40 protein-coding genes and 1 other annotated feature are annotated in these 42,990 nt (G+C 47.9%); of the genes, 35 read left to right on the top strand and 5 right to left on the bottom strand.

Going from position 1 to position 42,990, the window contains the following annotated elements; translation table 11 throughout:
* Window positions 1–952 precede the first annotated feature (952 nt).
* A complete protein-coding gene (locus tag EJL91_RS23530; protein ID WP_125144407.1) occupies window positions 953–1,186 on the bottom strand; it encodes a hypothetical protein in 234 nt (77 codons plus the stop codon).
* A gap of 959 nt (window positions 1,187–2,145) precedes the next feature.
* On the opposite strand from EJL91_RS23530, the gene EJL91_RS23525 reads away from it, so the two are divergent.
* The 30 genes from EJL91_RS23525 (at window position 2,146) to EJL91_RS23380 (ending at window position 31,328) form a co-directional block, all read left to right on the top strand.
* Window positions 2,146–2,463, top strand: a complete 318-nt coding sequence (locus EJL91_RS23525) for a hypothetical protein (RefSeq protein WP_125144406.1) — start codon at window positions 2,146–2,148, stop codon at window positions 2,461–2,463.
* Between the two features lie 57 nt (window positions 2,464–2,520).
* Window positions 2,521–2,790, top strand: a complete 270-nt coding sequence (locus tag EJL91_RS23520) for a phage holin family protein (protein ID WP_125144405.1) — start codon at window positions 2,521–2,523, stop codon at window positions 2,788–2,790.
* A 124-nt stretch (window positions 2,791–2,914) separates the two neighbouring features.
* Window positions 2,915–3,718: a peptidoglycan recognition protein family protein gene (locus tag EJL91_RS23515; protein ID WP_125144404.1), complete on the top strand. Its 804-nt coding sequence runs from the start codon at window positions 2,915–2,917 to the stop codon at window positions 3,716–3,718.
* Between the two features lie 299 nt (window positions 3,719–4,017).
* On the top strand, window positions 4,018–4,380 hold the full coding sequence (locus EJL91_RS23510; RefSeq protein WP_125144403.1) for an LptM family lipoprotein: 363 nt from the start codon (window positions 4,018–4,020) through the stop codon (window positions 4,378–4,380).
* Window positions 4,381–4,619: 239 nt separating this feature from the next.
* On the top strand, window positions 4,620–5,132 hold the full coding sequence (locus tag EJL91_RS23505) for a ribonuclease domain-containing protein (protein WP_125144402.1): 513 nt from the start codon (window positions 4,620–4,622) through the stop codon (window positions 5,130–5,132).
* A 54-nt stretch (window positions 5,133–5,186) separates the two neighbouring features.
* Window positions 5,187–5,504, top strand: coding sequence for a barstar family protein (locus EJL91_RS23500; RefSeq protein ID WP_125144401.1), 318 nt, complete (start codon window positions 5,187–5,189; stop codon window positions 5,502–5,504).
* On the top strand, window positions 5,455–6,051 hold the full coding sequence (locus EJL91_RS23495) for a M48 family metallopeptidase (protein WP_206429541.1): 597 nt from the start codon (window positions 5,455–5,457) through the stop codon (window positions 6,049–6,051). Before EJL91_RS23500 ends, EJL91_RS23495 begins: the two co-directional genes overlap by 50 nt.
* 59 nt (window positions 6,052–6,110) lie before the next feature.
* Window positions 6,111–7,820, top strand: coding sequence for a single-stranded-DNA-specific exonuclease RecJ (gene recJ / locus EJL91_RS23490; RefSeq protein ID WP_125144400.1), 1,710 nt, complete (start codon window positions 6,111–6,113; stop codon window positions 7,818–7,820).
* A gap of 81 nt (window positions 7,821–7,901) precedes the next feature.
* Window positions 7,902–8,162, top strand: a complete 261-nt coding sequence (locus EJL91_RS23485) for a hypothetical protein (protein WP_125144399.1) — start codon at window positions 7,902–7,904, stop codon at window positions 8,160–8,162.
* A gap of 208 nt (window positions 8,163–8,370) precedes the next feature.
* Window positions 8,371–9,096, top strand: a complete 726-nt coding sequence (locus tag EJL91_RS23480; RefSeq protein WP_125144398.1) for an AzlC family ABC transporter permease — start codon at window positions 8,371–8,373, stop codon at window positions 9,094–9,096.
* The gene (locus tag EJL91_RS23475; protein ID WP_125144397.1) at window positions 9,096–9,419 is read left to right on the top strand and encodes an AzlD domain-containing protein; all 324 of its coding nucleotides are present in this window, start codon (window positions 9,096–9,098) and stop codon (window positions 9,417–9,419) included. The genes EJL91_RS23480 and EJL91_RS23475 overlap by 1 nt, the downstream gene beginning before the upstream one ends.
* A 54-nt stretch (window positions 9,420–9,473) precedes the next feature.
* Window positions 9,474–10,337 carry a bifunctional 5,10-methylenetetrahydrofolate dehydrogenase/5,10-methenyltetrahydrofolate cyclohydrolase gene (locus tag EJL91_RS23470; RefSeq protein WP_125144396.1) on the top strand — a complete coding sequence of 288 codons (864 nt, stop codon included), beginning with the start codon at window positions 9,474–9,476 and terminating at the stop codon, window positions 10,335–10,337.
* 194 nt (window positions 10,338–10,531) lie between these two features.
* The gene (locus EJL91_RS23465; protein WP_125144395.1) at window positions 10,532–11,275 is read left to right on the top strand and encodes an SIMPL domain-containing protein; all 744 of its coding nucleotides are present in this window, start codon (window positions 10,532–10,534) and stop codon (window positions 11,273–11,275) included.
* 63 nt (window positions 11,276–11,338) lie between these two features.
* Entirely contained in the window at window positions 11,339–11,767 is a 429-nt protein-coding gene (locus EJL91_RS23460; protein WP_125144394.1) for a DMT family transporter, read from the top strand.
* A gap of 106 nt (window positions 11,768–11,873) precedes the next feature.
* A complete protein-coding gene (locus EJL91_RS23455) occupies window positions 11,874–12,713 on the top strand; it encodes a helix-hairpin-helix domain-containing protein (RefSeq protein WP_125144393.1) in 840 nt (279 codons plus the stop codon).
* 22 nt (window positions 12,714–12,735) lie between these two features.
* The gene (locus EJL91_RS23450; protein WP_125144392.1) at window positions 12,736–13,434 is read left to right on the top strand and encodes a response regulator transcription factor; all 699 of its coding nucleotides are present in this window, start codon (window positions 12,736–12,738) and stop codon (window positions 13,432–13,434) included.
* Window positions 13,435–13,568: 134 nt separating this feature from the next.
* Window positions 13,569–14,066: a GNAT family N-acetyltransferase gene (locus EJL91_RS23445; RefSeq protein WP_125144391.1), complete on the top strand. Its 498-nt coding sequence runs from the start codon at window positions 13,569–13,571 to the stop codon at window positions 14,064–14,066.
* Between the two features lie 22 nt (window positions 14,067–14,088).
* Window positions 14,089–16,119, top strand: a complete 2,031-nt coding sequence (locus EJL91_RS23440; protein ID WP_206429540.1) for a DUF6320 domain-containing protein — start codon at window positions 14,089–14,091, stop codon at window positions 16,117–16,119.
* An 87-nt stretch (window positions 16,120–16,206) separates the two neighbouring features.
* Window positions 16,207–17,298, top strand: a complete 1,092-nt coding sequence (locus EJL91_RS23435; RefSeq protein WP_243125545.1) for an alpha/beta hydrolase — start codon at window positions 16,207–16,209, stop codon at window positions 17,296–17,298.
* A 145-nt stretch (window positions 17,299–17,443) separates the two neighbouring features.
* Window positions 17,444–17,923 (top strand): 23S rRNA (pseudouridine(1915)-N(3))-methyltransferase RlmH, encoded by a 480-nt coding sequence (gene rlmH / locus EJL91_RS23430; protein WP_125144389.1) that lies wholly within the window; start codon window positions 17,444–17,446, stop codon window positions 17,921–17,923.
* An 11-nt stretch (window positions 17,924–17,934) separates the two neighbouring features.
* A complete protein-coding gene (locus tag EJL91_RS23425; protein ID WP_206429539.1) occupies window positions 17,935–18,126 on the top strand; it encodes a type II toxin-antitoxin system Phd/YefM family antitoxin in 192 nt (63 codons plus the stop codon).
* Between the two features lie 149 nt (window positions 18,127–18,275).
* Window positions 18,276–19,895: a putative polysaccharide biosynthesis protein gene (locus EJL91_RS23420; protein WP_125144388.1), complete on the top strand. Its 1,620-nt coding sequence runs from the start codon at window positions 18,276–18,278 to the stop codon at window positions 19,893–19,895.
* A gap of 171 nt (window positions 19,896–20,066) precedes the next feature.
* A complete protein-coding gene (locus EJL91_RS23415) occupies window positions 20,067–22,298 on the top strand; it encodes an ABC transporter substrate-binding protein (RefSeq protein ID WP_164516933.1) in 2,232 nt (743 codons plus the stop codon).
* Between the two features lie 23 nt (window positions 22,299–22,321).
* Complete coding sequence (locus EJL91_RS23410) at window positions 22,322–22,993, top strand: response regulator transcription factor (RefSeq protein WP_125144386.1); 672 nt, start codon at window positions 22,322–22,324, stop codon at window positions 22,991–22,993.
* A gap of 30 nt (window positions 22,994–23,023) precedes the next feature.
* Window positions 23,024–24,322 (top strand): sensor histidine kinase, encoded by a 1,299-nt coding sequence (locus EJL91_RS23405; RefSeq protein WP_125144385.1) that lies wholly within the window; start codon window positions 23,024–23,026, stop codon window positions 24,320–24,322.
* 239 nt (window positions 24,323–24,561) lie between these two features.
* The gene (locus EJL91_RS23400; protein WP_125144384.1) at window positions 24,562–27,258 is read left to right on the top strand and encodes a hypothetical protein; all 2,697 of its coding nucleotides are present in this window, start codon (window positions 24,562–24,564) and stop codon (window positions 27,256–27,258) included.
* 187 nt (window positions 27,259–27,445) lie between these two features.
* Entirely contained in the window at window positions 27,446–27,931 is a 486-nt protein-coding gene (locus EJL91_RS23395) for a sigma-70 family RNA polymerase sigma factor (RefSeq protein WP_125144383.1), read from the top strand.
* A complete protein-coding gene (locus tag EJL91_RS23390; RefSeq protein WP_125144382.1) occupies window positions 27,918–28,856 on the top strand; it encodes a hypothetical protein in 939 nt (312 codons plus the stop codon). Before EJL91_RS23395 ends, EJL91_RS23390 begins: the two co-directional genes overlap by 14 nt.
* Window positions 28,857–28,990: 134 nt before the next feature.
* Entirely contained in the window at window positions 28,991–29,608 is a 618-nt protein-coding gene (locus EJL91_RS23385) for a sce7726 family protein (protein WP_341467052.1), read from the top strand.
* 442 nt (window positions 29,609–30,050) lie between these two features.
* The gene (locus EJL91_RS23380) at window positions 30,051–31,328 is read left to right on the top strand and encodes an MFS transporter (RefSeq protein WP_125144381.1); all 1,278 of its coding nucleotides are present in this window, start codon (window positions 30,051–30,053) and stop codon (window positions 31,326–31,328) included.
* 75 nt (window positions 31,329–31,403) lie between these two features.
* On the opposite strand, the gene EJL91_RS23375 is transcribed toward EJL91_RS23380, so the two are convergent.
* Window positions 31,404–32,318 (bottom strand): LysR family transcriptional regulator, encoded by a 915-nt coding sequence (locus tag EJL91_RS23375; RefSeq protein WP_125144380.1) that lies wholly within the window; start codon window positions 32,316–32,318, stop codon window positions 31,404–31,406.
* Window positions 32,319–32,571: 253 nt separating this feature from the next.
* Here EJL91_RS23375 and EJL91_RS23370 point away from each other — a divergent pair, with 253 nt between their 5' ends.
* Both EJL91_RS23370 and EJL91_RS23365 read left to right on the top strand, forming a co-directional pair.
* Window positions 32,572–34,542, top strand: a complete 1,971-nt coding sequence (locus EJL91_RS23370) for an NAD(P)/FAD-dependent oxidoreductase (protein ID WP_125144379.1) — start codon at window positions 32,572–32,574, stop codon at window positions 34,540–34,542.
* A gap of 81 nt (window positions 34,543–34,623) precedes the next feature.
* Window positions 34,624–35,988 carry a sodium:solute symporter family protein gene (locus tag EJL91_RS23365; protein ID WP_243125543.1) on the top strand — a complete coding sequence of 455 codons (1,365 nt, stop codon included), beginning with the start codon at window positions 34,624–34,626 and terminating at the stop codon, window positions 35,986–35,988.
* A gap of 84 nt (window positions 35,989–36,072) precedes the next feature.
* Here the strand turns inward: EJL91_RS23365 and EJL91_RS23360 are convergent, their stop codons facing one another.
* Together EJL91_RS23360 and EJL91_RS23355 are read right to left on the bottom strand one after the other, a co-directional pair.
* Complete coding sequence (locus tag EJL91_RS23360; RefSeq protein WP_125144378.1) at window positions 36,073–36,726, bottom strand: SdpI family protein; 654 nt, start codon at window positions 36,724–36,726, stop codon at window positions 36,073–36,075.
* Window positions 36,716–36,994 carry an autorepressor SdpR family transcription factor gene (locus EJL91_RS23355; RefSeq protein ID WP_125144377.1) on the bottom strand — a complete coding sequence of 93 codons (279 nt, stop codon included), beginning with the start codon at window positions 36,992–36,994 and terminating at the stop codon, window positions 36,716–36,718. Before EJL91_RS23355 ends, EJL91_RS23360 begins: the two co-directional genes overlap by 11 nt.
* Before the next feature lie 369 nt (window positions 36,995–37,363).
* Window positions 37,364–37,614: a binding site (T-box leader), on the top strand.
* A 141-nt stretch (window positions 37,615–37,755) separates the two neighbouring features.
* Here EJL91_RS23355 and EJL91_RS23350 point away from each other — a divergent pair.
* The 3 genes from EJL91_RS23350 to amrS all read left to right on the top strand — a co-directional run bounded on the left by EJL91_RS23350 (window position 37,756) and on the right by amrS (window position 42,160).
* Window positions 37,756–39,765: a 2-isopropylmalate synthase gene (locus tag EJL91_RS23350; protein WP_341467051.1), complete on the top strand. Its 2,010-nt coding sequence runs from the start codon at window positions 37,756–37,758 to the stop codon at window positions 39,763–39,765.
* 245 nt (window positions 39,766–40,010) lie between these two features.
* On the top strand, window positions 40,011–41,321 hold the full coding sequence (gene amrA / locus EJL91_RS23345; protein WP_125144375.1) for an AmmeMemoRadiSam system protein A: 1,311 nt from the start codon (window positions 40,011–40,013) through the stop codon (window positions 41,319–41,321).
* On the top strand, window positions 41,318–42,160 hold the full coding sequence (gene amrS, locus EJL91_RS23340; protein WP_125144374.1) for an AmmeMemoRadiSam system radical SAM enzyme: 843 nt from the start codon (window positions 41,318–41,320) through the stop codon (window positions 42,158–42,160). Before amrA ends, amrS begins: the two co-directional genes overlap by 4 nt.
* Window positions 42,161–42,268: 108 nt before the next feature.
* Here amrS and EJL91_RS23335 read toward each other — a convergent pair whose 3' ends face one another.
* A complete protein-coding gene (locus EJL91_RS23335; RefSeq protein WP_125144373.1) occupies window positions 42,269–42,973 on the bottom strand; it encodes a DUF1847 domain-containing protein in 705 nt (234 codons plus the stop codon).
* Window positions 42,974–42,990: the final 17 nt, after the last annotated feature.

The raw sequence follows: 42,990 nt of genomic DNA, 5'->3' as shown, positions 1-42,990 counted from the left end.
AGCTGTTGCGTCAAGTCTATATCCTTTCGATGACGCATCTGACACAGTGATAACGAAACGTTCTTCAAGACGTTCGACTGTGAATTTTATTCCTCCGGTTATGGTTCCGGCCAGCTTATCGCCATTTTATAGTGTGCGCCACGCATTCCAACCGTTTACGTTAATGGTTCGTAACTTCATTCCGGATCCATGAGCGAGCATAATTTGTGCACCGTATTTGTTCGATGTCTCATATCCGATAATCATAGAGTTGTCAACAATTAATACGTATGGGAACCACGAGGGAGAGGATGCGTAAATATTGTATTGCCTGGCATACAGTGCATAAAGGTTATCCTTGACACTGTTATCGGGATCTTCACCTAGCATTCCTAAAAAATTTAATTTCTTTGGGGCATCGCCATTTTGCCTACGATTTTACGTTAATGAGTACCAAGGCCCCCAAGCGGAGTTGACAAAAAAACGTGTGAAGCATTGCCCTGAAACAATGTAGGCTTTTATTAACTTTTCTGTCTTTGAGGTCGAAAGCCAAACAACATCAATTTGACAATACTGGTTATCAACAGGGAGGTTTTTACAATTATTGGCACAATAGTATGTTCCCGCATCAAGTGTAAGTATATCAATACCGGATTTTGTGACACAGTATCGCAACTCGCCATTTTACTGGGAGAGGAGAAGACCATTACTTAATTGTCCATCGCCACTTAAGGGAGGTTTTGTCGTACTGACCAATAACAATATTACTACCTGCCTGGCCGTAAGGAAACACCAGCATACCGGCACCCCAACCGTCGGAAATTGCGATAAAAAACCAGGTATAGTCCAGGGGGAAATCAAACCCTGAAACAGCTTTTGTCATGATGCCTATGCTTACTGGATTTTTAATGAGCCACTCCGTCGTTACGTTTGTTGATCTATATGAGATTTTAGGTTCGCCATTTAGCAGAATTTATTTATTACCCAAAATAGCATCTAGATACATTTTTGTGCCATCAACTGGATATGTGCCATCTGCTTCACGGATGTAAAAATTTGCCTTACCATTTTGGCACTGGGTGATAATGACATACGGGATTGCTCCTGTAGATGGATCATAATACGGACCACAAATGCATTTTGTGCCTTCTGAGATTCGGCTGTCTGCAATAGAAACGGCACCGCTTTCGATAGGAATTCCGTTCATTCTTATTGCAAACCTCTCGCCATTTAGCTCTTGAATGTAGCCTATATCCCGAGCTTTGATTTAATGGAAATTCCATTAACCAATACGTCTGAGACTGCAATTCGACATGAATTTGAGCTTCCAGTGCCATCTCGAAAATGAACTATATCAACCGGTTTCAAACAGCCGCTATAATTAAAATATAAAGCTCCGTCATCACTATTATAGCCACAGGCCAAGTTTAGTTCGTTTCTATTGCATACTTTTAACCTGTTTTTATTTTCGAGATCGCCATTTAAAGGACTCTTGCGCTTGACCAGTTTCCACTATTTCTGAATGCAATAATCATATTTGCATCAACTGTAATGGCAAATAATACCCCGTCATCCCAGGTTGACGTAAATAAACCTTTGGAGTATACGGGGATAGTGCAATCAGATGTAATGTTAAAATTATTGGATACCGAAAAAAGGTAAGAAGCTCCTTGCTCCTTCGGTGCTTCGGAGAGAAAAACAAGATTCTTTTTAAATGTCTCGCCATTTTGCCGTTATCACTGGAAGGTCAACGCCCCAATGATATTTGCTCCGTTTGTCTGGGATGGGCCATCATAAAAATATAGTTTTTTGTCTTCAAGGGATAAATAAATCCAGAAGTTATTTTTTTTGCCATTAATAAAGCCGAGTTTGTTTTCCATACCAGACTTTATCTCGCCATTTCCCTGCGCAAATAACACAGTCTTTTTGACATCCATGCAAATATAAATCTATCTTAAGAAAGCGAAAAAAGGAGCAGAAACTGAAGGTAGTATTTCTATAAATAAATTTTATATAACAATAGTATTTATCTGGATAACGTTAATATCTTTTTATATTTAATAGTAAGCCTTTCCATAACAGAATTAAGAAGGCCAACATCCCTACTACCTATTCAGCGAGTAACACCCAACCCAACAACAGAAATAGAAAGCGAGGTATCAGAATGTGACGGACGAAGAAATTGCAGTAAAGCTGGAAGGACATGATCATGAAATTGGTTCCCTTAAACACAGGATGTCGGAGCAAGAAGAACAAAACAAAACGATACAGGAACTGGTTTTATCCGTCAAGGAGTTAGCTCTTAATATGCAGGCAATGCTCAGGGAACAGAGTGACCAGGGAGAACGTCTGGCAAAATTGGAGTCGGAACCGGCAGAGCGGTGGAGCAGTATGAAAAAGACAGTTTTTAACACAGTAGTTGGAGCTATGGCCGGGGCAGTTGCTACCGGCCTGATTTATATCATGGCTCTTTATACCAAATAAGAAAACAAATAAGTAAAGTCAAATAATCAAAATCAAATAAGAAAGTGAGACAAACATATGGATTTTGGAATTGCAAGTGTTGCAGGTATCACCGTGATTTGTTATCTGGCCGGAATGGCCTGCAAGGCCACTGAAAAGGTAAAGAATGAGGCGATCCCAGTCATCTGCGGAGTGGCCGGAGCTGTTTTGGGACTCGCAGGGATGTATACGATGCCGGCATTTCCGGCGCAGGATCCGATTAATGCCCTGGCGATTGGAATTGTTTCAGGTCTGGCGGCAACCGGTGTCAACCAGGCAGTCAGGCAGATTAAAGACTGCAAACAGTAGGGAGCTGCGTTCCCCCATGTTTCGCTCCGGAAAGAAATATGGGGGAAGGGTACATATGGTACCGCAATAAAAATGTGACCGGCCAGGCTTGCTCCTGGCCGATCATAAAAGAGAGGGGAAAGTTATGCAGATACATCAATTACTTACACCATATAATTACAACTCCGGCCAGTTAAGCCGTATCAAGTATATCGTGATCCACTATGTTGGCGCCACCGGCGGAGCGGAGGCTAACTGTAAATATTATGCCGGCGGGCGCGTTGGGGCCAGCGCCCATTATTTTGTTGGTTTCCAGGGTGAGATATGGCAGTCGGTAGAGGATAAGAATATTGCCTGGCACTGTGGTGCAAACGTGTATAAACATCCAGAATGCCGGAACGGAAACAGCATTGGAATCGAACTTTGCGTGCGAAACAGAGGCAGTCAGGCAGATACAAGCCGGGACTGGTACTTTGAGGATAGCACGGTAGAGTCAGCCATTATGCTCACCCGGGAACTGATGAAGAAATACCGGGTTCCGGCGGAATGTGTCCTCCGGCACTACGATGTTACGGGAAAAATCTGCCCAAATCCATTTGTTTATAACCATACGAAACACACATGGGAGGCATTTAAAACAGCTCTGGCAGCCCCTGAACCAGCCATCACGGGCTGGGAATGCGACACCCAGGGAAAATACCGCTACCGTAAACCCGACGGTCAATATGCCGCCAATGAGTGGCAGTTGATCAACCATCACTGGTATATGTTCGCTGCCGACGGACATATGCTGACAGGATGGCAGAAATGGAACGGAAGAATAGCATCCTGTGAGGAACCAGGGGACTGGTATTATTTTGACGAGACGCCGGGAGGAAACCTGGAGGGAGCATGCTGGCATGAGCGGCCGGGAGGATATGGGGCCTGGGAGATCTGGGAAGTCAAATAAGAATATTGGAACCGTCACAAACCGCCGGCCGTACACCTCATAAAGATAAATTACAGAAATAAGAAGATCACTATTGTAGTTTAGTGTAATCCTCAGCAAACGATATAGATTGGATAAAAAGTAAATGTACATAGACTTAAATGAACAGCTAAACACGAAAGTACAGAACAATCAGCGACGCATCCTCAAAAGAATCGGCAGGAACCTCGTCCTGCAATTCATAATGAACGGGTAGTAAAGATTACCGGAGTGTGATATAATGATCCAATTGTATATAAACACATCAGTGGAGGAGAAAAATGAAGAAGATAACAGGACTTATGGCAGTAGTTATGCTGGCGGTTATGCTGGCAGCGTGTGGCGGCAGTAAGAAAGATGGGAGAGTGCTTGTCGATATCATTCAGGCCTATGCGGATAATGATATTGAGGTAGATGAGAATGATAAACCTTACTTCCAGATGATTGGAGCCAAAGATGGAGTAATCTTCTATATTGATACTTCCGTTGTAAAAATCTACGAATATGAATCGGAGAAAAGTCTGAGCGAAGCACAGGAGACTTACAAGGATGTAATAAAAGACTGGCCTGTGAACGGTAAATTTTTATTAGAAACAAGCAATGAAAAGGCAATTGAAATATTTAACGGAATTGAACAGCCATAAAATATCAGCGCAAAAGCGCCCCGCATCACCTTCAACAGAAGGCTGCGGGGCGCTTTTTGCGTTGCCGGAAACATCTCACATTGTTCATAAAAACTTTTTCTCCCTGTTATTTTAGAATATTCCATTCATTTTTCCTATCTAATAAACAGGAGGTTTGACTTTTACCCCAATGCCTTATATAATATATAAGCTGTAGTTTTACTACACAATCAGGCAGCCAGTGCCTGAAGGAGGAAATTATGATAATCGAATACTGGAGTAAAGTCAAATCCTTTGTAAAATGGCTGATACCATTTTGCGTAGCTTTATTTTTGCTGCTTGGCTGCAGTCCTGTCAATACGCAGGAAAGCCAGGCGGACAAGCCGGTAAACCAGGAGCAGGTGGAGGGAACACAGTCCTCTGCCCTGGCGGTTGAGGAGAACGGCAGTTATACCAGTAAGGAAGATGTGGCTCTCTATATTCATATTTATGGAAAGCTGCCCGGGAATTTTATTACGAAAAAAGAAGCAGAGGCAGCCGGATGGGTAAGCCGGGAAGGCAACCTGACGGATGTGGCTCCCGGAAAGAGCATCGGGGGAAGTCCTTTTGGCAATTACGAGGGCAGTCTTCCGGAAAAAGACGGCCGGGAGTGGTATGAATGCGATATTAATTATGAGGGTGGATTCCGTGGAGCGGAACGCCTCGTTTATTCCAATGACGGTCTGACTTATTATACGTCAGATCATTACAAAACATTTGAACAGCTTTATTGACGGCAAATGCCCCGAGAATGCTTATAATTAGAAAAGTACAGGAGGAGACGAAAAATGAGACTTTTACTTCTGGATATGAATGAGATGGAAAATGAAGAAGCTGTCCACAACTACCTGATGGAGCAGCTTGAATTTCCGGAGTATTATGGGAAGAACCTGGATGCTCTGTCCGATATGCTGACGGATGGTCTGGCAGAGAATATATGTGTGGAAATGGTGCGCTGTACGGAGCTCAATGCTCCGCTGAAGGAATTTGAGCCGAAACTTGAGAAGGTTTTTGAGAATGCGGCTCAGACTGTTGAAGAGAAGGATGGGAAGTTCTATGCAGTATTTGCAGATTTTGAACCCCTGGATTCCTCATCCATGTGGTGATGGGACGGCGGAAGAATTTATCCGGATCCCGTTAGAAATAATCCGTTCCGCCAGGCGGACGATGGCTCTTCAAATCGCACAGGACGGACATGTTGTTATGCGGCTGCCCAGAAGAGTACCGGAAAAAGAAGCGCTGGATTTTGCAATGCGCAATGAGGTATGGATTGGAAAAAATTACCGGAAAGTAACGGAACTTAGAAGGGAACGGCCGGTATACGGTGAAGAGGAAATACGTGCCCATATAGAGAAGCTGCGCCCGGTGCTGGAACACCGGGTTTCTTACTATGCATCCCTCATGGGAGTGGATTACGGAAGAATTACAATCCGAAACCAGAAGACGAGGTGGGGAAGCTGCAGCTCGGCCGGTAACCTGAATTTTAACTGGCGTCTTGCACTTCTTTCGGAAGAACTGCTCGATTATGTGGTGGTCCACGAACTTGCTCACCGGCTGGAGATGAACCATTCGGCCGCCTTCTGGATCATTGTGGCACGCATTCTCCCTGATTATAAGGAGAGAAGGAAACTCCTGAAAGAATACAGAATATAGGGCAGCACAGGATAACCGCAGCACTGCGGCAGTATACAGACGAAAGGCAGAGAAGACAGATGGCAGAAGAAATCTGGATGGTACAGACGAAAAAAGCCGATTTTACTGGGATTGCAAAGCAGTTCGGCATCGATCCGGTAACGGCCAGGATCATCAGAAACCGGGGAATTGAAGGGGAAAATAATATTAACCGGTATCTGAACGGAACGATGGATGCACTATATGATCCGCGGCTTATGAAGGATATGGATAAGGCCGTCGCTATTCTCAAAGAGAAGATAAACAGTAAAAAGAAGATACGTATTGTAGGTGATTACGATATAGACGGAGTCTGCTCCACCTACATATTATATAATGCATTTCTGCGCCTCGGCGCTCCGGTGGATTATGATATCCCGGACCGTATCAGGGACGGGTATGGAATTAATGAGTCGATTATAGAAAAAGCGGCGGAACAGGGAATCGATACGATTCTCACCTGTGACAATGGAATCTCTGCTTTTTCCCAGATTGAACTGGCAAAACAGAAAGGGATGACCGTGATTGTCACGGATCATCATGAAGTGCCCCTGGGGCACGGCGGAGAGATTCTGCCTCCGGCCGATGCGGTGATCGATCCGAAACGGTCGGAATGCAATTATCCGTTTCCTGAGATTTGCGGAGCGGTAGTTGCCTGGAAACTGGTTCAGGTGCTTTACGGAGAGTGCGGCGTACCTCAGAAGGAATGGGAAGAGCTGCTTGAATTTGCCGCCATTGCTACGGTTGGTGATGTCATGCGCCTGCAGGATGAAAACAGGATCATTGTAAAATACGGCCTGCGAAGAATGGAGCAGACAAAGAGCATCGGACTTCGGAAACTGGCCGGGAAAAACAACCTAGATTTATCCCAGATCACCGCATATCATATTGGATTTGTAATCGGTCCCTGCCTGAATGCAGGTGGCAGGCTGCAGACGGCCAAACTGGCATTGTCTCTGCTGCTTTCCCAGGATGAGGATGAAGCGGACCGTCTGGCGACCGAGTTGAAAGAACTCAATGATATGCGTAAAGATATGACGGAGCAGGGGACGGAAGCGGCAAAAGCCATGGTGGATTCCTGTTATATGCAGGATAAGGTTCTGGTGGTATATCTTCCGGAATGCCACGAATCGCTGGCGGGAATTATAGCGGGACGCCTGAGAGAATATTATCAGAAACCATCCATTGTCCTGACACAAGGTGAGGAGGCGGTTAAAGGCTCCGGCCGTTCCATAGAAAGCTACCATATGTTCCAGAAACTGTCAGAGGTGAAAGAACTGATGCTGAAATTCGGAGGCCATCCGATGGCAGCAGGACTTTCCCTGGAAGAGCAGAACTTAGACGAGTTCAGAAAACGGCTGAATGAAAATTCCGGGCTTTGCGAGGAAGATTTTAAAGCAAAGGTCTGGATCGACGTTCCGATGCCCGTGGATTATATGACAGAGCGCCTGATAAGGGAATTCCGGTGTCTGGAGCCTTTCGGACAGGGTAACGAAAAGCCGATGTTTGCCCAGAAAAACCTGAGAGTCAGAAACGCCAGGGTAATCGGCAGAAACAGAAATGTGGTAAAACTGACCCTGGAGGAACAGAATGGTTTTGCAATGGAGGCCATTTATTTTGGGGATGGCGTATCTTTTGAGGAAGAGAGAAACGGACGCAGGGGCATGGACATCGTTTACTACCCGGAAATAAACGAATATAACGGAAATAAGACACTGCAGGCAGTGGTGAGAAGATATAAATTCCACTGACCGCGTTTTAGGGACAGAGCAGGCCTTAGGGCAGATCAGGCCTTAAGGCAAGGCAGGTATTAAAGACAGGGAGATAAGGCTATGATTGAGCGTAAAAATGTTATGCCGGTCAATTTCCTGAAAAAAGAAAATTTTACCGGCAGTGATACCGGAATGCGGTACCGCATGGAAAAATCGTCGAAAGAGGAAGAAACGGTCCTGAAAGTTACATCTTGGCCGGAGCCATACGGCTACGACGCCACTCCGGAGGAGCAGAAGACGAGCGAGTATTTTCCCTTTACCGAGGAGGGAATTGTGAGCGGAGTCGAATGGCTGAACACCCAGCACGAAAAATACCAATAGACTCCCGCAGCGGGGGGATGGTATAATCATCAAATGGACATTATACCATATTCACTTCGTGAATACGGTGTCTCCGACGGAACTTAGCGCCCGTATTTCTGCGGTGGACGCTGAAAACGGCATGCGCAGTATAATGTCCGCTACGCGCACATTATACCATGCGCATACCGGTCAAAAATGTTTTAACAGAGTAAGGAAAAGTGGAAAAATGAGTTGGAAAAGAGCATACAGGGAAGGGCTGAAAAGTGGCATTCCCATTGGAATGGGATATCTTCCCGTATCATTTACATTTGGTTTTCTGGCGGTTTCAGGGGGGCTGCCTGTATGGGTGGCCGTGATGATTTCCCTGACAAACTTAACGAGTGCGGGACAATTCGCGGGGACTAATCTGATCCTGGCCGGAGCCGGATATTTTGAAGTTGCGCTGACCACATTTGTTATTAACATCAGGTATATGCTGATGTCTCTTTCCCTGTCCCAGAAACTGGAGAGGACGACAGGGACCCTTGACAGACTGATTCTGGCATTCGGAATTACGGATGAGACGTTTGTCGTCAGCTCCCTTAAGGAAGGGAACTTAAAAGCGCCTTTTATGTTTGGGTTGATGACAATGCCTATACTGGGCTGGAATCTGGGGACACTTTTGGGCGGCTCGATATCCACCTTGCTTCCCCAGGCTCTGCAGAATGCCATGGGGATTGCGCTCTATGCCATGTTTATCGCGCTGATTATTCCGGCGGCCAGAAAGTCTATACCCGTATTGTGCGTGATTGTGGCCGCGGTCGCAGTGACATGCATTCTGAAATACATTCCCGTGTTTGGATTTATCTCATCGGGATTCCGGGTAATATTAGCTACGGTGGCGGCTTCTGCCCTGGGAGCCTGGCTGTTCCCGGGGGAGCCGGAAGACTGTGAAGAGAGGGGGAATAACTGATGGAACTCACAAGAGTAGTAATATGTGTTATCCTGATGGCGCTTGTCACTTATATTCCCAGAGTCCTTCCGGTGACGATTTTCAGAAAACAGATTCAATCCAGATTTATACGTTCCTTTTTGGATTATACACCGTATGCGGTTCTGGGAGCTTTGACCTTTCCCGATGTGTTTTTTTCAACCGGCCATTTTTATTCAGCGGCGGGAGGGACACTTGTGGCAGTAGTTCTCGGCTACAGGGGAAAGAGCCTGGTGGTAGTGGCCGTGGCCGCTATTATCGCAGTTTATCTGCTGGAACTGGTTGCAGCAGGAATGATGTTATGACCGCAGGAGCAGCACTGGGATACCTTAATGCATTGCAGTTGAAATGAGGACAGAATGATTACGTTAAGAGGGGCTGAAGTTTCAGCAAAATTGAAAGTACAGGTGGAAGAGCTTCTGGAAAAACTGGGAAGAGTTCCGCAACTGGCCATTGTCAGGGTTGGCGACAGCCCGGATGATATTTCCTATGAGACGGGAGCGGTAAAGAAGATGCACGCCTTTGGCCTCAAGGTGGAAAAATTTGTTTTTCCCGGGGAAATCAGTGACAGGGAGTTTAAAAACGAGTTCAAAAAGATTAATGAAGACGAAAGCATCGATGGGATTCTTGTAATGCGTCCTCTTCCCCCTCAGATTATCCAGGAGGATATCGAGAGGATGATCGATCCGATGAAGGATTTGGACGGCATTTCTCCTGTCAATATTGCGAAGGTGTTCAGCGGGGACAGCACCGGTTTTGCGCCATGCACGGCGGAAGCGGTGATGAATGTGCTGAAGCTCTACGGAATTCCCGTGGTGGGAAAAAGAACGGTAGTGGTGGGCAGGAGCATGGTGGTAGGACGCCCACTTGCCATGCTCCTGCTTCAGGAAAATGCAACGGTAACGGTCTGTCATACAAAAACGGTGGAACTGCAGGATATCTGCCGGAGTGCGGAAATCCTTGTCACCTGTGCCGGCAGTGCGAGGATGATCGATGAAAGCTACGTGCAGGAGGGGGCGGTAGTCATTGACGTTGGAATTAACGTGGATGAGGGCGGACACCTGTGCGGGGATGTGGATTTTGATGCAATCAGCTCCGTAGCCGCCTGCGCAACCCCCGTACCCGGAGGCATCGGCAACGTGACGACAGCCGTACTGGCGCGGCGTCTCGTGAGCGCGGCCCTGGCTCAGGAAGCGGCCGGAAGAGCGGGAAATAAATGGTAAGAATATTTTCAGAAATAAGATATGGAAAGTTAAGGTAAAAGAAACACATCCCTTTGCCCTTTCAGTTATAATGGATATAGCTGGAAGGGCAAAGGGATGTGTTTTTATTATATTGCAGGCGTGGAGCCGTTGTACCGGTTTCGTATTCACCGGCAGTCCCGGGTAGCTTTCAGCAAGAAGAGGAGGAAACTATTATGAAGAATTTAAAAGCAGGGCTGGCGGCCGTTCTTATTTCCGCAGGGGCCCTTTCTCTTACGGCTTGTGGAAGCACGACGATGCCGGAGTCAATCAAGGTCCAGAATATTGACAGTAACGTGATAAGCGTTAGCAGCAGAGAGCAGGTGAAAGTGGAGCCTGACATGGCAGAGATTATTTACAGCGTATATTCCCAGGCGTCGGACGCCCAGACGTGCCAGACACAGAACAATACGGATTTGCAGAAGGTGCTTGATCTGTTAAAAGAGTTGGGAGTAGAAGACAAGTCAATTCAGACCTCTAATTACGGAATGAGCCCTATTTATAACTGGGAAGACGGAAAGACTGTCAGCGGATATGAGATGACCACCCAGGTAACGGTTTCCGAAATCGCGATTGACCGGGTAGGGCAGCTTCTCTCCGATTCCGTGGATGCGGGCGTAAACTCAATTGATGCGGTAAATTATATGTCCAGTAAATATGATGAGGCGTACCAGGAAGCTCTTGCAAAAGCAGTTAATGCCGCAAAGGTAAAGGCGCAGGCGATGGCGGATGCGGGAGGATGCATGCTGGGCAAGATTGTCAATATCCAGGAATACGGCAACAACCAGGTGGCGCGCTATAACGGATATTCCGCCGGAGCAGGTGCGGCGGCCAAAGAGTCAGGCGCGATGGATATGGGTGTTATGCCTGGCGAAGTTGAAATCGAAGCAAATATTGCGGTAGAATTTTCGATTGAATAAGTATAAAACCTTCGCGTCTATGAGATACTAAGCGATATCGAATAGAATGCGGAGGTTTTATTTATGTGGGGAATAATCATTGCCCTGGTTTCCGGCGCTTTGATGAGTGTGCAGGGAGTTTTTAACACGGAGGTGACAAAACAGACAAGTATATGGGTATCCTCGGGCTGGGTTCAGTTCAGTGCCTTTATCGCCTGTGTCATTATGTGGTTCTTCACAGGCCGTGGCGAGGTGGGCGGGCTGATTCAGGTTGAACCGAAATACATGCTTGTCGGAGGTATCATGGGAGCCCTGATTACCTATACGGTTATCAAGAGCGTGGGAACCCTTGGACCGGCAAAATCAGCTCTTCTGATCGTAGTGGCACAGATCATTGTGGCTTACGGCATTGAAGTAATGGGACTTTTTGGCGTGGAGAAGGTTGGATTTGAGTGGAGAAAGGCTATCGGCGCCCTGATTGCCATTGCAGGTATTGTAGTATTCCGATGGTAGCGGAACAAATTCTTTCATATTTCGCTTGTGTTCGGTAAATTATTTAGTTAGAATAGAAATACGGGCAAAGCAGTATCTTCCGGTATGAACGGGAGGTACGTTACATATGAAAAAAGAAGCAGCACGAACGATAAAAACAACGGTTGCCGGCATAGCTATGCTGGCGGCAGTCATATGCTACAATGTGGGATGGAATAACAGCGCCGGAACAACGGAGCTTGCGTGCGGCGGTTATCAGGATAGCGGCGCCGCGGCGGAGAGCACGGATGATATGTTGAAAAACTCCGGAGATGCCGTAGAAAGCGCTGATAATACGGCGGGAATAGACCAGGATGCGGCACCGGGGGCAGGGCCTGAGCCAGATGACGGCGGTCAGAAACCGGCGGCACAGGAAACGTCTTCCCCAACGGGAACAGTATCAGAGGATGACGGGACGGCAGGTGCAAAAACCGGCCGGATTTTTATACATGTGTGCGGCGAAGTGACTGCTCCGGGGGTTTATGGCCTGGAAGAGGGAAGCCGTATCTACCAGGCTGTTGAAATGGCCGGGGGATTTACCGAAGATGCGGCGCCGGATTTTCTCAATATGGCGGAGTCCCTGGAAGACGGCATGAAGATCCAGGTTCCGAACCGGAAAGAAGCCGGGGAGTGGGACAGCCGGAAGGCCGTCACATATCCGGAGTCAGCCGGGCGGATGCAGGAGAAAGAGGCAGCCGATGCAGGAGGTTCGCAGGAACGGAGTAATACCGGGACAGCGAAGGTGAACCTGAATACGGCGGCGAAGGAACAGCTGATGACCCTGAAAGGGATCGGTGAGGCAAGGGCGGAGGCGATTATCGCTTACCGTCAGGAGTCCGGCCCATTTACAAGAATCGAAGATATCATGGAGGTTTCCGGGATTAAGGAAGCCGCTTTTCAGAAGATAAAAGAAGACATCACGGTGTGAAGTATAAGTATGAGGTGGAAGTATGGCAAAAGTGTTAGTTGTGGATGACGAAAAACTGATTGTTAAAGGAATCAGATTCAGTTTAGAGCAGGATGGAATGGAAGTGGACTGTGCATATGACGGAGAGGAAGCAATCCGGATGGCAAAGGAGACGGAGTACGATATTGTACTTCTGGATGTGATGCTGCCGAAGTTTGACGGATTTGAAGTCTGCCAGGCAATCCGGGAATTTTCCGAGATGCCGATTATCATGGTTACGGCCAAAGGCGGAGATATGGATAAGATTCTCGGCCTGGAGTATGGAGCGGACGACTATATAACAAAACCATTTAACATTCTGGAAGTGAAGGCCAGGATCAAGGCGATTATGAGGCGTAATGCCAAGAAGTCAAAGAAGGAAGCGCAGAGCAGCGGCAAGGTGATCCAGGCGGCGGATTTAAAACTGGATACGGACAGCAGACGCGTTTTCATCGGAGAGAAGGAAATCAACCTGACAGCCAAAGAATTCGACCTTTTAGAGCTTTTTGTCTGCAATCCCAATAAAGTTTACAGCAGGGAAGAGCTGCTGCGCTTTGTCTGGGGAAATAAGGCTGCCGCCGGAGGCGACGTGCGTACGGTGGATGTACATGTAAGGCGTCTGAGAGAAAAGATTGAACCAAGTCCAAGTGAACCGAAGTATGTTCACACAAAATGGGGAGTGGGATATTATTTCAGAGCTTAGCGGTCCAGAACATAGAGAGCAGGGCAGGCGCGGAAGACGGTCTGTTCTGGTAAAGAGTCTGCCGGGGTGCAGGCTCTTTGACGATCTTATGATAGGAACTTACAGCATTTCATACCAAATGGAGGAAAAGCAGAATGGAAGCTTTTAATATCACAATCAGACAGGCAGAGGCAAATGATTTAGACGGGGTGACAAGGGTGGAGGCAAGATGTTTTCCATCTGCCGAGGCAGCAGGCCGGGAGGCATTTAAAGAGAGACTGGAGGCATTTCCCGACAGCTTTTTTATCGCCGAGTCTCAGGGAGATCTGATTGGATTTATCAACGGATGTGTCACGGATGAAAGAACAATATGTGACGAGATGTTTGAGGATGTTGGTCTGCATAAGGCGGACGGAGCGTATCAGAGTGTCTTTGGCCTGGATGTTATTCCGGAATACAGGAACCGGGGCGTGGCGGCTCTGCTGATGGAACATCTGATAGAGGATGCCAGGAAAAAAGGAAGAAAAGGCCTGATTCTCACCTGTAAAGACAGACTGATTCATTATTACGAAAAATTTGGTTATGTAAACCTTGGGGTATCACAGTCGGTTCATGGCGGCGCCGTATGGTACGACATGCTTCTGGAATTTTAGAACATTTGGAAAGGCTTAAATTGTGGATGAGAAGGACAGAGTAAGACCGCGTATACAGGGGGCGCGCTGGAGAAAACTGGACAATACGGCAAAACTGTTTGCTGCTGTAGCCGGGGAGGATTTAAGCAATGTATTCCGGCTCTCAGTATCACTGAAAAATGAGATAAAACCGGAACTTCTGGAGCAGGCCCTGAAGCTGACGCTCCCGGAATTTGAGAATTTCCGTGTGAAACTGCGCAAGGGATTTTTCTGGAATTACTTTGAGACAAATAACAGGGAACCTCTGGTGGAGAAGGAGGAGACCTATCCATGTAAATACATCGATCCCCATGCCAGCCACAGGTTTCCGTTCCGGGTAAGCTACTATGGCAGACGCATTAATTTTGAGGTGTTCCACGGATTGACGGATGGCCTCGGCGCTTTGAATTTCCTGAAGAAAATGACGGAGCATTACCTCCAACTGTACATTGAAGTGCAGAAAAAAGAGAATTCCCAGGGAACGGAAAATACCGGATCGGCAGAAGCAGCCGGAGCGGCAGAACCGATGCAGGAGGCAGCCGAAACATCAGACACAGCCATGAAATCTGAAATATCGGAACAGACAGCAGGGATATGCCCCGCAGGCCAGGGAATACAATCGGAAGAGATAAGTCCGGTCAAAGAGATACGCCAGTTGGAGGAGGACGGTTATCTAAGGCATTACAGCAAGCGCCCCCATCAACGTTATGAGACGGAACAGGCTCTTTCCATCATCGGGGAATATCTGCCGTTAGACTGCCAGTCGGTTCTGCACGGGAGTATCCCACTCGACGCGCTGAAGGCCGCATGCAGAAAAGAGGGGGTCAGCATCACGAAATACCTGACGGCTGCGTTAATCTGGTCCCTGATTCAGGTATATACGGATGGGAAAACTTTAAAGCGTCCGGCCGCGTTAAACCTGCCGATCAACCTCCGGAGCTTTTTTGATTCCGAGACAATGGCCAATTTCTTTTCCGTCACCAATATAGCGTGGCCTGCCGGCAAAGCGCCTGAGCGGTTTGAGGATGTGCTGGCCGAAGTCGGAAGGCAGATGGATGAGAAAATTGTGAAAGAACGGCTGGAGGAAACGATCTCCTACAATGTGTCCAATGAGAAAAAATGGTATGTGAGAATTGTCCCCCTCTTTGTCAAAAACATCGCCATGAACGCGGTATTTCTGAAAAGCAGCAAGGCATACACGATGACACTTTCCAATCTGGGCCCGGTAGCGCTGAAGCCGGAGTATGAAAACATGGTGGAGAATTTCCATGTACTGATCGGCGTGTCCAGGCAGCAGAAGATGAAGTGCGGAGTAATCGCGTTCCGGGACAAAATCTATCTGTCGTTTAACAGTGCGGTCGGCGACCTCAAAATGCAGGAATATTTTTTCCGCTTCCTGGAGGAGAGAGGCGCGGCGGCGGAGCTTGAAAGCAACGGGGCGGTTGAGCAGAAGTATGACAAAGGCAATTATCCATCCATCAGTTACGACCGGGGAAAGCTGAAAAAACTGACCAATATCCTTTACCTGGTGCTGTTTACCGCAGCGGCCATAACGGGACTGGTCAACGTTCTGACCTACGGCATCACGGAAACATGGTGGTCACTGATTGCGATAGGGAGTATCGCCTATGTGGCAATGACGCTCCGGTATTCTATCATGAGAAGGGCCAGCCTGGCGGGAATTCTCATCCGGCAGTCCCTTGGAGTGCAGGTTCTGCTGGTGATTATCGATTATATGACGGGATTCAGCCGGTGGTCATTCAATTATGCGATCCCCAGCCTAATTTTATTCGATGTAATAGCCGTGGTCTTTCTGATTCTGATTAACAGGCTGAACTGGCAAAGCTATTTTATGTACCAGATTGCAATAACAATTTTCAGCTTTATTCCGCTGATTCTGTGGGCGGCAGGATTGATTACAAGTCCGCTGATGTCCGTCATTACCGTGATTTTGTCGGTTTCGGTGTTGTTTATCACGATAATCCTGGGGGACAGAAGTGTGAAAAAGGAACTGAAAAGAAGGTTTTATTTCTAATTACCCGGTTAATTTGGACGATGAATCGGACTTTTTGGCTCGGGGAGAAGGCAAATACCAGGATGATATTTAAAGGAGAGAAAACAGATGCGCAAGAAAAATGTCAGCATGATAGGAAACCTGACCCGGGATATGATGAATGATGTAATGGAGACGGCGCTTAAAAAGCCGATTCAGACGGGTGAGTTCAGAAAAAATCCGGTAGAACCGGCATGGAGATGCCCGGCGGAGTATTTATATGAATTAATTGATGCGGATCATTTTGTAATGGAATTTTTAAGGCCTCAGAGCGTTGTGACCGGAAGGGTGATTCTGCAGCTCCACGGAGGCGGGTATATCGGACCGATGAAGAATATTTACAGAAGATTTGCCGTGAAGTATTCAAAACTCAGTTACGGCGCCGATGTTCTGACGATTGATTACAGAGTGGCTCCGGAGAACCCGTTTCCCGCTGCTGTGGAGGACGCGGTGTACGCTTATCGGTGGCTTCTGGAGGAAAAGAATTATAAGCCGGATCAGATCGTGGTGGCAGGTGATTCGGCAGGAGGCGGACTGGCTCTGGCTCTCTGCATGTATGCAAAGGATCACGGACTGCCGCTCCCCGGAGGAATTATCACCATGTCTCCCTGGACCGACGTGACCCTGAGCGGGGAAACGTATGAGAGTAATTATGAGATTGATCCGCTTTTTGGCAATTCCAAGGAAAATATGCTTTACCAGTGCAGTTATATAGGAGACGCCGATCCGAAGAATCCGTATTTGTCCCCGCTGTTTGGCGACTATACGGGATTCCCTCCGATGCTGATGCAGGTTGGAAGTTACGAGGTTCTCCTGAGTGACACACAGTCGGTCTCGGAAAAGGCAAAGAAGGCCGGTGTCAAGGTCCGGACCTCTGTCTATGACGGAATGTTCCATGTATTCCAGATGGGGCTCGATTTAATACCGGAGAGCCGCGAGGCCTGGGAAGAGGTAGGGGAATTTATGAAAATCGTCTACCAGATCCGCATTGCACCCCAGGGCAAGGTAGTGAAGAAGGTAAAAAGAAGAAGAAAAGATACGGAAGACAGGGCAAGGCTGAATCTGCTGGCCTTTCTGAAACGGGAGATTACTGTTCAAAGCCCTGCAAAAAACCGCAGTTCTATGAACAGTAACACGCTTCGCGATGCACAGAAACGGTAAAAATACCGCTGATTGTAATGAAAAGTCCGCATCGCGCACTTTTCGTTGCTTCGCGCCGTATAACTCGGAATTTTCACGCAAAATGCGCGTGAAAACACCTCGCGGAATAATGGATGTGAATAATAACAATGGGAGATTTCATAGCATGAAAATCACACTGATTACGGTAGGAAAAATCAAAGAAAAATACCTGGAGGATGCCATTGCGGAATACAGTAAAAGGCTGAGCCGCTACTGTAAACTGGAGATCATCCAGGTAGCCGATGAAAAGACGCCGGACCGGGCCAGCGAGGTGATGGAGGAACAGATAAAGGACAAGGAAGGGGAAAAGATCCTCTCCCATGTGAAAGACGGAGCCTATCTCATAGCCCTTGCCATCGACGGCCGCATGGTTTCCTCGGAGGAACTGGCGGAGTTGATAGACGGTCTGGGTGTCAAGGGGGAGAGTCATCTCCAGTTTGTAATCGGAGGCTCATTGGGACTGTCTAAGAAGGTTCTGAGCCGTGCGGATTATAAACTGAGTTTTTCAAAAATGACGTTTCCACATCAACTGATGCGGGTGATTCTGTTGGAACAAATATACAGAAGCTACAGAATTATTAATGGAGAGCCGTATCATAAGTGACGGGGAGAAGCATGATGCATATTGTTGATGAAAATGGTCTTGCTGTAATTCTCAAAAATAATAAACCCAGATACATTGTGGTAGATTTTGAGGAATACGAAGCGATAAAAGGAATCAGAGAGGCAAGAGAAAAAAAGTTAGAAAAGACAGCAGACACTTTGATTGAAGAAAATATGGAAGCATTTCTGGAGTTGGCTAAATGATAATTTTAACAATAATAAGGAATCCCAGGTTGACGGTTATAGCCGGCCTGGGATTTTTTTGTGGAAAGGATGGAACTTCCAAAATTTGACAAATATCTTTCAATGAAGTAATATGGTTCAAACATAAACATAAAGTAAAAGGGAACAGGATGAAAGAAGAAAACGTAATTAATTCCAATATCATAAAACAGGGGAGCATACTGGCTATGGCATCGGTGGTGGTCAGAATCATAGGGCTGCTTTACCGGATACCCATGGCAAATATCATTGGTGAGAATGCTATGGGTATTTATTCCGCCGCATTTGAGGTTTACAATATTTTACTGATATTGTCCTCCTACAGTATGCCGACAGCCGTTTCTAAACTGATTTCCATAAAGTTCAGCCGTTCCGAATACAGGAACGGCTGTAAGTGTCTGCTGAATGCGATGATATTTTCGGCGATTTCAGGCGGGATTGCGGCTTTGTTTCTGTTTTTCAATGCACAGTGGGTAGAAAAAGCTTTTTTCAGCAATTATACCGGGATTGCGGTATCGTTAAAAATACTGGCGCCGACGATCTTTTTTGTCTCATTGATGGGAGTGATGAGGGGATTTTTCCAGGGCACGGGCAACATGGTTCAGACTGCCGTTTCCCAGATCATCGAGCAAATTATTAATGCCATTGTCAGCATCGGCGCGGCCGTTTATTTTGTAGGTTTATATTCGGATCTCGGCAGACAGGCTGCATGGGGAGCGGCGGGAGGAACCTTAGGCACCTGTATCGGAGCACTCGGCGGACTTCTGTTTCTGATGCTGGCTATGGGAATTAACCTTCCGCGGCTTTTTAAGCAAATCCGGTGTGACTACAAGCCGGTGAACAAAACATTAAATATCTATCGCGTTATCATTGCCACGATGATTCCGATCATTTTAAGCCAGACCATCTACCAAATCAGCGGAATTATTGATATCACGCTGTTTAACAGCCTGATGGGGAAAAAGGAGATAGCGGCCGCGGAAATCAGCGCCCTCCAGGGAGGTTACAGCACGTTATATAAATTGCTGATCAGTGTGCCGATTGCCATTTCTACTGCGTTTTCCGCCTCGTTAATACCGGGTATTGCGGCCTCCCACGCAACGAAAGACAGTAAGAGGGTTACCGCCAATATTGATAAGGCGCTTCTGTTTAACATGAATATATCCATTCCCAGCGCAATCGGCCTGATGGCGTTTGGAAGTCCCATATTACAGCTTTTATTCCCGTCCTATGACATTGGCCTGGGCAGCCGGATGCTGTTCTGGGGAGCGTGTGCGGTGATTTTTTATGCATATTCCACAACCACAAGCACCGTTTTACAGGGTGTCAATCAAATGAAAATTCCTGTAATCAATTCTGCGGCGGCTCTGGCGCTCCATGTTTTTGCCGTGTGCATCTGCCTGCGGTATACACCGATGGGAGTATTTGCCTTAGTTTTAGGAAATGTCCTGTTTCCGCTTATCGTTATGATCTTGAATGCGATATATCTGAAAAAACATTTAAAATACCGTAATAAGTACAGGAAAGTGTTTTTTATTCCGCTGCTGAGTGCGGTCATCATGGGGGCGCTGGGACGGGGATTCTATGCCCTGGTTTTCCATTATGTTAAAAGTAATATGACAGCCATTTTAATATCCGTCCTGTTCAGCATTCTGCTTTACTTTTTTGAAGTGATTAATTTTAGGGGAATTACACGTGAGGAGGCGCTGGAGTTTCCGGCCGGAAAGTTATTAATTAAAATGATTTTATAAAATACCGTATCAGCGGCCTCACCGTCCGCTGGTACGGTATTTTGCCGGCATATGGATTTTTTTGCCAATGAAAAGAGTCTCTGGCATTTGAGATGATTTAGAGACAGCGGTGATAGAATGCCCATCATAAGAAGTTGTTTGGCGATGTTCAGCCGGAAAGGAGTATTTTTTATGATAAAATTTGGAGGCAGAAGGCTCCTTCTGCAAGCGGTATCTCTTTTACTTATATCAGCCGGCCTGTATGGGTGCGGAAGGGACGGAAAAGTAGTGTCCGGTTCTGGGGAGGATACGGGCAGAGAGCAGAAGAAACAGGCTATGGGAAGATATGTGGAGAGTGAAATTCCGCTGCCCGAGGGGATTACATTTGATTCCGTGGTCAGCTTCCAGGACGGGCCGGACGGGAAACCGCTGCTATTTACCAAGAGGGATATAAACGGGGTGACGATGTTTGCCGGTTATCTGCTCTCGGAGGATATGACATGGGAGGAGAAGGAATGCGGATGGCTGAACCGGCTCGGGCTGTCTTATGAATACGGCAGAGTTGATATTTCGTACGGGGAGGATAAAAGGCTGTATGCGGTCTATTCGGATGAGGATGATGAGGAAGTGACGGTCAGGCATCGGGTCATTGTAACGGAGGATTGGGAAAACGGCCGGGAAATACAGATGCCCCTGTTGGAGGAGAAAAATGAAATAGGCTATGCCTATTATCCGGACAAGATCACGGCACTGGAAAATGGAAATCTTCTGCTGGACTCCGGGCAGGGCAGACTCTTCCTTTATGATGCTTCGGGGCAGCACAAAATTGCAGAAACAATAGGCGACGGCAGCCATTTTACGGTCGGCCGTAACCAGTTTTATGTCATTGACGAGGCATCCCGGAGCCTGATATTATATGATGGAGATAAGGGGACGGAAAAGGCAAAGTATCCTCTTGAACTTAACAGCTTTTATGAGGCAAAGGTGATTGTCGGTGAAAACGGCGATGTAAGCATGGTTTCAAACGAAGGAATCCAGATTTTGAAAAACGGTTCGGACATTTGGGAGCAGATTGTGGAGGGAGACAGAAATACCATGGGTTCACCTCAGTTTTATCCGACCGGATTTGCCCGTGGACAAGAGGAAGACTATTATGTTTATTATGACTCCATGGATGAAACCAGCAAGCTTGTCCGCTATGTTTATCAGCCGGATATACCTTCGGAACCGGAGACGGTTCTTACCATTTTTGGCCTATATGACAATCAGACGATCAGGCAGGCGGTCAATGTCTATCAGATTGAGAATCCCAATGTGAGGGTGGAATTTGAGCCCATGATGGAAGAGGGGGACGGGGCGGTTCCCGATGACTATATCAAGACTTTAAATACGGAACTTCTGGCGGGCAAAGGCCCGGATATTCTTATTTTGGACGGATTATCGGAAACCTCCTATATAGAAAAGGGGGTTCTGGAAGATATAACGGACGTAGTTGAATCTCTTGTTTCTTCCGGTGATTTTCTGGCAAATATAGCAGACGGCAGCCGCATGGACGGGCGCATTTACACGGTGCCGGTGAAAATCGGGCTTCCTATGACATTCGGCAGGAAAGAGGCGATTCGGGAAGCAGGACAATTAGATACGCTGGCAAATCTGGTTCAGACACATGAAAACGGACAAATATTCGGGACTGTTGACAGGAACGCATTTCTTTCCCTCTATGCGGACGCGTTTCTGAGTGATGCAGTCGGTGAAGACGGCGTGATACAGGAACAGGAGCTAAAGCGTTTCCTCTTTTGTATGAAGGAAATCTTAGATGGAAGCCATATTTCCGACGGCACAAGAGACAACAGGCCCACGAGCATATGGGGGCTGCTGGAGAAAGGGACGTTCCTGCATTCCGAAGAGACAGCGGGCTTTTTTGAATCCAGCCAGGGTACGTCCATCATGGAGCAGGCGATGGGTGAGCTGGAGGCGGATATGACGGTGCTTAACAAAACCTATCTGCCGCACGGCACAATCGGAATCAATAATTCCGGTGAAAATAAAGAGAAAGCAATTGAATTTTTGTGTACCGCACTGTCAGAGAAGGTGCAGCGCTCCGATTTTTACGACGGATTTTCGGTCAATGGAAATGCGCTGGAATTTTTATGCGGAATCGAACGGAATTCGGCTGACTCATACGGCGGCCCGATCGACGGCATCGACGGCAGAACGTATGAGTTCAAAACCTCCTGGCCCGGTGAGCCTCTGCGCCGGAGGCTGGCGGAATTCTTAAGGAGTGTGGAACATTCAGCGGGAAGAAACGGTAAATTAAAAGAGATTCTGCTTACCTATTCGGGAAGTTATTTTGACGGAGCAGCAACACTAGATCAGGCGGTGAAGGAACTGATGGGCAAGATGACGCTGTACCTTCAGGAATAAGGCAGGGGAAGGAGAAAAATACTGTGAGGATTTTACTGGTTGAAGATGATTTAGAACTGTGCAGATTCATGGGATTCTGGTTTGAAGAAAAAGGATACCTGGCCGATATCTGCCAAAACAGCCAGGATGCATTTTATTATCTGAACAGGCAGGTATATAATGTGGTGATTCTGGACCGGATGCTGCCGGGGATGGATGGGATACAGATACTTCAGCTCATGAGAAAACAGGGGATTACCACTCCCGTTATTATGGTGACGGCTCTCGGAACACTGGAAGACAGGGTGGACGGACTGGACGCAGGCGCGGATGATTATCTTGTTAAACCCTTTGCGCCCGAGGAGCTGTTTGCCAGAATCCGTGCCCTGGAACGGCGCCCGGTCAAAATGGAGCTTAACAGGCAGCTTGAGTTCGGAGATCTTGTGTTAGACCTGTCCAACCGGGTTTTATCAAAGAACGGGAAAATGGTGGAGCTTTCCAAAAAGGAAATGGATCTGCTGGAATTTTTAATCAGAAATAAGGGACAGATACTGACAAGGGAGATTTTGCTAAACCGCGTATGGGGATTGGACAGCGCGGTGGAAGAAGGAAATCTCGATAATTATATTTATTTTCTCCGGAGAAGGTTTAAGCAGGTGGGGAGCAGTGTAAACATCAGGACGGTGAGGTCGGTCGGATATTCCCTTAAGGAGTAGGGGAGAAACGGAAAAGAAAGGGATGCGGTCATGGTAAAGCAGTTAAGAAAAAAACTTATTGTCGCCTATGTACTGGCAACCGGACTTTTGCTGAGCGTTATCGTGGCGGGGCTGCTTTTTTTATCGCTGAAGCAGTATGAAAACAATAATATAAGCGGATATCGGTCCGCATTTGGAAATGTGGTGGACGCGGTGAAAGACAGCAGTAAAATTACCCATGCCTGGCTGGCCGAAAGTGAAATAAATGAGAATCTCATCATTTCTATTTACAGCAACTCTGTTCCCCTGTCGTTTAAAGGCGCCTGGACGCCGCCCACCGGGAGGGAGGAACTGTTTAGAAAACTTGAACTTTTTGCAGAACAGGACGGATTTCCTGAAAATTTACTTGAAATTGGCCAGGGAGAGGTGAGAAGTCCGGTTTATTCCATCTATGGAGAAGAGGGGGAACATTATTACGGGAGCATTTACCTGAAAAAGCAATCCGGAAAAGAGCAGAAGATTCTTGGCCTGCAGGCATTGACTGATGAAAGACAGTTTTACCGGCGTTCTATTTTGCTGTATTCATCCGTCAATCTCATGGGACTTGTTATCCTGTTTTTCATTTGCCGGACATTTGTGGACCGAAGTTTAAAACCCCTGGAAACAGGACTCAAAAGGCAGAGTGAGTTTATCGCCGCGGCGTCCCATGAACTGCGTGCGCCGCTGACCGTTATACGGGCGGGAATTCATGCCGTTTCCATAGATGAGAGCAAAGCGAAGCAGTTTCTGCCCGGGATTGAGAAAGAAGGGGAACGTATGACCGTGCTTATCGACGACATGCTCCAATTGGCTTTAGCGGATGCCTGTACCTGGACGATGAAGATGGAGCCTCTGAGCGTGGATACATTTCTGATCTCGCTCTATGATTCCCTGTCGGAGCTGTGCCGGAAAAAGAGACAGCCGTTTGAACTGAGGCTGCCGGAGGAAGAGCTGCCCGTATTTTCAGGGGATCGGCAGCGCATGGAACAGATTCTGATGATTCTGACGGATAATGCGTCCAGCTATTCACAGGAGGGCAGCGCGGTATCCGTCACCGCCCGGTCGGACCAGAAGCATATCTATATTGAGGTGGAAGACCATGGATGCGGTATTTCGGAAGAAGATAAAAAAAGGATATTTGACCGTTTCTACCGCGCTGATAAGTCCAGGAATGATAAGGCGCATTATGGGCTGGGGCTGAGTATTGCCACGGAGCTTGTCAGCCTTCACCAGGGGAAGATGACCGTAAAGGATACGGCCGGAGGCGGAAGTACCTTTGTGCTGGAACTTCCGGTCTTGAATCAGGCATAAGATTGAATTAATTATAGTATCAGAATACAGCAAAATGAATAAAAGGGTTCCGGAGTGCCGATAAAAGGTATTCCGGATTTTTTTTTCCAGCCGGAGAAACCCGCTCCTGGGATTGTTTCTTCTCTGATCAGTTTTCGTATTTCAAAAGCAGAGAAAATAGCATATAATTGAAGCAGTGTTTATAGCGGACAGGTTTTGAAGAAAAATCGTACTTACGGATAGGGGGAGGCGGCAAACCGATGTTTTACAGTGAAGAAGTCAAAATTGGCAGACGGACCTGGGTATATATTTATGCGTATATCGCAGCATTTGTGGTACTTGCTACGGCAGGGTTTCACAGGCTGGATGAATACAATTTCCACAAATACGACAGATATCTGGAAACACCGGAATCGGCCGCCCAAAAGTGCATTGAGGAACTGAACAGCGGTGACGGAAAATATCCGAAAAAGGTGAGCCTGTACCATTTTATCGAAAAGACAGGCAAGGGAACCTCGCAGGAACAGGAGGAGATCCGCCGGATTTATCGGTATAATCAGCTTATGGATGCACTGGGAGCCAGTACCGGGTATGAGAAAACGGTTGAATCGGCCTGGGATAGTCTACATAATTTTGAATTTGCAGAACCGGTAAAGGTGATTTGGCAGGACAGCGGTGAGATGCTTTTTAAGTCCAGAGGCCACCGGAAAGTAATCCGCAGGGATTATAGCTATCATGAAGGTTCCAAAGAGACTGAGGATGACATGTACCGGGATATCTGGCTGGGGTTTATTCAGGTTTCCAACGGAAACTGGTATCTGACAAGGTTTACGGATGAGGCGCCGTATGACTGGGAGGGCAACGAACCCATGACCGTAAAAAACAGGGAGTACGGGCAGGCATTTATAGAGGAGGCGGACAACGGGGAAATATTCCGGCTTTTTAAAATGGCGTCCGCGGCCTGTTTAAATTCGGACACGGCCAGAAGCGGCTTTCTGTCGCCCGGGGAACTGGGGGCAGAGGATTTTCTGTATTTTTATCTTGGCACCCTGAAGGAACAGGAGTGGGAGACAGCGCATGTCAAAGAGAAAAAACGGTACCGTTTTACCGACAGGCAGGTGGGAAGCAGGATATGGGAGTATCTGGGCAGAGATGAAAATTACAGGAATACGGTCCATGAATACAGTTATCCCTACGGAAAAGATGATACCTCGGCGTATGAGCAGGAGGACTGGTCAAGTGATTCCATTGTATTTACCGAAGCGGAAATCTCCGGAATGAAGCTCTACAGTCCGGACGGCATGAAGCTGGTGAACAGGGAGCTCCTGGACAACGGCATGGTTCTGCTGGAAATAGAGTACAGGGAGGATATTTCTCACGTGACTAATTACCAGAGACTGAAGCTGCGGGTAATGGAGGAAGGATGCCGGATTCTGTCCTACCAGATTATCGCTCCGGGGCGGGAATCAGAGGGGAACCGGATCCTTGAGGAAGTTGCGTGGATGCCCTGGGATGATGCCGTGGCGGTCCGATGTGAGTATGAGGACGGAAAAGACGAACCAGAAATTACACAAAGATGGATGAATTCGGAGGAGGCCGAGCCTGTCCGCCAGTGTATCACGAATATGGCGCTTGGGAAAACAGTTCCGATGGATTTGGGAGATGCGGTCTCCATTCAGGCGGTCCCGGCATCCATGATGATCAAAGAGTTTCTATATATCAGAGTAAAATCAGGCGGCCATGAGAGAAGATATGAACTGTATCATTGCCTGGAAGAGGGAAAAAGCCGTCTCGTACTGTTGGTTCTCGACAACCGGCCTGCGGTCGGCAGCAGCGGCGCCGACGGTGTATCCGCCGATATTAACGGGCTGCCTATCACTATGGAAGTGACGGGGCAGCGGGGGTATCTATGTGATTTTGACGACAGCAAAGCATTTGAAGAGATGATCCAAAAGGCGGTAGAAACAGGTAAAACGGTGCAGGAGCCGGAAACTTACATAACCGGGGCAGAGCTTGAAAACACCGGTGATAAGGATTCCTGGATCGACGCGTTCGAAGACGGGAGCAGGGATATTGTGTCGAAAGACGAGATAGATAAGCGGAAAGAGGAACTGTTTTCAGGGTACGAGAGACTGGACGGCCTGTCACTTTTCAGCTTCCGAAGGGAATTTGCAGAGGAAGAGAGACAGATGGCAGAGCAATCGTTGTTTTATACATTCGCTCGTCTGTATGATACAATCAGCAGGGAGAATTCCCTTATAGGCGGCGGAAACGGTTTGAGGCTGCCTGTCTATTCGGTGGTGAACCAGAATCTTTACAATGATTATCAGATTTCAGAACCTTCTGTTTCCCTTGTCAGACTGGAGGGCAGAAGACAGGATGAGAGCAACGGGGCGGATATACAGGTAGGCTATGTCCAGCTGACCCGTCTGCCATCGGAGGAAATACGGGCGGAGCTGAATGATAAATTGGAGGAATTCGCTTTTTCAGATTGGGACGTGGAGAGGGAAACGGAGATAGAGCTTAATATTCTGGAAATACCGTCTGTTTACAAAAAGTATCTCAGTGTACAGAAGGTGGTGAACTGCTATCCGCAGGGCGCCGCCCATCCGTGGCAGGATTTTTCTGCACTCACATATGATTTGACGACCGGAAAAGAGGCGGCGCTGACCGATATTGTGAACGTGGATAACAGGCTGAGGGATAAAATTTATGCCGGTGATTTTAAAGCGGACAGGGCAACGCATGAACAGTGTGTGGAGGCCGGACTTTACGGGGAATTGTGGAATTCCATATTGGAGAGCGCTGAGAATTCACCCTCATACCAAAATTTTTATCTGACGGAGCGAACGCTTGGTTTTGTTTTAGGGGTTCCCCACTCCATTGGAGATTACATTACATTTGAAATCCCGTTCAGTGAACTGACCGGTCTGGATGGTGAGCTTTTCGGTGAATAGAGAGTCATTTAAGCTGTTGGCGGGCTGTGGTATTACCCGCCAACCGTTTTTATGTAACAACATGCTTTGCGATGTGATATTTTGCCTTCCTGAAAGGTATTATAAGTGAAGGGTGTTTGCTACCGGGCACGGAGTGAACAGCAGCGGGTGTTTAAACACGATAAAAACAAAGGAGAACGTCACGGATATGTTGGAAAAAGACATGATTGACGCGGCAAACCGGTATCGGGATCGCATTTTTGCTATCGCATATAATTATTTGAAAAACAGCTACGATGCCGATGATATCACACAGAATGTGCTGATGAAGTATTACTGCAGCGAAAAGATTTTTGAATCGGAGGAACACAGGAGGAACTGGTTAATCCGGGTTACGGTAAATGAGTGTAAGAAACTTTTATTTTCCCCGTGGCGGAGCAGGTGCCAGAACCTGGAAGAGTTTGCGGACACGCTGCAATTTGAGGATAAGGACCAAAGCGCACTTTTTACGGCCGTAATGTCTCTGGCCAAAAACTACCGTATTGTTGTGCATCTCTATTATTATGAGGATTACTCAATCAGGGAAATTGCCCAGATTCTTAAAATCAGGGAAACAGCGGTGAGCACCAGGCTTTTGAGGGCAAGGAAGATGCTGAAAGAACAATTACAGGAGGTGTGGGATGAAGAACAGTGACTTATATAAGAAAACTTTTTCAAAGCTGCATGCTTTAAATGCGGGGCAGATGCAGCCGGAAGGGCGGAGGCAGCACAGGCAACTTCGCAAACCAATCCTGGCGTGTATTGCGGCGACGGCGATTATGATGTTTGCGGCAACGGCGGCCTATGCCATGACGGGTGAGGGTCCGATCCGTTTTTTCCGCTCTTTCTTTGACAACGGCGATGAGCCGGTAACGGAAGAAATCAACAATACATATGTACTGGTATCCGATCAGAAAATCACCTATAAAAACATGGAAATTGTACTTGAGGGATACAGCTATACTGAGAGGATCCTGCTGGCAAAATTCGGGGTGTCGTCCCTGGATGGAAGTGCAATTGACAGCGACGGCCTGCTCAGACAGATTATATTTGGTGTATTATCGGCCGAATCGTCAGAGACAAAGCTGAAAGACAGGGAAGACGGTTCTGTGGAGGTTTCCGTCAGAATGAATCTGGGAGAGTCAGGGGAACAGAGTTCATCAGCCAAGCTTCTCGTCTGGGACAGGGAAAAGGGGGGTTACAGTTCCGAAACGATAGGGGAATTTATGATTGGAGAGCCGTCGGCTATCAGTGAAATTGTATTGGATGATATAAAAATACCGGAATGCTTAGAAGCAAAAATTTCCGGCATGGGTTTTACTCTGTATATGGACAATTCCATTTCCGAACGGGAGGACTGCCCGGCGGAGGAAATCCTGCTGAAGATGAAAGACGGCCGTGTACTGCGGCTCTATGATAAAGTGAACGGCACGGATGAGAATGATATCGTTTCAGGAATTTCATTTTCATGGTCGGACGGTGAGGGCAGCAGGATGACAATTGAATTTTCATCGGCGCTGGATTCCAGTGGGATGGAGGCGGTTGTTATAAATGGGGAAGAATATAAGCTGCATGATTGACGACTTAAAACAGGTTTGCTATACTCGAGATCGGCGGCGGGACCAACGGAGCGTTCCCGCCGGATATTGAATCAGACAGGCTGCCCCTTTGGCAACGGGGCAAAGTACGCCGATCATTGAAGGAAATAATCAGTATGGAAACAGAGATAATAAATGCAGTGCTCTATGACAGAGATATCCGCGAACCGCTTTTTGATTATCTGGAGGAGCGTTTTGGAAAGACCAGGATGTTTGAAGAAAAGATAATGGGGAGATCCAGGGCCGATATTATTATGCTGACGGAGAGCCGTCTGGTTGGCCTCGAGATTAAGAGTGATGCTGATACATACGAGCGTCTGAAGAGACAGATCCGGGATTACGATAAATTTTGTGACGAAAACTATGTGGTCATCGGTAAATCCCATGAAAAACATGTGGAAGAACATATTCCGGCCTGGTGGGGGATTCTCGTTGTGGAGGCAAAGGGGCATGAAATTGTCATCAGCGAGAAAAAACCAGCATCACCCAATCCGAAAATGAAGAAGGAGCATCAGATTACACTGCTCTGGCGCCCGGAACTCCAGAGTCTGCTCGCATCCAACCATCTGCCCGCATATAAACGCAAGAGTAAGAAATTCGTCCGGCAGAAGCTGCTTGAAAAGATGCAGTGGGAAGATTTAAAACCGCAGATATGCGAGGAATTATTTGAGCGGGACTATACATTGTGGGATGAGGAATTAGAGGCGTACCGGGAATCAGAATTGGGAAAGTAACAGGATTGACAAGGAACAGGGACTCTGATATACTGGATACAGTTTTGACAGAGGGAGGTATATAATGATTTATTCTATCCGTTTAAGATGAGAAAATAACTGAATCCTGATTTTTCGGAGGTTTTTTTCTTGTACCTGTTTTGCGGATGAATAAAAAGTTATAGACCATTTCGGAGGGGTATTCCGGATACCCTGGATGGAAGTCTACCGGAACTGCGGCAGACGCGCAGACTGTGATGCGCGGTTGCTTGTCCGATATATCGTGGGATTGTTCGGTGGCTTTACGGGTCTGATCGGCCGCTTTTTAATATCTGTATATTCAGGCAGGAAACCTTTGAGGGGATCCTGCTTTTTTAATGCCGTCATTTCAGAGCGGAAAAGTGGGGAAGGATGTCAGTTAGAGAGTGGAACTGACAACAGATATGATTATGGAGATTTTAATATGACAGAAAAAAATAACAGGAATAGTGACGAATATAACAGCAGCAACAAATGGAAACAGCGTTTCTTTACAATTACAGCGGGGCAGACGGTTTCGCTGATTGGCAGTTCGGCTGTACAGTTTGCGCTTATCTGGTGGCTGGCCAGTGAGACACAGTCACCGATGATGCTTGGAATTTCAGGACTGGCGGCTTTTCTGCCGATGACGTTTTTAAGTCCTGTGGCAGGAGTGCTGGCGGACCGTTTTAACCGGAAGGCGGTCTGTATCTGCGCGGATCTGTTTATCGGATTGTCTGCCATGGTCTTTGCATGGTTCATGTGGAATTATGACGTTCCCTGCGAATATGCAATCCTGGTCCTCTTTTTAAGGGGAATCGGAGACACCTTTCATCAGCCGTCCATCAGGGCAATTATTCCTCAGCTGGTGCCCTCCGGGAGCCTTGTAAAGGCCAACGGCTGGAGTCAGTTTATGCAGTCAGGAGCCTTTATGCTGGGGCCGGTATTGGGAGCGGCGCTTTTTGCCGCACTGCCGATGCCTCTTGTGCTGCTTACGGATACGCTGGGAGCGGTCATTGCCAGTCTGCTCCTCGGAGCAGTTAAAATACCTCCTGTTGCAAAAGCAGGGGAGGAGAGTGGAAATGGAGAGAAAAAAAACGGGGAAAAAGGAAAATTTTTCAGAGAGCTTAAAGAGGGAGCGGAGGTTTATCTGGAAGATCCTAAGCTTCTGATTCTTATGGCTGCTCAGACATTCAGCATGATTTTTTTCCTTCCGCTGTCCTCCTTCTATCCGCTGATGACCAGCAGCTACTTTAATCTGGGTGCCTGGCATGCCAGCGCAGTGGAATTGTCGTTCGCAGTTGGAATGATGGGTTCCGCCGTACTTCTGGGAAGTGTAATTGAGGTAAAGGATAAGATAAAGACGGCTTACATCGGCCTCTTTGCAATCGGAATCATGTCGGCCCTGTGCGGCCTTACCCCGCCGACCATGTGGGGATGGTGGATGTTCACCTTCTTTTGCGGTCTGCTGGGAGCTAGCGGCAATATACACAGCATTCCTATCGTAGCCTATATGCAGGAGACGATAGCGCCGGAAAAAATGGGCCGGGCCTTTTCGCTTCTGGGAATGGCCGGTTCCCTGGCAATGCCGGTCGGCCTGTTGGTTGCCAGCCCTGCGGCTGAGAAAATAGGCGTGCATATGTGGTTTTTAGTCACAGGAATCGCGATCATCCTGATCACGATTTGTGCATTGGCGGCAAACAGGAAAAAAAGCAGGGAGTAAGTCCCTGAAGAGGTGCAAAAAAGTGCCGGTTTCGCAGACTGTAAATGCGAAACCGGCACTTTTTTGCTCACTTTGTTACTCTTCCCGCCCGGCCTGAAGTTTATGGAAATACTCCAGGAAAAGCTGCAGCGGCCTGCTCATATAGGTGCGGTCGTTCCAGGCGATAATTGGGATCGTCTCTACCGTTACTCCTGCTATCTCCTTCAGATGGATCCGCCTGCAGTCAAACAGCTTGATAATCTCTGCCGGGATAAAGCAGGCGGCCAGCCCCGCGGAGGTGAGCATAATCCGGCTCATGACGCCGCTGCATTCGAATGCCATATTCAGTTCAAAACCGTGCAGGCGGCATTCTTCCTGCAATAAATTTGCATAATCCCAGATATGACGTTCCCGGTCTACGTTTGTGCCGGAGCAAAACGGGATTCCGCGCAGCCGTTCGATGGGAATCTCCTGCTGATCCGGACAGGGATCCATGGTTTCATGGATTGCAAGCATTGATTTTTCTTTGCTTAGTGGGATATAGGGCCAGTTTTTGATATCAGACATGGGGAGACGCAGGCAGACAACATGGACGGTCCCCTGTGCCAGCTGTTCTAACAATTGGCTCGGCACCTGGGGCGTAATTCTAATCATAATATGGGGGTACTGCTTTCGGAAATCCGCCAGATACGGACTCAGATGCGGGAAATCTGTATAGATTGTTCCGACATTAATCTGTCCGTGGACTCCGGATGCCGCTTCACGCACTGCCTCCACCGTATGAAGCAGCTCTTCCTGTATTTTCTTACTCTTTTTGTACAGGACTTCACCGGCGGGAGTCAAATCTACACCATGGTTGGTGCGGACGACCAGCTGACACCCCAGTTCCTCCTCTAAGAGCGTCAATTGCCGGGAAAGAGCCGGCTGGGAGAGAAAAAGTTTCCCTGCGGCCTGGGTGATATTTTTGTTTTCTGCTATGGCGACAAAAACTTTCATCTGCTGTGTGTTCATGAACTACTCCTTTCCCCAAAAGAGTATTTTTAACATGGTATAAGTTATTGTTATGACCAGCGCAAATTTATTGATCTTTTACATTGTAGCAAAGATTTTTTATAATAACAATACAAAAAGGTGCGCGCAGCCAATTTGATTTTTGTGAAAATGCACAAAAAACATTCTAAAGAAAGGAAGTAACTATTCAGGAGCAAATACTCGACGAAGAGGTAACTGCAGAGAAACTGAATAGTTGCGGAAGGAAAAGATTATGTCTTGTGATTATCCACATTTGTTTTCCCCTATCACGATTAATGGGAGACGGGTGCGCAACCGTATTGCAAGCGCACCTATGAGCCACAGGGGAGAGATCCCCAGATATACGCGGCAGGCCCAGGAGTTTTTCAGCAGCATTGCAAGGGGCGGAGCCGGCATTGTTGCAATGGGTGAAGCCGGTGTAGATTCCAGGGTAGATATTTGTCATCCCTATGACTCACATTTAGACCACCCTGTGATCCTTCCCTCCCTGGCAGGCGCTATCGACGCAATCCATCTGTGGGGCGCCCTGGCCTCTGTGGAGCTGGTTCATTCCGGTAACCGTGCACATCCCGATTATATTCCTTCTGAATCTAAAATCATCGGCCCATGTGATATGACTAATCTTTACGGAGCATCCGTCATAGCAATGGATGAGGCAATGATGAATGAGACGGCCGATAAATACGCATACGCCGCTTATATGGCTCAATATGCAGGAATTGACATTATAAATATCCATCTTGGCCACGGCTGGCTGCTTTCCCAATTTTTATCCAACCTGGACAACCACCGTACGGATGAATACGGAGGAAGCCTTGAAAACAGGGCGCGTTTCCCACTTATGGTCATCGACCGTATCCGGCAGAAATGCGGCAGCAGGATGATACTGGAAGTCCGTGTCAGCGGAGAGGAGGCCGTGGACGGCGGGCTCACTAAAGAGGATACCGTAGAGCTGGCAAAAATGCTGGATGATAAAGTAGATATTATCCATATTTCTGCCGGGACCTTCCATCTTACCGACACAGCCTGCCGTATGTTCCCGACGGTTTTTACGCCCAGAGGATGTAACACCCATATCTCCGAAGCCGTGAAAAAAGTCTGTAAGCATGCAGTGGTCGCAGTCGTCGGAGGCCTGAATGACCCGGATATCATGGAAGATGTCCTTGCAAAAGGAAAAGCCGACATCGTTGTCGCTGCCCGGGCATTTCTGGCAGATCCCGACTTCCCGAAAAAAGCACGCACCGGACATGCCGATACAATCGTGCACTGCATGCGCTGTTCGTCCTGCAACAGTGTCGGTTTTATTCCCCATGTACCCTTCTCTTCCGGTACGCTGCGCTGTTCGGTTAATCCGACCCTGGGCCGTGAATTTGAGACAAGCCATCACCAGACCCCGCCGGATACGGTAAAGAAGGTCATGGTTGCAGGCGGCGGTCCCGGCGGCATGGAGGCGGCGCTGACGGCGGCACGCAAGGGGCATCAGGTCACCTTGTTTGAAAAGTCGGACCGCCTGGGCGCCAATCTGTACTATGCGGACGGTATTCCGTTTAAGAGCGATCTGGTTGCATACCGCAAGGGTATTATTGCCAACGTAGAGCAGGCGGAAAACCTGGAAATCAGGCTGAATACACCGGTTACGGCAGAGCTTATAAAAACGGAAAACCCGGACGTCCTGATTGCCGCCTGCGGCGCAGTTCCCGTGATTCCTCCGATCCCGGGCGTGAACCTGCCTATCGTTCATTCCGTCACCGACCTGTTTAAGAAAGAGCTGAGGCCGGGGAAGAATGTAGTGATTATCGGCGGAGGACAGGCTGGATGTGAGGAGGCCCTTGCTCTTGCCGCAAAGGGACACGAGGTTACGATCGTAGAAGTGCAGCCTGAGCTTGCCCGTGAGGCGCACTTTGTATACTGGAAACACCTGCTCCGTGTAATTGCCGGAGAGCCTAATATAACAGCCATGAGCAGCACGCAGGTAAAAGAAATCCTTGATGACGGTGTATTGGTGGCAGGCCCGGATGGAAAGGAAAAACTGCTGTCCGCCGATACGGTCCTGATTGCGACAGGTATGACCGAGGACAACGACATGTTCAGTGAGTGGGATAAACTTGTCCTTGATCTGCGGATTATCGGTGACTGCGAGCGCACTGCCCGTATTATGGAGGCTGTGAGAAGCGGCTATTGTGCGGGGTATTCGATTGATTAACGCTTAGAACGTATCAGGAATGATTTTCCCGATACGTTCCGGGAACTGTGGAAGATATTATCACGACAGAGGGGGTAAAATATGACTATTATCATTGCTGTTTTAGTAGTTTATATGGCTGGTATGCTATATATCGGCTTTAAGGGTAAAAAGTCCCAGTCTATGAATGATTACCTTACCGCCGGCGGAAAAAACGGATTATTTCTTATGGCATGTGCCTATTTGGGCTCAACCGTAGGAAACGGGGTTTTCGTGGGCGGCGCCCAAAATGGTTTTAATTACGGTATCGGAGGCCTGTGGTTTGGCATTGGTTCCGTACTGTCACTGGTGCTTTTCGGCTTAGTTATGTCAAAGGCGCTTCACCGCAGGGGTGTCATTACAATTCCCCAGTTAATCATGAACCGTTACAACAGTAAAACAGCGGCAGTTATTATCGCGCTGCTTGCAATCTCATGCAGCCTTGGAATCATGGCTTCCCAATTCCTGGCCGGCGCGGCGCTTTTCAGCTCTCTGGGACTGAACCCCAAGCTCGGTATTATTTTACTTGGTGTAGTTGTTATTCTTTACTGTGGATTCTCCGGAATGTGGGGCGTTGTTATGACCGACTCCATTCAGGCTATCGTAATGCTGTTCGGAGCATGCTTCTGTATTATTACCATTGCAATGAAAGGAGGATTTGACACGATTTCGGCAGCGCTTCCTCCAAGTAATTTCGAGGCGGTTCCATTTGACACGGAAACTTTCTTAATGATGCTGGCGCCCAGCGCTTTAATCGGTTTAATTTCCGGCCCGTCTTTCCAGAGAAATGCATCATGTAAAGATGAGAAAACTGCGTTCTGGGCGCCGATTATCGGCGCCGTTGCCTCACTGCCTTTTGTCGTTATTCCCGTTATTATCGGTATGTACGGGAAAGCACTTTTTCCGGATGCGGAGAGCGCTTCCATCTTGTTTATGGTAGTTCTGGATGCATGTCCTCCTATTCTGGCAGGCCTTATGCTTGCGGCAATTCTGGCAGCGGTCATGTCGACCGTGGATATTATTATACTGAACATCTCTGCAAACTTGGTTCATGATATCTATGCAGGCATTATCAACCCGAAGGCGGATGAGAAGAAGCTCAGTAAAATTACGGTGGCAGTTACCTTTGCCGTTGGAATCTGCGGCCTCATTATTTCTCTGCAGTTTTCTAACATCATTTCCCTGCTTTCGTCCGCATATTCGCTCCAGAATGCAGGATCCCTGGTAATGGTTCTCGGCGCTCTGTATTGGAAGAAAGGAACCAAGGAAGGGGCGGTTGCAGGAGCGCTGGGCGGCGTTGCCGTTGTATTACTGTCCAAGTTCGGCGTGCCGGTTCCGTATGTTTCACTGACGCCGTTTATTCCGTCGCTGATTATCTATGTTGCCGTCAGTCTTTTTACACAGAAAAAAGAGCTTGTAAATCAGTAAGGACGGCAGACAAAAAGAAGCCCTTCGGATTTGATATCAAGATTCCGAAGGGCTTCTTTTTAATGATTTGTTCAGATTTATGTTTTAATCAGATTTTTCTGCCTTTTGGCGCCACCAGACGTATGACATAATACAGGGAATCGCCATACTGCCCAGCAGGAGAGCCATGATAATATATTTACCGCGGTGATCGGTCATGGACCAGCCGAAAATCAAAGACAGGGCCCCGGCCGCAAACATGGTCTTGCCTCCCAGCCGGTGGGTTTTTCTCCAGATTTCATCGTCAGATAAGGTCCAGGGCGTTTTGATCCCCATGTAGAAATTACTCCTTGTCTTTGGCAGGACGTTGCCCAGGAACATGAAGAGGATTCCAACAATGATCGTAACAATTCTGCCTACCGAAATATGGCCGGGAAAGAATGATTCGCTCAGTGTGATTCCCAGCATCACAAGCAGAAAAAACTGCATGAAAATACAGAAGGAGTCGTAATATGGCGCAAATTTTAAATAGTTCCTTTTGCGGGGATCAATTTTAGGCATATAGTCAAATAAAAAGGCAAGGAACGGGAGCAGGCCGCAGCATAGCCAGATGGTTGTTTTTGGGCTATAGGTTACGGTACCGTTATATCCCCAGTTTGTGGGAATCTTATCTGGAAGCCACGGATACAGGGCGGCCGTTATGAGAATGCCCAACACGGCAAGGGCGTAGTTTAATATTCTGAGTTTCTTATTTTTCATCTGATGTCTCCCCTTTCAATGTTAATATCCAGTTCATAATATCGTCCATGACGGTCGTATTGAGGGAATAGTAAATATATTTCCCGCTTTTCTCGTCGTCAATCAGGCCTGCCGATTTGAGGATAGACAGGTGGTGGGAAATCGTTGCGCCCGTCATCTGAAAATGTTCCACAATATCGCCTGCCGCCATGGCTCCGTCTTTCAGCAGGTTCAGGATTTCACGCCTGGTGGGATCGGACAATGCTTTAAAGGTGTCTCCAAAGGCCATAAATACCTCCCTTCCGTTGACCCTGCCCGGAGGCTGTCGCCGGGGCAGTTAGGAGTGTTTCATTTAGACGTTTAGAAAAACATCTAAATGTATTTCTGCCTAAAGGATAGCATGCCTTGATAAGATAGTCAATACGTTTCCGGAATTTTGTGTTTCCTGTATTTGGAAATTTGTTGAGGCGTCCGAATTCATCAATCCATTTGGATGGTAAGCTCGGAGCCGCGCAGGATGTAGTGGAGTGATTTTCTCCATAAAATCCTGAAAAGATAAAATAAATCAAGAAAATTGATTAAATTCGTACCTTGTAAGCAGAAATGAAGTGTGTTAACATTTATAAAGCAACAGAAATTAGCAGCAAAAATTGAATAGAATAAAGCGAAGAAGAGGAAGAGTAATTGTTTTTACGGAAAATGCAGAGAGCTGCCGGGTGGTGCGAGGCGGTCGGGGAGAAACAGTGAACTGGCCTCAGAGCAGCCGGCTGAAGGTTCTATAGGGATTGGGTAGGTGCGGACGGAATTCCCGCCGTAGAAAGGGGAATGGCATGAAGTGCCAGTGAGGGCATGGCGATTGGGCCGTGAAATAGAGTGGTACCGCGTATATGATTACATTGCGTCTCTATAAAAATGTTTCGGGTAAACATTTTTATGGGGACTTTTTTTGAGCGGCAATGAGAAGTTCGAAAAGTGCGCTTTTCGCTGTTCGGAAAAGTTCCCCAGAAGTTCTCAGGAATTATCGATAACCATATAAGGGAGGAAATGAAAATGAATGTAAATGTAGCGGAAAAGTATGGTAAATCTTATTTTATGCCCCCGGTCGTTACTTACGACTGGGTGAAAAAAGATTATATTGATAAAGCGCCGATCTGGTGCAGCGTGGATTTGCGCGATGGAAACCAGGCTCTTGTGGAGCCGATGGGGCTGAGTGAAAAGCTGGAGTTTTTCAAAATGCTCGTAGAGGTTGGATTTAAGGAGATTGAGGTCGGTTTTCCGGCCGCTTCCGATACGGAATACCAGTTTATCAGGGCTCTTATCGAGCGGAACATGATTCCGGACGATGTGACGATCCAGGTGCTGACCCAGGCGAGAGAACATATTATCAAAAAGACATTTGAGGCGGTAAAGGGCGCTCCCCACGCTATCGTGCATCTTTACAATTCCACATCTGTCGCACAGAGGGAACAGGTATTTAAGAAGGGACGCGACGAGGTTAAAAAGATAGCAGTGGACGGCGCGGTGCTTTTAAAGAGCCTGGCCGATGCGACGGAGGGTAACTTTACATTTGAATACAGTCCGGAGAGTTTCCCGGGAACAGAGGTCGACTATGCGGTGGAGGTCTGCAATGCAGTCCTGGATGTCTGGAAACCGACACCCGGGAAAAAGGTCATTATCAATATTCCCACTACAGTCCAGATCGCCATGCCTCACGTATTTGCCTCACAGGTTGAATATATCCATAAAAATTTAAAATACAGGGACAGCGTGGTTCTCAGCGTGCATCCCCACAATGACAGAGGCTGCGGAATCAGCGACGCGGAGATGGGAGTGCTGGCCGGTGCGGACCGTATAGAAGGAACGCTCTTTGGAAACGGTGAGAGGACGGGTAACGTGGATCTTGTCACAGTTGCAATGAACATGTTCTGCCACGGCGTGGAGCCGAAATTGGATTTTAGCAATATCGCAAAAGTCAGGGAGACATATGAGACCCTGACCGGCATGAAGGTTTATGAGAGGACGCCGTATGCGGGCGATCTTGTATTTACCGCATTTTCCGGTTCTCATCAGGACGCTATTTCCAAAGGCATGTCCTGGAGAGAAGAAGGAAAGAGCGGAGAGAGGTGGGATGTTCCGTATCTGCCTATCGATCCGGCCGATGTCGGACGTGAGTATGAGTCTGATGTCATCCGTATCAACAGCCAGTCCGGTAAGGGCGGAGTCGCATTTATCCTGAAACAGAACTTTGGCATCGATGTGCCGGATAAGATGCGTGAGGAGGTAGGCTACCTGGTGAAGGGAGTTTCCGACAGAAAGCATCAGGAACTGGCTCCCGCGGAGATTTACCAGATTTTCGAGGATCATTATATCGCACCGAGAAATATTTTCAATATTACCGACTATGATTTCAGACAGACCGAGGAAGGTATCGCAGCACAGGTGACAATCGAGCAGAATAAGGAAAGACGCGTGATTGAGGCCACAGGAAACGGCCGGTTGGATGCCGTCAGCAATGCAATTAAACTTTATTTCGGCCTGAGCTATGAACTGAGTATTTACGAAGAGCATGCCGTTTCCAGAGGTTCCTCCTCCAAGGCCGCTTCCTACGTGGGTATTATGAACCAGGGTAATATGTTCTGGGGCGTTGGCATTGATGAGGATATTATTATAAGCTCCATTGAGGCGCTTGTCTCAGCCGCCAATAAACTGGCCGCCAGCCAGAACGTGAAAGAGGGCCGGGAAGAGAGAATCGTTGATATTATGAAATATGTACAGAGCCATTACTGCGACGTGACTCTGGAGAATCTGGCGGAAAGTTTTAATTTGTCAAAACCGTATCTGTCCAGATATATCAGACAGAAATCGGGAATGACCTTCCAGGAAGCCGTCAAAAAGGCGAGACTTAAAAAGGCAAGAAAAATGCTGAAAGAGTCGAACCAGTCGGTGGAATCCATTGCGGAGACCGTCGGATATGAGACGGTGGAACATTTTAACCGTTTGTTTAAGAAGACATATGATATGACCCCTGGCCAGTACAGGGCACAGAGCCGCAGTGTATAACCCTTCTGCCGACGGCAGAATAACACGATGAGTGTTACAGTTCTCTGCACCGCCACTTGCCGGCAGGGGAGTCAACTATAACAATATTAGACAGGGGAGCCCTCCTCGTCTATACTCCCCCATGCAGGACACCAAATTCTTGATGTTCTGTGTGGGGGAGTTTTGGTTGAATAATATTGCAATCGGTGTTATCGTAAAAATATAAGAACAAACAGGGTGTGCATATCACAAAAGGAGGGTGCCATATGGCGGTAGCAGGAGCATTTATTGTACCTCATCCTCCCCTTATCCTGCCGGATATAGGGAGAGGGGAAGAGCGGAGAATTCAGAAAACCATTGATTCCTACCGGGAGATTGCGAAGGAGGCCGCCGCCATGCATCCGGAAACGGTGGTCATTCTTTCGCCGCACAGTGTCATGTACCGGGACTATTTCCATATCTCCCCGGGTACGCGGGCAAAGGGGGATTTCGGCCTTTATGGATATCCGGAGTTACAGATTGGCGGTATTTATGACACGGAGTTTGCCGCGGAGCTTTGCGGCCTTGCCGAGGAGAAGAATATCGCGGCAGGGACGGAAGGGGAGAGAGGACGGGAGCTCGACCATGCCACAATGATACCGCTCTATTTCCTGAACAGGGAGATGAAGGATTTTAAGCTGGTCAGGATTGGTCTTTCGGGTCTTCCGTTTGAGGAACATTTCAGGCTGGGACGCTGTATTGCAGAGGCGGCGGGGCGGCTTAACCGGCGGATTGTGGTAATTGCCAGCGGTGATCTTTCACACTGCCTGCTGGACAGCGGCCCTTACGAATACACAAAAGAGGGACCGGAGTACGACCGGAGAGTAACTGAAATCATGGCGGGGGGAGAGCTGCACCGGATGCTTGAATTCACGGAAGAATTCTGCGGGAAAGCGGGAGAATGCGGTCATCGCGCCTTTTGTATCATGGCCGGATGCCTGGAAGGAAAGACACTTCGCTCACGTCTCCTGTCATATGAGGGGCCGTTTGGAGTGGGTTACGCGGTGGCCGCATTTCAGGACGCCTATGTGGCGCTGGCCAGGGAATCCCTGACCTGTTTTCTGGAGAACGGCCGGGAAATGCAGGAACCGGAACTGGCATCCTTTAAAGTGCCGGAGGAGATGCTTAAAACCCGGGCCGGAGTATTTGTTTCCCTGAAAAAGGACGGGGAACTGCGTGGATGTATTGGGACAATCCAGGGAGTACAAAAGAATGTGGCGCTTGAAATCATCGATAATGCGGTGAGCGCCGGAATCTATGATCCCAGATTCCCGGAGGTAAAAAGAGAGGAACTTCCTGAAATTATCTGCACCGTGGATGTGCTGGGGACGGCTGAATCCGTTTCCTCGTTGAAGGAACTGGATGTAAAGCGATACGGCGTCATTGTGAGCAGCGGGCGGAGAAAGGGACTCCTCCTTCCAAACCTGGAAGGGGTTGATACGGTGGAACAGCAGATTTTTATCGCCCTTAAAAAAGCCGGAATCGACTGGGAAGAAGACTATGGACTGGAACGGTTTGAGGTGGTGAGACATTATTGAAAACAGCCTGTAATGTATGCGCAAACCACTGCATGCTGGAAGAAGGCCGGACAGGCATGTGCAAGGTGAGATATAACCGGGGCGGAACGATTAAAAGCAATGCCTATGGAAAAGTAACTTCAGTTTCGCTGGATCCGATTGAAAAGAAACCGCTCCATTATTTTTATCCGGGGAGCCGCATCTTGTCACTTGGAAGCTACGGCTGCAACTTTTCCTGCCCTTTCTGCCAGAACCATGAGATTTCCATGGCGGGAGAGGAGGAGATTTTGAGAGGAGAGCTGCCTATCCGTCATCTGAGCCCGGAGGAGGCGGTGAAAATGGCGCTGGAAAGCCGTGATTTTGGAAATATCGGGCTTGCCTATACGTATAACGAGCCTTTGATCAATTATGAGTATGTGAGGGACTGTTCGATCCTTGCCCGGGAAATGGGACTTAAAAATGCCGTCATCACAAACGGTTCGGCTTCCGGAGAAGTGCTGGATGAAATTCTTCCGTGGATTGATGCCTTCAATGTGGATTTAAAGGGATTTACCCCGGAGTTTTACCGGATGGTGCACGGCAGCCTGGAGGATGTGAAGCGGTTCATCGTCACCGCGGCCGGGAAAAGCCATGTGGAAGTGACTACGCTTGTAATTCCGGGACTCAATGATTCGGAGGAAGAGATAGAGAAACTGGCCCGGTGGCTTGCATCGGTCCGGCCGGATATCCCGCTTCATCTGAACCGTTTTTTCCCCAGATACAGGATGACGGACCGTGAGGCGACAAACATTGAGACACTGCTCCGGCTGGCGGATACAGCCAGGAGCCATCTGAGGTTTGTGAAGGTGGGAAACTGCTGAATGATGGTAATTAAAAAAGACGGGCCCCGGCGGCTATAAAACAGCTGCCGCGCACCGTCTTTTCTTTATACCGGATTAGCCGCGCATGGATTCTGCCTCTTAAGAATCCTATTTATATAGCTTATCATAATAATGGCAGTAAAGCGCCGCCACGGGATTATGTGCCAGAATACGGTCTTTTGCAATCAGCGTTGTGACGGGAGCTTCGGAGTGCTTATTGAAGAGTGCGTCATGGCCGACGCAGAGGCCGATGACAATATTCAAATCAGTGCCAGCCCGGTTCAGATAGCGGGCCTGGAGAACGGGATTGCACATAGGCTCAAACTGGTTTGGATGAATTTTATCTTCCTCGGCAAGACCCATCTCCTTCTTATCACGGCTGCCCACCTTACAGATTACGCTTACATAATCAATTTCGTTTTTCTTAAGTATCCTGGCAAATGTTTTAGCCTCATTGATCAGTCCGGAGCAGGTAGCAATTCCCACGCGTTTTGCCCCAATAGCTTTGATAAAGAGGACGGTCTCCTCCACCCGGGTCTTCTGGCAGTAGTAATTTCCCTCGATTTTAGCGGAAGCTCTCGCCATCCTTCCGTCGATCGCGTCGGATGCGTAAAGAGAAGCAATCTCGTCCAGCTCGTCCCTGTCGGCCTGTTCGGTCAGGCAGAACGGCGGGTAACTGCCGTCTTCAGTTCCGCAGCCTAAAAGACCGCAGTCCGTGCAGGTGTGGAGCTTGGGAACATGACATGTATCCGAAGCCGGGGAATCGTTTTGAACCGGTGTCTGCGGCGTGTTCTTTCTTTCGGTGTTATCCATATGTGACAGCCTCCTTT

The sequence above is a fragment of the Clostridium transplantifaecale genome (assembly GCF_900626075.1).
Taxonomy (GTDB): domain Bacteria; phylum Bacillota; class Clostridia; order Lachnospirales; family Lachnospiraceae; genus Otoolea; species Otoolea transplantifaecalis.
Note: the sequence above shows the minus strand (reverse complement) of the source record. Positions and strands in the feature narration are given on the sequence as shown.

Bases quoted from the DNA above. Each gene is read 5' to 3' on its own strand.
- EJL91_RS23530 (WP_125144407.1), bottom strand. From the start codon at position 1,186: ATGAACGGAATTCCTATCGAAAGCGGTGCCGTTTCTATTGCAGACAGC.
- EJL91_RS23520 (WP_125144405.1), top strand. From the start codon at position 2,521: ATGGATTTTGGAATTGCAAGTGTTGCAGGTATCACCGTGATTTGTTAT.
- EJL91_RS23515 (WP_125144404.1), top strand. From the start codon at position 2,915: ATGCAGATACATCAATTACTTACACCATATAATTACAACTCCGGCCAG.
- EJL91_RS23510 (WP_125144403.1), top strand. From the start codon at position 4,018: ATGAAGAAGATAACAGGACTTATGGCAGTAGTTATGCTGGCGGTTATG.
- EJL91_RS23505 (WP_125144402.1), top strand. From the start codon at position 4,620: ATGATAATCGAATACTGGAGTAAAGTCAAATCCTTTGTAAAATGGCTG.
- EJL91_RS23500 (WP_125144401.1), top strand. From the start codon at position 5,187: ATGAGACTTTTACTTCTGGATATGAATGAGATGGAAAATGAAGAAGCT.
- EJL91_RS23495 (WP_206429541.1), top strand. From the start codon at position 5,455: ATGCAGTATTTGCAGATTTTGAACCCCTGGATTCCTCATCCATGTGGT.
- recJ (WP_125144400.1), top strand. From the start codon at position 6,111: ATGGCAGAAGAAATCTGGATGGTACAGACGAAAAAAGCCGATTTTACT.
- EJL91_RS23485 (WP_125144399.1), top strand. From the start codon at position 7,902: ATGATTGAGCGTAAAAATGTTATGCCGGTCAATTTCCTGAAAAAAGAA.
- EJL91_RS23480 (WP_125144398.1), top strand. From the start codon at position 8,371: ATGAGTTGGAAAAGAGCATACAGGGAAGGGCTGAAAAGTGGCATTCCC.
- EJL91_RS23475 (WP_125144397.1), top strand. From the start codon at position 9,096: ATGGAACTCACAAGAGTAGTAATATGTGTTATCCTGATGGCGCTTGTC.
- EJL91_RS23470 (WP_125144396.1), top strand. From the start codon at position 9,474: ATGATTACGTTAAGAGGGGCTGAAGTTTCAGCAAAATTGAAAGTACAG.
- EJL91_RS23465 (WP_125144395.1), top strand. From the start codon at position 10,532: ATGAAGAATTTAAAAGCAGGGCTGGCGGCCGTTCTTATTTCCGCAGGG.
- EJL91_RS23460 (WP_125144394.1), top strand. From the start codon at position 11,339: ATGTGGGGAATAATCATTGCCCTGGTTTCCGGCGCTTTGATGAGTGTG.
- EJL91_RS23455 (WP_125144393.1), top strand. From the start codon at position 11,874: ATGAAAAAAGAAGCAGCACGAACGATAAAAACAACGGTTGCCGGCATA.
- EJL91_RS23450 (WP_125144392.1), top strand. From the start codon at position 12,736: ATGGCAAAAGTGTTAGTTGTGGATGACGAAAAACTGATTGTTAAAGGA.
- EJL91_RS23445 (WP_125144391.1), top strand. From the start codon at position 13,569: ATGGAAGCTTTTAATATCACAATCAGACAGGCAGAGGCAAATGATTTA.
- EJL91_RS23435 (WP_243125545.1), top strand. From the start codon at position 16,207: ATGCGCAAGAAAAATGTCAGCATGATAGGAAACCTGACCCGGGATATG.
- rlmH (WP_125144389.1), top strand. From the start codon at position 17,444: ATGAAAATCACACTGATTACGGTAGGAAAAATCAAAGAAAAATACCTG.
- EJL91_RS23425 (WP_206429539.1), top strand. From the start codon at position 17,935: ATGATGCATATTGTTGATGAAAATGGTCTTGCTGTAATTCTCAAAAAT.
- EJL91_RS23420 (WP_125144388.1), top strand. From the start codon at position 18,276: ATGAAAGAAGAAAACGTAATTAATTCCAATATCATAAAACAGGGGAGC.
- EJL91_RS23415 (WP_164516933.1), top strand. From the start codon at position 20,067: ATGATAAAATTTGGAGGCAGAAGGCTCCTTCTGCAAGCGGTATCTCTT.
- EJL91_RS23405 (WP_125144385.1), top strand. From the start codon at position 23,024: ATGGTAAAGCAGTTAAGAAAAAAACTTATTGTCGCCTATGTACTGGCA.
- EJL91_RS23400 (WP_125144384.1), top strand. From the start codon at position 24,562: ATGTTTTACAGTGAAGAAGTCAAAATTGGCAGACGGACCTGGGTATAT.
- EJL91_RS23395 (WP_125144383.1), top strand. From the start codon at position 27,446: ATGTTGGAAAAAGACATGATTGACGCGGCAAACCGGTATCGGGATCGC.
- EJL91_RS23390 (WP_125144382.1), top strand. From the start codon at position 27,918: ATGAAGAACAGTGACTTATATAAGAAAACTTTTTCAAAGCTGCATGCT.
- EJL91_RS23385 (WP_341467052.1), top strand. From the start codon at position 28,991: ATGGAAACAGAGATAATAAATGCAGTGCTCTATGACAGAGATATCCGC.
- EJL91_RS23380 (WP_125144381.1), top strand. From the start codon at position 30,051: ATGACAGAAAAAAATAACAGGAATAGTGACGAATATAACAGCAGCAAC.
- EJL91_RS23375 (WP_125144380.1), bottom strand. From the start codon at position 32,318: ATGAACACACAGCAGATGAAAGTTTTTGTCGCCATAGCAGAAAACAAA.
- EJL91_RS23370 (WP_125144379.1), top strand. From the start codon at position 32,572: ATGTCTTGTGATTATCCACATTTGTTTTCCCCTATCACGATTAATGGG.
- EJL91_RS23365 (WP_243125543.1), top strand. From the start codon at position 34,624: ATGACTATTATCATTGCTGTTTTAGTAGTTTATATGGCTGGTATGCTA.
- EJL91_RS23360 (WP_125144378.1), bottom strand. From the start codon at position 36,726: ATGAAAAATAAGAAACTCAGAATATTAAACTACGCCCTTGCCGTGTTG.
- EJL91_RS23355 (WP_125144377.1), bottom strand. From the start codon at position 36,994: ATGGCCTTTGGAGACACCTTTAAAGCATTGTCCGATCCCACCAGGCGT.
- EJL91_RS23350 (WP_341467051.1), top strand. From the start codon at position 37,756: ATGAATGTAAATGTAGCGGAAAAGTATGGTAAATCTTATTTTATGCCC.
- amrA (WP_125144375.1), top strand. From the start codon at position 40,011: ATGGCGGTAGCAGGAGCATTTATTGTACCTCATCCTCCCCTTATCCTG.
- EJL91_RS23335 (WP_125144373.1), bottom strand. From the start codon at position 42,973: ATGGATAACACCGAAAGAAAGAACACGCCGCAGACACCGGTTCAAAAC.